Origin of the sequence: Paenibacillus haidiansis (genome assembly GCF_036553665.1) — a bacterium.
GTDB lineage: Bacteria > Bacillota > Bacilli > Paenibacillales > Paenibacillaceae > Fontibacillus > Fontibacillus haidiansis.
The window spans coordinates 115,344-172,253 of record NZ_JAZHPZ010000001.1 but is presented as its reverse complement, the minus strand read 5'-3'; the positions used below and the strand labels follow the sequence as shown (position 1 = coordinate 172,253).

General features: G+C 55.3%; 58 protein-coding genes and 2 pseudogenes (2 of these 60 running past the window's edge). 56 read left to right on the top strand and 4 right to left on the bottom strand.

The features are described from left to right. From aroH to V3851_RS00675, 23 genes and pseudogenes are all read left to right on the top strand, one after another. Positions 1–138, top strand: the 3' end of a protein-coding gene (aroH, locus tag V3851_RS00785; RefSeq protein WP_331844586.1) for a chorismate mutase. It extends 240 nt beyond the left edge of the window; only the last 138 of its 378 coding nucleotides appear in the window; its start codon lies off the left edge, out of view; it ends in the stop codon at positions 136–138. Between the two features lie 372 nt (positions 139–510). Next, positions 511–2,073, top strand: coding sequence for an anthranilate synthase component I (gene trpE / locus V3851_RS00780; RefSeq protein WP_331844585.1), 1,563 nt, complete (start codon positions 511–513; stop codon positions 2,071–2,073). Positions 2,074–2,089: 16 nt separating this feature from the next. Then, on the top strand, positions 2,090–3,130 hold the full coding sequence (trpD, locus tag V3851_RS00775; RefSeq protein ID WP_331845232.1) for an anthranilate phosphoribosyltransferase: 1,041 nt from the start codon (positions 2,090–2,092) through the stop codon (positions 3,128–3,130). Then, positions 3,120–4,016 carry an indole-3-glycerol phosphate synthase TrpC gene (gene trpC / locus V3851_RS00770; RefSeq protein WP_331844584.1) on the top strand — a complete coding sequence of 299 codons (897 nt, stop codon included), beginning with the start codon at positions 3,120–3,122 and terminating at the stop codon, positions 4,014–4,016. Before trpD ends, trpC begins: the two co-directional genes overlap by 11 nt. Further along, a pseudogene (locus V3851_RS00765) lies at positions 3,931–4,647 on the top strand (phosphoribosylanthranilate isomerase); the annotation flags it as partial. The gene trpC and the pseudogene V3851_RS00765, both read left to right, overlap by 86 nt. Positions 4,648–4,674: 27 nt before the next feature. After that, positions 4,675–5,883 carry a tryptophan synthase subunit beta gene (gene trpB / locus V3851_RS00760; RefSeq protein WP_331845231.1) on the top strand — a complete coding sequence of 403 codons (1,209 nt, stop codon included), beginning with the start codon at positions 4,675–4,677 and terminating at the stop codon, positions 5,881–5,883. 11 nt (positions 5,884–5,894) lie between these two features. Then, the gene (gene trpA / locus V3851_RS00755; protein WP_331845230.1) at positions 5,895–6,707 is read left to right on the top strand and encodes a tryptophan synthase subunit alpha; all 813 of its coding nucleotides are present in this window, start codon (positions 5,895–5,897) and stop codon (positions 6,705–6,707) included. A 50-nt stretch (positions 6,708–6,757) separates the two neighbouring features. Further along, positions 6,758–7,855 (top strand): histidinol-phosphate transaminase, encoded by a 1,098-nt coding sequence (hisC, locus tag V3851_RS00750; protein WP_331844583.1) that lies wholly within the window; start codon positions 6,758–6,760, stop codon positions 7,853–7,855. Between the two features lie 63 nt (positions 7,856–7,918). Then, entirely contained in the window at positions 7,919–9,013 is a 1,095-nt protein-coding gene (locus V3851_RS00745) for a prephenate dehydrogenase (protein WP_331844582.1), read from the top strand. A 282-nt stretch (positions 9,014–9,295) separates the two neighbouring features. Next, positions 9,296–10,081 carry an SDR family NAD(P)-dependent oxidoreductase gene (locus tag V3851_RS00740; RefSeq protein WP_331844581.1) on the top strand — a complete coding sequence of 262 codons (786 nt, stop codon included), beginning with the start codon at positions 9,296–9,298 and terminating at the stop codon, positions 10,079–10,081. A gap of 50 nt (positions 10,082–10,131) precedes the next feature. Beyond that, positions 10,132–11,013, top strand: coding sequence for an ROK family protein (locus V3851_RS00735; protein ID WP_331844580.1), 882 nt, complete (start codon positions 10,132–10,134; stop codon positions 11,011–11,013). Between the two features lie 270 nt (positions 11,014–11,283). Continuing rightward, positions 11,284–11,877 (top strand): RNA polymerase sigma factor, encoded by a 594-nt coding sequence (locus V3851_RS00730; protein ID WP_331844579.1) that lies wholly within the window; start codon positions 11,284–11,286, stop codon positions 11,875–11,877. Continuing rightward, a complete protein-coding gene (locus V3851_RS00725; RefSeq protein ID WP_331844578.1) occupies positions 11,874–12,476 on the top strand; it encodes an anti-sigma factor in 603 nt (200 codons plus the stop codon). The genes V3851_RS00730 and V3851_RS00725 overlap by 4 nt, the downstream gene beginning before the upstream one ends. 115 nt (positions 12,477–12,591) lie before the next feature. Continuing rightward, positions 12,592–13,194, top strand: coding sequence for a histidine phosphatase family protein (locus V3851_RS00720; protein WP_331844577.1), 603 nt, complete (start codon positions 12,592–12,594; stop codon positions 13,192–13,194). A 122-nt stretch (positions 13,195–13,316) separates the two neighbouring features. Further along, a complete protein-coding gene (locus V3851_RS00715; RefSeq protein WP_331844576.1) occupies positions 13,317–14,411 on the top strand; it encodes a DUF5302 domain-containing protein in 1,095 nt (364 codons plus the stop codon). A gap of 93 nt (positions 14,412–14,504) precedes the next feature. Beyond that, complete coding sequence (locus V3851_RS00710; RefSeq protein WP_331844575.1) at positions 14,505–15,011, top strand: gamma carbonic anhydrase family protein; 507 nt, start codon at positions 14,505–14,507, stop codon at positions 15,009–15,011. Between the two features lie 23 nt (positions 15,012–15,034). Continuing rightward, positions 15,035–15,217, top strand: a complete 183-nt coding sequence (locus V3851_RS00705; protein WP_331844574.1) for an IDEAL domain-containing protein — start codon at positions 15,035–15,037, stop codon at positions 15,215–15,217. Between the two features lie 74 nt (positions 15,218–15,291). Beyond that, entirely contained in the window at positions 15,292–15,723 is a 432-nt protein-coding gene (locus tag V3851_RS00700) for a DUF2487 family protein (RefSeq protein WP_331844573.1), read from the top strand. A gap of 181 nt (positions 15,724–15,904) precedes the next feature. After that, positions 15,905–16,447, top strand: a complete 543-nt coding sequence (locus V3851_RS00695) for a QcrA and Rieske domain-containing protein (RefSeq protein ID WP_331844572.1) — start codon at positions 15,905–15,907, stop codon at positions 16,445–16,447. A gap of 16 nt (positions 16,448–16,463) precedes the next feature. Continuing rightward, complete coding sequence (gene qcrB, locus V3851_RS00690) at positions 16,464–17,135, top strand: menaquinol-cytochrome c reductase cytochrome b subunit (protein ID WP_331844571.1); 672 nt, start codon at positions 16,464–16,466, stop codon at positions 17,133–17,135. A gap of 73 nt (positions 17,136–17,208) precedes the next feature. After that, positions 17,209–18,093 carry a c-type cytochrome gene (locus tag V3851_RS00685; RefSeq protein WP_331844570.1) on the top strand — a complete coding sequence of 295 codons (885 nt, stop codon included), beginning with the start codon at positions 17,209–17,211 and terminating at the stop codon, positions 18,091–18,093. A gap of 85 nt (positions 18,094–18,178) precedes the next feature. Further along, positions 18,179–18,817 carry a DUF1405 domain-containing protein gene (locus V3851_RS00680; protein ID WP_331844569.1) on the top strand — a complete coding sequence of 213 codons (639 nt, stop codon included), beginning with the start codon at positions 18,179–18,181 and terminating at the stop codon, positions 18,815–18,817. A 44-nt stretch (positions 18,818–18,861) separates the two neighbouring features. Further along, on the top strand, positions 18,862–19,767 hold the full coding sequence (locus V3851_RS00675; RefSeq protein WP_331844568.1) for a sporulation protein YpjB: 906 nt from the start codon (positions 18,862–18,864) through the stop codon (positions 19,765–19,767). 305 nt (positions 19,768–20,072) lie between these two features. Here the strand turns inward: V3851_RS00675 and V3851_RS00670 are convergent, their stop codons facing one another. After that, positions 20,073–20,936, bottom strand: a complete 864-nt coding sequence (locus V3851_RS00670; protein WP_331844567.1) for a YitT family protein — start codon at positions 20,934–20,936, stop codon at positions 20,073–20,075. Positions 20,937–21,089: 153 nt separating this feature from the next. Here V3851_RS00670 and V3851_RS00665 point away from each other — a divergent pair, with 153 nt between their 5' ends. From V3851_RS00665 to V3851_RS00505, 33 genes and pseudogenes are all read left to right on the top strand, one after another. Next, complete coding sequence (locus tag V3851_RS00665; RefSeq protein WP_331844566.1) at positions 21,090–21,419, top strand: nucleotide pyrophosphohydrolase; 330 nt, start codon at positions 21,090–21,092, stop codon at positions 21,417–21,419. Between the two features lie 101 nt (positions 21,420–21,520). Further along, positions 21,521–22,015: a tetratricopeptide repeat protein gene (locus V3851_RS00660; RefSeq protein WP_331845229.1), complete on the top strand. Its 495-nt coding sequence runs from the start codon at positions 21,521–21,523 to the stop codon at positions 22,013–22,015. A gap of 30 nt (positions 22,016–22,045) precedes the next feature. Further along, complete coding sequence (dapB, locus tag V3851_RS00655) at positions 22,046–22,849, top strand: 4-hydroxy-tetrahydrodipicolinate reductase (protein WP_331844565.1); 804 nt, start codon at positions 22,046–22,048, stop codon at positions 22,847–22,849. A 17-nt stretch (positions 22,850–22,866) separates the two neighbouring features. Continuing rightward, on the top strand, positions 22,867–23,286 hold the full coding sequence (gene mgsA, locus V3851_RS00650) for a methylglyoxal synthase (protein WP_331844564.1): 420 nt from the start codon (positions 22,867–22,869) through the stop codon (positions 23,284–23,286). Then, entirely contained in the window at positions 23,286–23,987 is a 702-nt protein-coding gene (gene bshB1, locus V3851_RS00645; protein ID WP_331844563.1) for a bacillithiol biosynthesis deacetylase BshB1, read from the top strand. Before mgsA ends, bshB1 begins: the two co-directional genes overlap by 1 nt. A 23-nt stretch (positions 23,988–24,010) precedes the next feature. Beyond that, positions 24,011–25,171, top strand: a complete 1,161-nt coding sequence (gene bshA / locus V3851_RS00640; protein WP_331844562.1) for an N-acetyl-alpha-D-glucosaminyl L-malate synthase BshA — start codon at positions 24,011–24,013, stop codon at positions 25,169–25,171. Between the two features lie 22 nt (positions 25,172–25,193). Then, positions 25,194–26,528, top strand: coding sequence for a CCA tRNA nucleotidyltransferase (locus tag V3851_RS00635; protein ID WP_331844561.1), 1,335 nt, complete (start codon positions 25,194–25,196; stop codon positions 26,526–26,528). Continuing rightward, complete coding sequence (locus V3851_RS00630) at positions 26,518–27,489, top strand: biotin--[acetyl-CoA-carboxylase] ligase (RefSeq protein ID WP_331844560.1); 972 nt, start codon at positions 26,518–26,520, stop codon at positions 27,487–27,489. Before V3851_RS00635 ends, V3851_RS00630 begins: the two co-directional genes overlap by 11 nt. Positions 27,490–27,771: 282 nt before the next feature. Further along, positions 27,772–28,641 carry a 3-methyl-2-oxobutanoate hydroxymethyltransferase gene (panB, locus tag V3851_RS00625; RefSeq protein WP_331844559.1) on the top strand — a complete coding sequence of 290 codons (870 nt, stop codon included), beginning with the start codon at positions 27,772–27,774 and terminating at the stop codon, positions 28,639–28,641. Then, the gene (panC, locus tag V3851_RS00620; RefSeq protein WP_331844558.1) at positions 28,638–29,531 is read left to right on the top strand and encodes a pantoate--beta-alanine ligase; all 894 of its coding nucleotides are present in this window, start codon (positions 28,638–28,640) and stop codon (positions 29,529–29,531) included. Before panB ends, panC begins: the two co-directional genes overlap by 4 nt. A 9-nt stretch (positions 29,532–29,540) precedes the next feature. After that, positions 29,541–29,924, top strand: coding sequence for an aspartate 1-decarboxylase (gene panD / locus V3851_RS00615; protein WP_331844557.1), 384 nt, complete (start codon positions 29,541–29,543; stop codon positions 29,922–29,924). Between the two features lie 108 nt (positions 29,925–30,032). After that, positions 30,033–30,665: a tetratricopeptide repeat protein gene (locus V3851_RS00610; RefSeq protein WP_331844556.1), complete on the top strand. Its 633-nt coding sequence runs from the start codon at positions 30,033–30,035 to the stop codon at positions 30,663–30,665. 182 nt (positions 30,666–30,847) lie between these two features. Further along, positions 30,848–33,697 (top strand): ATP-dependent DNA helicase DinG, encoded by a 2,850-nt coding sequence (gene dinG, locus V3851_RS00605; protein WP_331844555.1) that lies wholly within the window; start codon positions 30,848–30,850, stop codon positions 33,695–33,697. A 75-nt stretch (positions 33,698–33,772) separates the two neighbouring features. Continuing rightward, complete coding sequence (locus V3851_RS00600) at positions 33,773–34,435, top strand: redox-sensing transcriptional repressor Rex (RefSeq protein ID WP_331844554.1); 663 nt, start codon at positions 33,773–33,775, stop codon at positions 34,433–34,435. Continuing rightward, positions 34,410–35,711, top strand: a complete 1,302-nt coding sequence (locus V3851_RS00595) for an amidohydrolase (protein ID WP_331844553.1) — start codon at positions 34,410–34,412, stop codon at positions 35,709–35,711. The genes V3851_RS00600 and V3851_RS00595 overlap by 26 nt, the downstream gene beginning before the upstream one ends. A 31-nt stretch (positions 35,712–35,742) precedes the next feature. Next, the gene (locus V3851_RS00590) at positions 35,743–36,228 is read left to right on the top strand and encodes a cell wall elongation regulator TseB-like domain-containing protein (RefSeq protein ID WP_331844552.1); all 486 of its coding nucleotides are present in this window, start codon (positions 35,743–35,745) and stop codon (positions 36,226–36,228) included. Between the two features lie 224 nt (positions 36,229–36,452). Next, positions 36,453–36,986 carry a hypothetical protein gene (locus V3851_RS00585; RefSeq protein WP_331844551.1) on the top strand — a complete coding sequence of 178 codons (534 nt, stop codon included), beginning with the start codon at positions 36,453–36,455 and terminating at the stop codon, positions 36,984–36,986. Beyond that, the gene (locus V3851_RS00580; RefSeq protein ID WP_331844550.1) at positions 36,979–38,481 is read left to right on the top strand and encodes an AAA family ATPase; all 1,503 of its coding nucleotides are present in this window, start codon (positions 36,979–36,981) and stop codon (positions 38,479–38,481) included. Before V3851_RS00585 ends, V3851_RS00580 begins: the two co-directional genes overlap by 8 nt. A 138-nt stretch (positions 38,482–38,619) precedes the next feature. Further along, entirely contained in the window at positions 38,620–39,492 is an 873-nt protein-coding gene (locus V3851_RS00575; RefSeq protein ID WP_331844549.1) for a 3-hydroxyacyl-CoA dehydrogenase family protein, read from the top strand. Beyond that, positions 39,489–40,694 (top strand): acetate/propionate family kinase, encoded by a 1,206-nt coding sequence (locus V3851_RS00570; protein ID WP_331844548.1) that lies wholly within the window; start codon positions 39,489–39,491, stop codon positions 40,692–40,694. Before V3851_RS00575 ends, V3851_RS00570 begins: the two co-directional genes overlap by 4 nt. 65 nt (positions 40,695–40,759) lie before the next feature. Further along, positions 40,760–42,055 carry an asparagine--tRNA ligase gene (asnS, locus tag V3851_RS00565; protein ID WP_331844547.1) on the top strand — a complete coding sequence of 432 codons (1,296 nt, stop codon included), beginning with the start codon at positions 40,760–40,762 and terminating at the stop codon, positions 42,053–42,055. A 21-nt stretch (positions 42,056–42,076) separates the two neighbouring features. Continuing rightward, positions 42,077–42,778 carry a DnaD domain-containing protein gene (locus tag V3851_RS00560; protein WP_331844546.1) on the top strand — a complete coding sequence of 234 codons (702 nt, stop codon included), beginning with the start codon at positions 42,077–42,079 and terminating at the stop codon, positions 42,776–42,778. 226 nt (positions 42,779–43,004) lie between these two features. Beyond that, positions 43,005–43,910 (top strand): ATP-grasp domain-containing protein, encoded by a 906-nt coding sequence (locus V3851_RS00555; protein ID WP_331844545.1) that lies wholly within the window; start codon positions 43,005–43,007, stop codon positions 43,908–43,910. Between the two features lie 269 nt (positions 43,911–44,179). Beyond that, the gene (locus tag V3851_RS00550) at positions 44,180–44,713 is read left to right on the top strand and encodes an RNA polymerase sigma factor (protein ID WP_331844544.1); all 534 of its coding nucleotides are present in this window, start codon (positions 44,180–44,182) and stop codon (positions 44,711–44,713) included. Then, a complete protein-coding gene (locus V3851_RS00545; RefSeq protein WP_331844543.1) occupies positions 44,710–45,195 on the top strand; it encodes a hypothetical protein in 486 nt (161 codons plus the stop codon). The genes V3851_RS00550 and V3851_RS00545 overlap by 4 nt, the downstream gene beginning before the upstream one ends. Then, on the top strand, positions 45,192–46,298 hold the full coding sequence (locus V3851_RS00540) for a hypothetical protein (protein WP_414859239.1): 1,107 nt from the start codon (positions 45,192–45,194) through the stop codon (positions 46,296–46,298). The genes V3851_RS00545 and V3851_RS00540 overlap by 4 nt, the downstream gene beginning before the upstream one ends. 144 nt (positions 46,299–46,442) lie before the next feature. Next, positions 46,443–47,144, top strand: coding sequence for a response regulator transcription factor (locus tag V3851_RS00535; protein WP_331844542.1), 702 nt, complete (start codon positions 46,443–46,445; stop codon positions 47,142–47,144). Beyond that, the gene (locus tag V3851_RS00530; RefSeq protein ID WP_331844541.1) at positions 47,141–48,139 is read left to right on the top strand and encodes a sensor histidine kinase; all 999 of its coding nucleotides are present in this window, start codon (positions 47,141–47,143) and stop codon (positions 48,137–48,139) included. Before V3851_RS00535 ends, V3851_RS00530 begins: the two co-directional genes overlap by 4 nt. 96 nt (positions 48,140–48,235) lie before the next feature. Further along, positions 48,236–49,006, top strand: coding sequence for an ABC transporter ATP-binding protein (locus V3851_RS00525; RefSeq protein ID WP_331844540.1), 771 nt, complete (start codon positions 48,236–48,238; stop codon positions 49,004–49,006). A 61-nt stretch (positions 49,007–49,067) separates the two neighbouring features. Beyond that, positions 49,068–49,490: pseudogene (locus V3851_RS26915) on the top strand (FtsX-like permease family protein); the annotation flags it as partial. A 1,462-nt stretch (positions 49,491–50,952) separates the two neighbouring features. Next, positions 50,953–51,570 carry a DedA family protein gene (locus V3851_RS00515; RefSeq protein ID WP_331844538.1) on the top strand — a complete coding sequence of 206 codons (618 nt, stop codon included), beginning with the start codon at positions 50,953–50,955 and terminating at the stop codon, positions 51,568–51,570. Between the two features lie 14 nt (positions 51,571–51,584). After that, complete coding sequence (locus V3851_RS00510) at positions 51,585–52,517, top strand: undecaprenyl-diphosphate phosphatase (RefSeq protein ID WP_331845227.1); 933 nt, start codon at positions 51,585–51,587, stop codon at positions 52,515–52,517. A 74-nt stretch (positions 52,518–52,591) separates the two neighbouring features. Beyond that, on the top strand, positions 52,592–53,098 hold the full coding sequence (locus tag V3851_RS00505; RefSeq protein ID WP_331844537.1) for a hypothetical protein: 507 nt from the start codon (positions 52,592–52,594) through the stop codon (positions 53,096–53,098). Between the two features lie 263 nt (positions 53,099–53,361). Here V3851_RS00505 and gcvPB read toward each other — a convergent pair whose 3' ends face one another. The 3 genes in view from gcvPB to gcvT are tightly spaced (at most 31 nt apart) and all read right to left on the bottom strand, a layout consistent with a single transcriptional unit that may run on beyond the window. Next, positions 53,362–54,840, bottom strand: coding sequence for an aminomethyl-transferring glycine dehydrogenase subunit GcvPB (gcvPB, locus tag V3851_RS00500; protein ID WP_331845226.1), 1,479 nt, complete (start codon positions 54,838–54,840; stop codon positions 53,362–53,364). Next, positions 54,837–56,195 (bottom strand): aminomethyl-transferring glycine dehydrogenase subunit GcvPA, encoded by a 1,359-nt coding sequence (gcvPA, locus tag V3851_RS00495; protein ID WP_331844536.1) that lies wholly within the window; start codon positions 56,193–56,195, stop codon positions 54,837–54,839. Before gcvPA ends, gcvPB begins: the two co-directional genes overlap by 4 nt. A 31-nt stretch (positions 56,196–56,226) precedes the next feature. Then, positions 56,227–56,910 carry the 3' portion of a glycine cleavage system aminomethyltransferase GcvT gene (gene gcvT, locus V3851_RS00490; RefSeq protein ID WP_331844535.1) on the bottom strand. 432 nt of this gene lie beyond the right edge of the window, so only the last 684 of its 1,116 coding nucleotides appear in the window; its start codon lies off the right edge, out of view — the gene reads right to left on this strand; the stop codon is at positions 56,227–56,229.

The following is a 56,910-nucleotide window of genomic DNA, read 5'->3' as shown; positions in this document are numbered from 1 at the left end:
GTGAAGGGCGGACTGGCCAAATGCATCCGCTTGCTGGTCCAGGTGAACACGAACAAGGGGCAGCGGGAAATGATCCATGTTTATCTCAACGGCGCGCAAATTTTGCGCCCGGATCTGAGCGTCTCGGAACCGCAATGATTTGACAGCCTGCAAATCGGCTGTTGCCAAACAGGCGGGTCTTAAGGTATAGTAATTTTAAGATTTCGGAGCGAATGATAGTCGCGGTCGGCAGGAGTGCCGATCGGACGCAAACGTTCCGGCGAGTTTATAGCTGAGTAGAGTTTAGCTGAGTTGAGCAGAGCCGAGCCGAGAATTGTCCTGACCTGATGGGTTGTAAAACATCTGGTCGGCGCTTTCAAGCATACGCGGTATCAGGGATTCTATCCTGATTTCATAGCGTATCGCCGCGCCGTATACAGGACATATCCGTGATTATACTGCGAATGAAGCAAACCTCTACTTCGGTAGAGGTTTTTTTGTTATATATCGACGAAAAGGAAGTGAGCTTGTATGACAACCCCGCAAGTAGAACAGGTCATCGCGATGGCGAAGGACTACAATCTGATTCCGGTCGTCCGGACGCTGCTCGCCGATTTGGAAACCCCCATCCGTATCTTCCGCCGGATCGCCCGGCGGGAGCGGGCATTTTTGCTGGAAAGCGTAGAGGGCGGCGTAAATTGGGGCCGTTATTCGTTCATCGGCACCGATCCGTTCCTGATGATGTCGGCGAAGAAGGGCGAGGTTGTCATGGAGCGCCGGGGCGTCAGAGAGACGTTCCGATCCTCAAAGCCCGTGGACGAGTTGAAGGCGGTACTGCGGAGCTACCGCAGTCCCGAGCTTCCGGAGATGCCGCCGTTTACCGGCGGGGCAATCGGTTTTTTCGGCTATGATGTGCTGCAATATTACGAAAAGCTTCCCGCTCACCGGGTCGATGACCTCGGAATGCAGGATATGCAATTCATGTTTTGCGACCAGGTGATCGTGTTCGACCACGTCAAACAACGGATTATGCTCGTGGCCAATGTGCATATCGCCGACGGCGACCGGGATGGAGATATTCGCCTGGCTTACGGCGAAGCGGAGCGGAAGCTGGATGAGCTCGCGAAGCTGCTGCAGCAGGAGGGAGCCGGCGAGCCCTTTAACTCGCGGCCGCTGCCGGGAAACGTGGAGCTCGGGAAGATCGCTTCGAATCTGACGAAAGAGCAATTTATCGCCAATGTGGAAAAAGGCAAGGAATATATCCGGGCCGGCGATATTTTTCAGGTGGTGCTGTCCCAGCGCTTCCATATTGAAACCGAGGTGGACCCGCTTCATGTATACCGGGTGCTTCGGACGATGAATCCCTCGCCGTACATGTATTACCTCAAGATGGACGATGAAATTATCGTCGGGACTTCTCCCGAATTGCTGGTAAAGGTGGAAGGGGACCGGGTTGAGACCCGGCCGATCGCCGGCACCCGGCCGCGCGGAGCCGCCGAAACGGAAGACAAGGCGCTGGAAGCCGACTTGCTGCAAGATGAAAAAGAACGTGCCGAACATCTTATGCTTGTGGATCTCGGCCGCAATGATCTCGGCCGGGTATCCCAATTCGGGACGGTCAAATGCGATTCTTTTATGCAGATCGAGCGCTACTCGCATGTCATGCATATGGTTTCGAAGGTATCCGGCAAGCTGGCGGAAGACAAAGATTTCTTCGACGCCTTCCTTTCCTGCCTGCCGGCCGGAACCGTATCCGGCGCGCCGAAGCTGCGGGCGATGGAGATCATCGCCGAGCTGGAGAACGAAGCGCGCGGCACGTACGCCGGGGCGATCGGCTATCTCGGATTTTCCGGGAATATGGACTCCTGCATCACGATCCGCACGATCGTGTTCAAGCACGGCAAAGCTTACGTGCAGGCCGGGGGCGGCATCGTCTGGGATTCCGTGCCGGAGAACGAGTATCAGGAATCGGTCAATAAGGCGAAGGCGCTCTTGACCGCGATCCGGACGGCGGAGGCGATGTTTCCGTCCAAGCCGAAAGGCGAAGGCATGATCAATCAGGACTACCTTTACGAATATACCCCGAAAGGCTAAAGAGAGGAGAAGGATGATGAACGGACAGGAAACGGTACAAAAAGGACTCGGCCGCCTGATCGAAGGGCGGGATTTGGATCGGCAGGAAGCGCGGAGCGTGATGGAGGCGATTATGGGCGGCGAGGCGACGGCCGCACAGATCGGCGGGCTGCTGACCGCGCTGCGAATCAAAGGCGAAACGGTGGATGAAATCACCGGGTTTGCCGAAGCGATGCGCATGTACGCAAGCCGCATGGACACGGAGACGCGGGAACTGCTGGACACATGCGGAACGGGCGGTTCCGGCATCCATAAATTCAATATCTCCACGACTTCGGCGATCGTCGCCGCCTCGGTCTCCGCGCGGGTGGCGAAGCACGGCAACCGTTCGGCCTCGGGCCGGGCGGGCAGTGCCGACGTGCTGGAGGCGCTGGGCGTGAATATTCAGCTTTCCGCGGAGCAAGCCAAACGGTGCCTGGACGAGATCGGCATCTGCTTCCTGTTCGCGCAGCTGTACCATCCTTCCATGCGACATGCGGCCGCGCCCCGTAAAGAACTCGGCGTAAGAACGGTGTTCAATATGCTGGGGCCGCTGACGAACCCGGCGGGTGCGGACCGCCAGGTGCTCGGCATTTACGACCGCAGCAAGACGGAAACGATCGCCAAGGTGCTGCGGGAGCTCGGCTCCAAGCGGGCGATGGTCGTTACCAGCGCCGAGGGCCTGGACGAGATCAGCATCTCGTCGTCAACCACTGTGTCCGAACTGAAGGACGGAGAAGTGAAGACTTACGAGCTGACGCCCGAGGCGCTTGGCCTGAAGACTTATCCGCTTACGGAAATGCTCGGTGGAGATCCCGCGTTGAACGCCGCGATTATCCGGCGCGTTCTTCAAGGGGAGCGGGGGGCGTACCGCGATGTGGTGCTCGCCAATGCGGGGGCGTGCATCTATGTTTCCGGCCTTGCGGACAGCATCCGCGAAGGGGTCGCCATCGCCGCGGAATCAATCGATTCCGGCAAAGCGCAGGCCAAATTGGAGCAATTAATTCAAACAACGGGGGAACTCAGCTATGTATCTTGATCGGATTGTAGAGACGAAGCGCCGGGAGGTCGAAGACCTGGCGGCGCGATTTTCGCTGAAGGAGGCGGAGCGCGGCATTTCGGCGATGGAGCCGACACGCGGCTTTCACCGGGCATTGACGTCGGGCCGGAAGCGGGAGCTTGGCCTGATCGCCGAAGTGAAGAAGGCTTCGCCGTCCAAAGGGCTGATCCGGCCGGACTTTCACCCGGTCGAAATCGCCCAGAGCTATGTTGATGCAGGCACCGATTGCATATCCGTTCTGACCGACGAGACATACTTCCAGGGCAGCGCGGCGTACTTGCGGGCGATTCGCGCCGCCGTCAACGTTCCTTTGCTGCGCAAGGATTTCATCATCGACGAGCGGCAAATTTACGAGGCGCGCCTGATGGGGGCGGACGCCGTGCTGTTGATTGCCGCGATTTTGAGCGACGATCAACTTCGGGACTATTTGCGCACGGCTACGGCCCTCGGTTTGGACGCCCTGCTGGAGGTCCACGACCGGGAGGAGCTGGAGCGCACGCTGGCGCTCGGGGATGCCAAGCTGATCGGGATCAACAACCGCAATTTGCGCACCTTCGAAACGTCGCTGACGACTACCTCAGCTTTGGCGGAGCTTGTGCCCTCGGATGTGACGCTGATTAGCGAAAGCGGAATCCGCACGCGGGCGGATATCGAATTTTTGCTCGGCGCAGGAGCAAAAGGCGTGCTGATCGGGGAGACGTTTATGCGAAAAGAGCGGGTGGAAGAGGGAGTTTACGAGCTGATGGGGCCGGCAATGCAGGAGGGCGGCGCCGCTGGCGATGGGCGCGATCTCGAAAGCCGCAATCTCAAGAAGCTTACTTCCGCAGAGCCCGATCCCGAAGGGAGTTTGCCCAGCCATGGTTGAAACGGCCGTAAAAATTTGTGGACTTCAAAGCGTTGAAGTGCTAAAATCTATGATAAACTTGCCGGTTGATTATATCGGATTCGTGTTCGCAAGGAGCAAGCGGCGGGTGAGTGCTGCGCAGGCTGCCGAATTGGCCTCGGTGTTATGCGAATGGCAAAGCGGCAAAATTCCGGAGAGCGTCGGCGTATTTGTGGACCCCTCGATGGAAGAGCTGGCGGACATTTTGTCCGTGGCTCCGCTGGATATCGTGCAGCTCCATGGCTCGGAAAGTCCGGAGTTTTGCCGGCAGATCAAGGAAATGTTCGGTGTGAAAATATTTAAAGCCTTCTCCGTGAAGCCGGACGGAAGTCTGCACGGAGGCAAGGCGGTTGACGCATATGAGAAAGTCATCGACGGGCTGCTGCTCGATACTTACGATCCGCTGTACGGCGGGGGCTCGGGAGTTTCGTTCGCTTGGGAACAGGCCGCGCCGTACCGGGCGTGGGCCAAGGAGCGGGGGATCTTTTTTCTGGCCGCCGGCGGTTTGAATCCCGGGAATGTGGGAGAATTGATCGGCGCCATGTCTCCCGACGGCGTGGACGTATCGAGCGGCGTAGAGACCGGCGGAGTGAAAGATATAGGCAAAATCGCAGCATTCGTGGAGAGGGTGAAAGGGAAGATGACAGGAAGACAGCAAGTGCCTGACGAATACGGCCGCTTCGGTCCGTTCGGAGGCCGTTATGTGCCGGAAACGTTGATGAACGCTTTGATCGAGCTGGAGGAGTCTTACGGGAAGTTCAAGGACGATCCCGAGTTTCAGGCGGAAATCGATTATTTGCTGAAGCAGTATTCGGGCCGGGAAACGCCGCTGTATTACGCGGAACGGCTGACCGAGCATCTGGGCGGGGCGAAGATTTATTTGAAGCGCGAGGATCTGAACCATACCGGGGCCCATAAAATCAACAATGCGATCGGCCAAGGCATATTGGCCAAGCGGATGGGTAAACGGAAGGTGATCGCCGAGACGGGGGCCGGACAGCACGGGGTGGCTACGGCAACAGTGGCCGCTTTGCTTGGCCTGGAATGCAAAGTGTTCATGGGCGAAGAGGATACGAAGCGCCAGCAGCTCAACGTGTTCCGGATGAAGCTGCTCGGAGCGGAAGTCGTGCCGGTTCTCTCTGGTACCCGCACCTTGAAGGATGCCTGCAACGAGGCGCTGCGTTACTGGGTCAGCAATGTGCAGGACACGTTTTACATCCTCGGCTCCGCGACCGGCCCCCATCCTTACCCGATGATGGTCCGCAATTTCCAGCGGATTATCGGCGACGAGACGCGCCGGCAAATTCTCGAAGCGGAAGGGCGGCTGCCGGATATGCTGATCGCCGCCGTCGGCGGGGGAAGCAACGCGATCGGGATGTTCTATCCATTTGTCGAGGACGCTTCCGTCAAGCTGGTCGGCGTGGAGGCGGCGGGTAAAGGCGTGGACACGGAATTTCACGCGGCGACGATGACCAAAGGAACCAAAGGCGTGTTCCAGGGTTCCTTGAGTTATCTGCTCCAGGACGCTTACGGACAGGTGCAGCCGGCCCATTCGATCTCGGCGGGGCTGGATTATCCGGGCATCGGGCCCGAGCATTCCTACTTAAAGGATATCAACCGGGCGGTATACTACCCGATCACCGACCGCGAGGCGCTGGACGCCTTGCAGCTGCTCAGCCGCCAGGAGGGCATTATCCCCGCGCTGGAATCCGCGCATGCGGTCGCCCAGGCGGTCAAGCTGGCCCCGCAAATGGGCAAAGACGAATTGATCGTCATCTGCCTGTCCGGACGCGGCGATAAGGACGTCGAGTCGATTATGGCTTATACCGAAGGAGGCGCTGAGCTATGAACGGGGCTGCGGTGAATTTGTTGGAAGCGAAGTTTACGAAACTGAAAGCCGAAGGGCAAACGGCGCTGATTCCGTTTATTACGGTCGGTGATCCCGATCCAGAGACAACGGTTGATATAATCGTAGAATTGGAGCGTGCCGGCGCGGACATCCTTGAACTCGGCGTGCCGTACTCCGATCCGCTCGCGGACGGCCCGGTGATCCAGCGCGCTTCGGAGCGCGCCCTCGTTCGCCGGATCACCATAGAGACCTGCATCGCTACGGCCGTGAAAGCCAGGGAGCGCGGCGTGACTATGCCGTTCGTGCTGTTCACCTACTATAATCCGGTGCTGCAAACCGGCTTGGAACGGTTCTTCCGTATGCTGCAGGAAGCCGGCATCAGCGGCCTCATCATTCCCGATCTTCCCTTTGAGGAGGCGGAAGAAGTATTGCTATTGGCCGACCGGGCGAATGTGCAGCTTGTGCCGCTCGTGGCGCCCACGTCGAACAACCGGATCGAAAAAATATTGTCGCGCGCCCGGGGCTTCATCTATTGCGTCTCTTCTCTGGGAGTAACCGGGGAGCGGAGCTCTTTTCACCGGCAGGTGGATGAGTTTATTCTCTCGGTGAAAGCCCGGACCGACTTGCCGGTCGCCGTCGGCTTCGGCATTTCGAGTACGGAGCAGGTCGAACGGTTTGCACAAATCTGCGACGGCGTCGTCGTAGGCAGCGCCATCGTACGCAAGATCGAGGAAAGTCTGCCGCTCCTGACAAACGAAGCCGCCAAGGAGCAAGGATTGTTGCAAATCCGTGACTTTGTGGCACAATTAAAGATAAATCATTAGCCAAAACCGAGACATGGGCTCGGGTTTGCTTGGAACTAGGAGGAAATCACATGTTGCCAAAACCCCAGATTGTCAACCTTCCGGTATACCAGCCGGGAAAACCGATTGAAGAAGTAAAGCGGGAGCTTGGCCTCGACGAAGTCATCAAGCTGGCCTCCAATGAGAACCCGTTCGGCTGTTCCCCGCGCGTCCGCGCGGCCATCGAAGCCGAATTGCAAAATATCACCCTGTACCCGGACGGCAGCGCCGCCGAGCTTACGGAAGTGCTGGCGGGCCATCACGGCGTAGGCCGGGACCAGATTATTTTCGGCTGCGGCTCGGACGAAATTATCGCGCTCATCGCCCGCGCATTCTTTGTACCCGGCGACGAAACGGTGATGGCGGATTGCACCTTTTCCGTATATAAGAGCAACGCCGATATCGAAGGTGCGGTAAGCATCGAGGTTCCGCTCAAAGGCGGCACCCACGATTTGGATGCGATGCTGGCCAAAATCGGAAAGAAGACGAAAGCGGTATGGATTTGCAATCCGAACAATCCGACGGGTACGATCGTCTCCGACAGTGAATTGGTAGATTTCCTCGACCGTGTGCCGGGGAATGTGCTGGTGATTCTGGACGAGGCGTATGCGGAATACGTGACGGATCCGGCATATTCGAACGGGGTCGCGCTTTTGTCCAAGTATCCGAACCTGATCGTGCTGCGGACATTCTCGAAAATTTACGGCCTCGCCTCGCTGCGGATCGGCTACGGCATCGGCCAGGCCGGCGTGATCAAGCTGATCAACCAGGTTCGCGAGCCGTTTAATACGTCGCGGTTCGGTCAGGCGGCCGCCAAGGCGTCGGTGACGGATCATGAATTTGTGGCCGAATGCCGGACGAAGAACCGCGATGGCATTCAATATTTGAACGGGCAGTTCGACCGGTTGGGGTTGAGTTATTTCCCGGCGCACGGCAATTTTATTATGGTCGATGTCAAAACGCCGGCGGCGGAAATGTTCCAGGCGCTGCTGAAACAGGGCATCATCGTCCGTCCGGGCTTTGCGAAATATCCGACCCATATCCGGGTAACCGTCGGCTCCGCCGAGCAGAACGCCAAATTTATCGCCGCCCTGGAGCGGGTATTATCCGGAAGTGAAGCCCGCGTATAGCCTAAGCTGTGAACACACATACATGATTGATAACCATTACGCAGAAGAAATCGAGTGAAGAATATGACGACTAAAGTTGCTATTTTCGGGGTCGGTCTGATCGGCGGATCGTTGGGATTATGCTTGAAGGGCAAGCCCGGCCTAACGGTGGTCGGACACAGTCCGCGTCCGGGTTCCCTGAACCGGATGATCGAACGCGGGGTCGTGGATACCGCGACGCAGTCCATGGAAGAGGCGGCTTCGGACGCCGACTTTATATTTCTGTGCGTGCCGGTCGGGAATCTGGAGGAATATTTGGAGAAGCTGTACGCTTTGCCGCTGAAGCCGGGCTGCATCATTACCGATGTGGGCAGCACGAAAGCTTCGGTTGCGGCCCGCGCCCGCATGCTCTCCAAGCCCGGCGTGCATTTCATCGGCGGCCATCCGATGGCCGGCTCCGAACGGTCGGGCGTGGATGCGGCATCCACCTTGTTGTTCGAGAACGCCTATTATGTGCTGACGCCGTCTCCCGACGTGCCTGAGGAGGCGTACGCGCGTCTCGAGAAGCTGCTCGCCTATACGAGAGCGCAGATCGTCCGCGTGGACCCGGTCATGCACGATCAAATCGTGGGGGCGATCAGCCATCTGCCTCATATTATCGCCGTGGCGCTCGTCAATCAGGTGTGCGACTACAACGGCACCAACGGTCTTTACCGGATGCTCGCCGCCGGGGGCTTCCGTGACATCACCCGGATCGCATCCAGCGATCCGGTCATCTGGCGCGATATTCTCCTGAGCAACCGGGAGGTGCTCCTTTCGCTGCTTAAGGACTGGAACGCCGAAATCGGCGGCTTTATCGGGCTGCTGGAGCATGGGGACGGAGCCGGGATCAAGCAGGCCTTCGAAAAAGCCAATCTGTTCCGCGGCGAACTCCCCGAACGCCGGAAGGGTGCGATCACATCTCTGTTCGACTTGTATATCGACGTGCCCGACCATCCGGGGATTATCGGGCATATCGCCACGGAGCTCGGCGTTCGGCATATCAACCTGAGCAATATGCAGATCATCGAGAGCCGGGAGGATGTTCCGGGCGTGCTCCGGCTGTCGTTCCGCCAGGAAACCGAAATGGAGCGGGCTAAGGACCATTTGAACTCGTTGGGTTATTCGGTTTACGTGTAGGTTTTACGGGGGGAGAAATCCCCTTATTTCGCAAAATGAAAACGCTTAAAAAAAGTGTTGACAAAATGAAAACGTATACATATAATAAAAGTACAGTATGGTTTCTCTCCACTCCTATCCAATATCTGTTGCTCGGTAGTGAGCAAGACCGCTTCTTAACGAAGCGGTTTTTTTTTGCCATTTTACGGCAAACCGGGTGGTCCTTAGTCAGAAATTAGATTGCGGGCGAAAATTCGGATACAATAGTCTACAGGAAAAATTTCGATCGGGAGGCGAATGCATATGGATTTGGGATTGAAGCATAAAAAAGCGATTGTGACGGGCGGAAGCAAAGGAATCGGACTGGCGACGGCGCTGACGCTCGCCGGCGAAGGAGCCGAGGTGGCGATCGTGGCCCGAAACGAGGAGCATCTCCGGCAGGCGGCGGACTTGATTCGGGAACGGACGGGTAGGGATCCCATTACGATTTCCGCGGACGTCTCGGTCCGGGATGAGGCGGAGCGCACAGTAACGGAAGCGGCGAAGCGGCTGGGCGGTTTGGACATCCTGGTCAATAATGCCGGTACGTCGGCCGCCAGTCCGTTTCCCGAAGTGGAGCCGGATCAATGGGAGGCGGACCTGGATTTGAAGCTGTTCGGAGCGGTACATTTTGCCCGCGCGGCTTTGCCATATCTGCGTAAGGCGGAATGCGGGGGAGCGATCGTAAACGTGACGGCGATCGGGGGCAAGGCCCCGGGAGCCTCGTCGCTCCCGACGTCGGTGAGCCGTGCGGCCGGGCTTGCGTTGACCAAGGCGATGAGCAAGGATTTGGCCGCCGACGGCATCCGGGTCAACGCGGTCTGCATCGGCTTAATTCGCAGCGACCAGATCGAGCGGAAATGGAAAGCCTCTGCGCCGGAGCTGTCCTGGGAGGAGTTTGCCCGCGATCCGCGGCACGGCATCCCGCTCGGACGGATCGGCGAGGCGCAGGAGGCGGCGAATGTCATCGCTTTTCTCGTCTCGGAGGCGGCGTCCTATATCACCGGAACCTCCGTCAATATCGACGGCGGAAAATCCGCGGTCCTATAAAATTTGCTAACCGGATTTTGTTGGGTTTAAAATAAGAGAAGGGTTTTGCCATGATGATCGGAGCTGTCGAAGCCGGCGGTACCAAAATGGTGTGCGGAATCGGAAATGAGCGGGGGGACATTCTGGAGCGGACGAGTTTTCCTACGTCCCAACCCGCGGAAACGTTGGAGCGGATTATCTCTTATTTCCGGGATAAGCCGGTTGATGCGATCGGGATCGGCAGCTTCGGGCCGATCGGCCTCGATCCCGCACGCCCGGAGTACGGGCATATTACAACTACGCCCAAACCGGGCTGGAGCGGGTGCGACTTCCTGGGGACGCTCAAGCGCGAATACGACGTCCCTTACGGCTGGGATACGGACGTGAATGCGGCAGCCTTGGGCGAGGTTATTTGGGGAGCGGCCAAAGGGTTGGACAGCTGTGTTTATTATACGATCGGCACGGGGATCGGAATGGGCGTCGTCGCCGAAGGCAAGGCGGTACACGGACTGCTGCACCCCGAGGCCGGGCATATTCCGGTGCGTCGCCATCCCGACGACGCTTTTGCCGGGAATTGTCCTTACCACGGGGATTGTCTGGAAGGTATGGCTTCGGGCCTGGCGCTGGAACGCCGATGGGGAGTGCAAGGCAAGGAACTGCCGAAATCCCATCCCGCTTGGTCGCTGGAAGCTTATTACATAGGTCAGGCCGTGACCGCAACGGTTCTGACATTGTCTCCGAAAAAAGTAATTATCGGCGGAGGAGTCATGGGGCAAAACCAGCTCTATCCGTTGATCCGGGAAGAGGTCCGGCGGAATTTGCGGGGCTATATCAGCGCGCCGGAATTGGGGGAAGGCATCGACCGTTACATCGTGGCGCCGGGTCTGGGCTCCGATGCCGGACTGAAAGGCGCGCTCGCTTTGGGGCTGAATGCGCTGCAAGCTGGTTCATAATTAAAATTATTGGGTATTGGGAGACAGCGGCCCAAAACCTGGAAAAATCGATTTTAGCTAAATGATGCTGTTTTGATATTCCCGGTTCCGTGCTATAATATTGGGTGATTGTTGGAACTAATGCTGTTATTGTGATGTTTTGGCCGGTTTTGGACTTTTAGATTAAATTTGTTACATATAGACCGCAACTTTTTGGATCCTGTTCGGTAATTATTTATATAGAATCGAACGGGGAGAAGTGCATGGATGGGCGAGGAGGATCGCACTCAGATGACGGATTCCCAAATGATTCGTGAGATTAAAGAAGGCAATACGGAGCTGTATTCGGAGCTGATGCGACGATATCAGCGCAAAATACTGGCTTTCGTATACCATATGCTTAAGAGCGCTCATCTGGAGCTGCTTGCAGAAGATATTTGCTCGGAAACGTTCTATAAAGCATTCCGCAGTTTGCATTCTTTCCGGGAAGTGGACGCTTCTTTTTCGACCTGGCTGTATACGATCGCAAGAAATACCGTGCTTAGCGAGCTACGCAAGCAGCGTGCGGCCAATGTACCGCTGGAAGAGAGCGGGTTCGTTCCGGTCGCACCGGGCGAAGTGGCGCCGGAGCAGGCGATCTTGCGCAACGAGAAGGTCGGCATGGTGCGTGAAGCGATCAATAATCTACCGGAGAAGCAAAGGTCCGCCTTAATTCTGCGCGAGTATGACCAACTGGATTACCAGGAGATCGCCAGTATTCTCGGACAAAGCGTCAGTGCTGTAAAATCCCTGTTGTTTCGGGCGCGGAGTAGCGTGAAGAGCCAGCTTGAACCCTACTTCTATGAACCGGTTTACGAGCATTACGAAGGGATGAAAAACAGATGAATTGTAGAGAGGCCCAAGAACTGTTCGGATTGCTGCCGGATTTGCCGGAGCACGATCCCCAGCGCAAACTGCTGGAATGGCATATTTTGGGCTGCGAGTCTTGTGCGGCTGAGCATCAACTCTGGATGGACAGCATGGACGTGCTTCAAGCGCTGCCCGTGGAAGTCAGCGATGAGCAGGCTGAAGCCGTCAACCGCAAAGTCATGGACCGGATCTACGCGGAATCGCCGTGGCTCGCTCCGGATATCCGGGATAAAAGCTATGGAAGACGGCTGCGGCGCCGCGTTTCGATATGGGCCGCCTGCTTCCTGGCCGTTTTTCTATTCAGCACGCTGCTGTTCGCAATCGGCGGCTCGGTCAAAACGGATCAAGCAGCAAACAAGCCGGCGACCGGAATTATTCCCGCGGCCGTGGCGGCGGGCGATACCGAAACGTCCGGCGATTTCGCCTTTGCGCTTCCGGGTGTTTCCCGCGGTGTTGTAGATCCGTTCGTCGTACAATTGGGCCCGGCATATCCGCAGTATTGGATGCTTTTATCGATGGCGGGCATGGTTCTGGCGCTGGTTTCCTGGAAAGGAATCCAGAAATACAGGAGATAATACGGTATTAAAGTCAATAACGCTTCTTTCCGTTCCGATGGGCGAAAGAGGCGTTTTTACTTAAACATGATATAATGATATTCCTAAAGATAAATTCAAAAGTGGAGGGGATGGCATGCTGGTAGGGCTCATACGGCATGGGCTGACGGACTGGAACGCAGCCGGTAAGATTCAAGGACAAAGCGATATTCCGCTCAATGACGAGGGAAGGCGGCAGGCCCGTCTTTTGGCTTCCCGGCTCCTGGAGGAACGGGAATACCGCTGGGATTTTGTCATAACAAGCGGTTTAGCCCGGGCGGAAGAGACGGGTCGAATCATCGCCGACAAGCTGGGCATCCCGGTTTATGAGCCCGATTCGCGAATTATGGAACGGGCATTCGGCCAGATCGAAGGTATGACCGCACTGGAGAGAGAGGCGAAATGGGGGAAGGAGTGGCATTCGCTCGAACTCGGCCAGGAGAAGGACGAGGAGATCCGTAACCGGGCGCTAGCGTTCCTTCGGGAGCTTGGCGAGCGTTACGGCGATAAGAACGCGCTGGTCGTCACGCACGGCGGCCTGCTGGCCCAATTGTTCACGGCGCTGTATCGGGACCGTTGTTCCGAGCGAATCGGCAATTTGTCGCTGACCATTTTGGAAAAAAGAGAAACGGAATGGGACTTGCGGCTCTATAACTGCACCCGCCATTTGGAAGAGATCATAGAGGAATCGAGATCATGATGACGCAACCCGGCTTCGGCCGGGTTGTTTTTCTATATGCACGTTTATATGGGATTTGGGATATGGCGAATAAATCCAAAAAAAATTCCCATAATGGTAGTAAAACGGCGAGGCGGTATGATATGAATCTGGCGGATATGCTTACATATGCCGATATCGGGCAGCTTAGCAGAATAGCGAACCATTACCGTTGCGAGTGCAACGGCAATTCGAAGCACGAATTGATTCAATCCATTCTGCAGACGATCGGGCGCAGGGAGTTTATCGAGCACCATGTTGCGGAAATGAGTTTGGAAGATTTGCGGTTTCTGAATGCTCTGATATTCGACGGACGCCGCCAGTTCAGTCTGGAAGAATTGATCGCCTGCGCCCAGCAGTCGCGTTTCACGGAAGACGCCAGAGAACGGGAGAGTCCCAGGGATGTCATCGCCAGATTCAGGCAGCGGGGATGGCTGTTCCAGGGAATGACCCATAACACCAGGTATTTGTTTGAAGTTCCGGAGGATTTGAAACGGCGTTTCCGCGAAGCGCTGGAGCGCCTGATTCGAGCCGAAACCGTCATCATCAAGGGAGAACCGGCAATGTACCGGGAAGAACCGGAATTGCTTTCCGAGGACCTGCTTCTGTTCCTGCAATATGTACGGGAGCATGAGATTCCTCTGAATAACGAAGGGGTGATGTACCGCCGGAATCAGTTGCAGGTTCTGGAAAAACTCCATATCTCCGAACCGCTTGTCGGCAAGGGCTGGCGCTTCGGTTATGGCCGGCGCTTTAAGGATTATCCGAACCGGCTTGCGCTGCTGTATGATTATGCGAGTCATGCCAAATGGATTCGGGAGGACATGGACCGTCTGCGGCTTACGGCCGCGGGTGAAGCGTTTTTGTCCGAGCAAAAACGCGAGCCGATGATACACTTCGTCTCCTTTTGGTTAAGACTTTATAAAGGGCCCATCCCTAACTTGCCTTCTTTGGTGTATTGGATTGAGCGGTGCTCGAAAGAATGGGTCGCGGCCTCCTCGCTGTATGCCGGGATGTCGATGCTGATTAAACCCTTCTATTACGATTCGCCGGAGTCCATCTTTGAAGAGCGTGTCCTGCGCATGATGCTTCACTTGGGAATGGTCCGGATTGGAGACGACGGCCAAGGGGAAAAGTACGTGCAGACGACTCCGTTCGGCAGGTCCGCCGTACATAAGCTGCTCAAAATGCAGAATTGATCCCGAAGAAAGTCCGTTGACAACCGCCCGTTCGACTTGTTAAAATCACTCCCAATCGAAGACAGTTCATAGCTTAAAGGGAGTGTGGTCAAAATGCTGCTGGGATATCAAGGGAAGTTGCCTGTGCTGGATCCTTCAGTGTACATTGCGGAAGGGGCAAAAGTGATTGGAGACGTCAGCGTGGGCGCCGAATCTAGCATTTGGTTCAATGCGGTGCTGCGCGGGGATTTATCGCCCATCGTCATCGGAAGCCGTACCAATCTCCAGGATGGAGTCATCGGGCATGTGAATACCGGCCAGCCCCTGATCGTGATGGACGACGTCTCGGTGGGGCACGGGGCCATCATTCACGGCTGTACGATAGGCCAAGGCACATTAATCGGCATGGGGGCTATTGTCCTAAACGGAGCGGAAATCGGTGAATATGCTTTAGTAGGAGCAGGTTCTCTCGTAACGGAAAACAAAAAAATCCCACCCTATACTCTTTCCCTGGGTTCACCGGCCAGAGTCGTGCGCGAGCTGACCGAGGCCGATTTGCAGCGGATGAAAACGACGGCTGAGAGCTATGTTATCAAAGGGAAAGAATATAGGATCACTTAACAATTAGGTTGGAGGTGCATCCTATGGATCAGATGAAGGTAACTTATGAAGCAATGCTCAGTTTGGCGGCGGAAATGGTTTGGGACGAAGCACTACGCAAACACCGGTCGGAGCAAATCTACAACGAAATCGACAACGCACTGGCACAAGGCGATGAGCAGGCCTTCCGGCTTCTAACGGATGAACTGAAGACATTGGATAAATAAAAGAAATGCCCTTGCGGCATTTCTTTTTTGTATTATAAAGATAATAAGAATAGATAGATTGGGGATGTCTTATTATGAAATTTAGCGAAATGGAACCGGGGACATGGGAAGAGCTGCGCCCTTATTTGGATACATGCCTTATTCCGGTGACCGGTCTCACCGGGAAAGAACAGCCGCATGAAGTAACGGCGGCGTTGGAAAGGCTTAGGGATATCATGGATCTGGTGGAAATTCCGTTCCACGGAAGAATTGTAACTTACCCTTCTTTTCAGTATGGGCGGGAGGAAATTTTGTCACAAGTCAACGAGATTTGTCACCATGTCAAATCCGGCGGATTTCGTTACGCCATCGTGATTTCGACCGATGTCGAACCGGAGAATGAGCGGCTGCCGGCTGCCGATCTGATCATTACGCCGGAACGGTTTCCGGCTGCGGGAGAGCTTCCGGCCGGGCAGCGGGTAAAAGACGCTGTTCAGCGGTTATGGAAAGGCGATAGCAAGATCTAAATGTGACAAATTGATGAACTTTAAAATTGGTCAACGAACCGATTGATGGAAAAGATGTGTCAAATTCTTGACGGTCCTAAAAGGAAAATATATTATAAATATGTCTTCACATAAGTGTGATAAATGTCATTGTTAGTAATGAGATGGAATCAATTGGCTGGCAAAGGGGGTTGAAGACGTTATGAGCAATCAGCATGAAGAGCATGAATCATCGCATAAACCGCCTGTGCGCAAGGAGATGTCCCGTCGGCAGTTTCTTACATATACATTGGGGGGAGCAACGGCATTTATGGCGGCAGGTGTGGCGCTTCCGATGGTTCGTTTTGCCGTGGACCCGATTTTGCAAAAGAAAGGCGAAGGCGCATTTGTCAAGGTGGCCGAAATCAGCAAAATTACAAGCGAGCCCCAGGAATTTTCGTTTGAACTGAAACAGCAGGACGGATGGTATTTAAGCACCTCCAACCTGACCGCGTGGATCCGGAAAGACGAGAGCGGAAAAATTTATGCGCTTTCACCGATTTGCAAGCATCTCGGCTGTACGGTCGGCTGGAACAACGACAAGAATTTTCCCGACGAATATCATTGTCCGTGCCACGGCGCGCACTATACAAAGGAAGGAAAACAGCTTGCCGTCGCTCCGAAGCCGCTCGACGAATACAAGGTCATGCTGAAGGACGACTGGGTATATCTGGGCGAGATTATCCCGAATACCATCGTGAAATAAGGAGGCGTAGATACGGATGTTTAAAAATGTTTACAACTGGATTGACGAACGTCTGGATATCACGCCGATCTGGAGAGATGTCGCCGACCATGAGGTTCCCGAGCATGTCAATCCGGCGCATCATTTCTCGGCTTTCGTGTACTGCTTCGGCGGTCTGACGTTTTTTATCACCGTAATCCAGATTTTGTCGGGGATGTTTCTGACGATGTATTACGTTCCCGATATCATTAACGCGTACAACAGTGTTGAATATTTGCAGACGCAGGTCGCTTTCGGCCAAATCGTCCGCGGGATGCACCACTGGGGCGCGAGCTTGGTCATCGTCATGATGTTTTTGCATACGCTGCGAGTCTTCTTCACCGGTTCTTATAAAGCGCCGCGTGAGATGAACTGGGTGGTGGGCATGCTGATCTTCTTCGTCATGATCGGGCTCGGTCTGACGGGTTATTTGCTCCCGTGGGACAACAAAGCGTACTTTGCGACCAAGGTTACACTGGAAATCGCCAACTCCGTGCCCGTCCTGGGACCGGTGATCAAAGAGCTGCTGCAAGGCGGTACGCTCGTCGGCGCCGAAACGCTAACGCGCTTCTTCGCCATCCACGTGTTCTTCCTTCCGGCCGTGCTGCTGATCCTTCTGGTAGGACACTTTATTATGATCCGCAGACAAGGGATCTCCGGTCCGCTATAATCATGGGCCGCCCGGGTCTTGCATCTGCTGCATGGATCACAGAACAATTCGAGAAGAGAAGGGAGGCATTTACATGGCTCATGGTGACAAATCGAAACAGGAAAAGGTCGTATTTGTCGGCGATTCGCGCGTCCGCAAGGGCAACGGGTTTATCGTTCCTCCCGACTATACGGCATATCCGGGCAAATCGGAGGCCTTTATTCCGAACTTTTTACTGAAGGAATGGATGGTAGGGGTCGTCGTGCTCGTCGGATTTCTCGTTCTGACGATTTCCGAACCGGCTCCGCTCGGGTTTCCGGCCAATCCGAACGCTTCGGTCATTCCGATGCCGGACTGGTACTTCCTGTTTCTGTACCAATATCTGAAATATCCATACGCTTCAGGGAACTATGTTGTCCTGGGGACGCTCGGCATTCCGGCCGTTGCCTTTGGAGGTCTGCTGCTCGCCCCGTTCCTGGACCGCGGCAAGGAGCGGCGATTTTATAAACGCCCGATCGCTTCGTCCCTGATGTTTCTATCGCTCATTTCCCTGGTGTACCTGACGAACTTTGCCTGGACGCATTACAAGAACGAGCTGGAAGCGACGGGCACGCAGCCGGAGCACATCCAGCGGGAAGAACAGGCTCGCGAGAACCGGGAGCAGGGCTTGCCGACATCGAGCGGCAACCGCCAGGAGGAGGTAGCGATCGTCGAACCGGATGATCCGGCGATGGAATCGTTCAAGAAGGCGACCTGTATCTCCTGTCACGGCGCCGATCTCAAGGGAGCCGGCGGACCGTCGCTGCGCGGGGTAGGCGACAAGCACGACAAGGATGCGATCCTTTCAATTATTAAAGATGGCTATAACAATAAGATGCCTGCGATGTACGACACGGCCATCAGCGCCGGGCTGACCGACCAGGACATCGACCATTTGGCCGAATGGCTTGCGAAACAAAAGACGGAAGCAGTAGAATAAGATTAATGAAGACCTGATCGTCATCACGATCAGGTTTTTTAATATCTTGGCGTTTTAGTTTACATAATGGAAATGGGGTAAAAGTTTGAAGCCGTCATTTTTGTGGAGCCGTCCTTTTTTGTCGTCCCGGCCGGTCTTGTGGCTGTTGTTTGTTTGCAATCTGCTTGGCACGATCTATGGTTACATTTGGTATGACAATCAACTCCTCGATACCTGGGAGAAGCATCCGCATTGGCAAATTGTGTTCGTACCCGACAGTCCGACGGCGAGCCTGTTTTTTACTTTGTCCCTGCTCTTTCTGCTCTTTCCCGCCGGCCTGTCGCGGTTCAAGTTCCTCCGCGGCTTGATTGAAGGGCTTGCCGTCGTAACAAGCGTGAAATACGGCGTCTGGGCGGTCAGCATGATATTTGCCGGCGCCGCTCAAGGCGGCGAGCTGGTTTGGCAGGACTGGATGCTTGTGGCTTCCCATTTGGCTATGGCTGTGGAGGCGCTGCTGTATGTCCGCTTATTCCGGTTCGGGACGGGGATGCTGCTGGTCGCCGGAGCCTGGACGCTGCTGAACGACGCGGTGGATTACCGTTACGAGGTATATCCCTGGTTGCCGCAGACGCTGTGGGATAACGTGCCGCAGGTTATGGTCTTTACCTTCTGCCTGACCATCGCCAGTATGGCGGCGGGCTGGCTTGCGCTCCGGGGCGCAAAAAGAGCGAAAACGGAGTTCTAAGCGCGGACAGCCCGCCATACCTTGGTGGTAAGGAGGGATTGTCCATGAAAGCCGCGAAATGGAAACGGGTTAAGACCGTGTTGTTGTGTTTGTTGGCACTGCCTGCCGTCTTATCGCAGGGGCCGGCGGAGCAGGCCGAAGCGGCCGCCTCCGTTCCCGCGCAAGAAGCTGTGAAGCAGCCGGAACGGGAGCGTGCGGAGAAGCTGGCATCGTTCGAGCAGGCGGCCGAGGATTTGTACCGCGCCATGCAAGAAGGGAAGACACAGGAAGCTCATTGGGATATGGACCGGTTGACCGAAAATTTGGAGGGGCTTTCTTTCAAAGGGTTGACCTCGGTGGAAGGTATACACGCGCTGGCCGAAAGCATTATGGATGTCCGGGAGAGCCTGGTCAGGGCGGAAGTCTCGCCGGAAGAATGGGCGGAATCGTCGGCAAAGCTCCGTCTGGCCGTGAACAGCCTGGTGCACAAGGACAAGGCGCTATGGCTGCAATATTACAAAATCATGTCCGATGACTTGGCGAACATGAGCAAAGGCAGGGCCGAAGGAAGCCGGACATTGCTGCGGGAGGCTTTCCTTGCGCTGAAATCGCATTATGAAGTGATCCGGCCCGCCGCGGTCATCGACAAGAACCCTTCGGAGATCAACCGCCTGGATTCTTGGATGTCATATGCCGACAGGCTCAGCTCGGACAGCACCTGGGATGAGCCGGCAATCAGCGGGGCGATCGAGCAGGGGGACCGGCTGATTAAGGAACTGTTCGGGCGCCGAGGCGACGAACCCGTTTTCCTGCCGGTCGGGAGCATCGGCAATCCGTGGCAATGGGGCCTTTTGATCGGCGGCTGGATTTTGTTGGCGCTCGCTTATACCGGTTTGAGAAAGTACCGGGCGGACCAATCCGTCACATCCGTGCACGCCAAGCGGGACCGGGCCGACAGCTATCGCTTCTAATATAAATAATCGCCCTCCGGGTCCGAAGCGGACTTGGGGGCGATTGATTTGTCGGCTATAAGATTCCTGCAATTGTGCAGCTTTTTCTGGACTGAAGGCTTATTTTAAGAGAATTCCTGCAACAGTGCAGGTTTTCCGCGCGTAATTCCCCGTTTAGCCGTAATTGGCATAAAATACCTGCATATTTGCAGGTATTACTTGCTTCACCTGCGGACCAGCTTCAAAAACTGTATTTTTGCAGGCTTGTACCGCCTAAGAATCGGTTGCGATAAGCCCGACTGGTTTTTCTGACCGTCCCAACCTTCCTAATCCTCCCTAAACCCTTCACCATGAACGTCATGTACATCGCTGATAATAATGAACGCCCGCGGATCGACGGATTTGGCGATCCCGTTCAGCCGCCGGATCTCCTGGCGGGACACGACGCAGTAAGCCATATACTTCGACTGCTTGGAATAGGCGCCGATCGCGGGAATCAGCGTTACTCCCCGTTCCATCTCTTTCGTAATGATATCGGCGATTTCCGGAGCGTGGTCGCTGATGATCGTAAAGGCTTTGGCCGAGTAAGCCCCCTCCTGAATGAAGTCGATCACCTTGGAAGCGATAAATACCGCGACGAGCGTATACAGGATATTTTCTTTGGCGACATAAAAAAGGGACAGCCCGATGATGATAACATCGATAGTCAGAATCACCTGACCCATGCTGAACCCGAATTTCCGGTTCAAAATCCGCGCCACGATATCGGACCCGCCCGTGGTCCCGCCGAAGCGAAACACGATGCCGAGCCCGGCGCCAAGCGTTACCCCTGCGTACAGGGATGCGAGAATATAGTCCGTTTCAAAAGTCACAATCCAGCCGGAGTCGATCATTTTTTCGAAAATCCAGAGAAAGAACGACAGCGAGCCGATTCCAAGGCCTGTGTATACGATCTGTCTTCCGCCGAGTATTTTCCAGCCGATCAGAAACAGCGGAATGTTCAGCAGCAGGTTGGACAGTGAAGGCGAAACGCCGAACGCGTATTTCAGCAGGATCGTAATGCCGGTAACCCCGCCCTCCATGAGCTGATTGGGTATAATAAAATATAGTAGTCCGAAGGCATAGATCGCAGTGCCCAGCATGATTGGGAGAACCGTTTTCAAATAGCCCGTGATTCTGTTTGCATTCATTCCATAATCCCTCACCCGTTAGTTGTGTATGCCTGTTTTGGCGCATTCTTCCTTAGTATACCTTTTTCCGGGGGGATTAAAAAAGGGTTTGTTTTCATATCTGCTTTACGATAACATAGGGATGATACATGTCACATAAGAGAGGGATGGCTGATGAAAGAAAAGTCTCTTGCAGAGCTGCAAAGGGAAGTGGACCAGTACATATCCCAATTTAAAGAAGGCTATTTCAGTCCGCTGGCCCTGATGGCCCGCATGAGCGAGGAAGTCGGCGAATTGGCCCGGGAAGTCAACCATAGCTACGGGGAGAAGCCGAAGAAGGAGAGCGAACCCGATAACTCCATCGAGCTGGAGCTGGGCGATATCCTGTTTATTGCGATCTGTTTCGCGAACTCGCTCGGCATCGATTTAACCGCGGCACACGATAAAGTGATGCACAAATTCAATACGCGCGACGCGGATCGCTGGACCAAAAAGGACACCTAATAAGTCCTTCCTTCATATGCTGTAAGTAATATCAGCCCATCGCATGGGAGGGGTATGGCAGATGAAGGCGGAGGACTATTTAAAAAAAAGCGTACCGGAGCATTTACGAGAATGATTTCGAGCAGGCGATCCAGCATTTTGAGGAAGCACTGGCGATCGAGCCGGACAATGCGGATGTCCACTATCGCTGCTCGATTACCTGTGCCCGCAGCAACCGGTTGGACAGGGCGTTGGCCCATGCCCGGCTGGCTACGGCTCTGGCGCCCTTGCAGGAGGAATACAAGCTCCATTTTGACCGGATGCAGTCCAAAGAGCTGACGGTGATGGCCAAGCGGCTGCTCGAAGGCGATACAGCCGGAAGCAGCGTAAATAAGGAGGGAGTCGTCGTCCCCGCGTTAAGGCTGTTGGAGCGGGCGGCCCAGTTGGATCCGCTGTCGGTGGACTCGCGGGTATGGCTGGCGATCGCCTACGCCGAGCTGGAGCAATATGAACTGGCTCTGAACGCGGTACAGGAAGCGTCGGCTTTGCCGCAAGATGACGTTATCGCCAAACAACTGGCGGAATTGGAACAGAGAATCAGGAAATATATGGATTAATCATTTCAACAGAGAATGAGGGGGATCAAGATGGGGGAACAGATTAGAGTTGCCGTCGCGGGAGCGGCGGGAAGAATGGGCAGAGAAGTGGTTAAGATGGTACTGGAGGATCCCGCTCTTCGTCTGGTGGCCGCCATCAATCCGGCAAACGAAGCGATAGACGCGGGAACCCTCGTCGGGCTGCCGGCCTGCGGCGTCCGGTTGACCTCAGATCTGGAGCTTTCGCTGGTTGAAGGGAAACCGCAGGTATTGGTCGATTTTACGACGCCGGCGTCCGCATTTGCCAACACGGAGACGGCGATTAAGCATGGGGTGGCCCCGGTGGTCGGAACGACAGGCTTCACCCCGGAGCAGATTGAGCTTCTGGACAAGCAGTGCCGCGCCAAAGGACTGGGCGGGCTGATCGCGCCGAATTTTTCGATCGGGGCGATTTTGCTGATGAAATTCGCCGCACAGGCGGCCAAATATTTCCCGCATTTGGAGATCATCGAATACCACGGGGACCAGAAGCTGGACGCCCCTTCGGGGACGGCGATCAAAACCGCGGAGCTGATCGCGATGAACCGGGAAGAGCTCCGTCAGGGCAATCCCAAGGAGGAAGAGACGATCGAAGGCTCCAGAGGCGGATACTACAACGGGTTCCGCATCCACAGCGTTCGCCTGCCCGGCATTTTCGCGCAGGAGGAGGTCGTATTCGGCGGCTTCGGCCAAACGCTGAAGATCCGCCATGACTCCTATGAACGGGCGGGATATATGCCCGGCGTCAATTTGGCGATCAAAAAAGTGCTGGAATATGAAGGTATGGTCTACGGATTCGATCATTTTGTCGATTGATAGAGGGAGAGAAGAACATGCTGAATATAGCTTTTATTGCCCACGACCGCAAAAAAGAAGATATCGTTAATTTCGTTATCGCCTATGAACATGTGTTTAAAGGAAAGAAACTCTATTCCACCGGAACGACGGGGATGCGGATTATGGAAGCGACCGATCTGAAGATTCATCGCTTCCTCTCGGGTCCGCTCGGCGGCGATCAGCAGATCGGATCGCTGATTGCGCAAAATGAGATGGATCTCGTCCTGTTTTTCCGCGATCCGCTGATGGCTCAGCCGCATGAGCCCGACATTACGGCGCTGCTGCGCCTCTGCGACGTTCACGGAATTCCGGTGGCCACCAATCTGGCGACGGCGGAGATTTTGGTTCGCGCGCTGGATCGCGGCGATTTCGGCTGGCGGGAACTGGTGGAACAAAACAAACCGGGGTTAAGCTAATGAGCGGGCAACTCGATATTCTGATCTTCGGAGCCCACGCGGACGACGCGGAAATCGGCATGGCCGGCACGATCGCCAAGCAGGTGGCCGCCGGCTCGCGGGTGGGCCTTTGCGATCTGACCGAGGCCGAGCTTTCCTCCAACGGCAATGTCGAGCTGCGCAAGCGGGAAGCGGCCCAGGCCGCGGAAACGCTGGGCGTGTCGGTCCGTCTGAACCTCGGACTCCCCGACCGGGGATTATATATTACGCCGGAGCACGTCGCCCGGGTCACGGAGGTCATCCGGGAATATGCGCCCGCGGTGATCTTTGCTCCCTATTGGGAAGACCGGCATCCGGACCATATTGCCTGCTCCAAACTCGTGGAGGAGGCGGCGTTCAACGCCAAGCTCCGCCGGTATATGCCGGACAAGCCGGCAATCGCGGCGCCGGAGCTTTATTATTATTTCATTAATGATTGGAAAACGCCGGATCTGCTGGTCGACGTGACGGATTACTATCCGCTGAAGGAGCAGGCCCTCGGCTGTTACCGCTCGCAATTCGGGCAGGGATCTGCAGGGGAGGATGTGGCTCCGACCCCGCTGAACCAAGGCTATGTCGAGCGGGTCAAGGCCAGAGATGCGCTGCTCGGACAGCGCAAACTGATTCCTTTTGCGGAAGGGTTTGCCGTCAAGACGCCTTATCTGGTCAATCTATTCGCGTAAACACAAGGAGGCCGCGGCCTGATATGGATTCATTTTTGAAAATCGGCATTACCTGCTATCCGACGCTTGGCGGCTCGGGGGTTGTGGCGACCGAACTCGGGAAACTGCTTGCGGATAAAGGCCATGAGGTGCATTTTATCTCCCACAGCGTCCCTTTCAGGCTTGGAAGCTTTCATAAAAATATAATGTACCATGAGGTCGAGGTCAGCGATTATTACGTATTCCGTTACCCGCCTTACGACCTTTCCCTGGCGACCAAAATGGCCCAGGTAGCCAAAGCGCAAAATCTGGACATTTTGCATGTCCATTACGCGGTACCCCATGCGGTATGCGCCTTTCTTGCCAAGCAGATGGTCGGAGACAAGCTGAAGGTCGTGACGACGCTGCACGGCACGGATATTACGGTGCTGGCCCAGGACGAGTCGCTGAAGGACCTGATCCGGCTGGCGATCAACGAAAGCGACGCCGTGACGTCGGTCTCGCGCGATTTGATGCGGGAAACCCGCGAGGTGCTCGATATTGTGCGCGATATCGATCTAACCTATAATTTCGTGGACGAGCGCCAATATCATCCCAGAGACGTTTGCGAATGTCGTAAAGATTTCGCCGAACCGGGCGAAAAGGTGCTGATGCACATCTCCAATTTCCGGCCGGTGAAGCGCGTCGGCGATGTGGTCGACGTGTTCAGCATGGTCAACGAGCAAGTGCCGTCCAAGCTGCTGTTTGTCGGCGAAGGCCCGGACCTTCCGAAGATCCAGTGGAAAATCAAAGAAATGGGGCTGGAAGACCGCGTTCATTTCCTAGGCAAGCAGGACGATATCGCCCAGGTGATTTCAATGGCCGATGTGCTGCTGCTTCCTTCCGAGAAAGAAAGCTTCGGCCTCGTGGCACTGGAAGCGATGGCTTGCGGCATACCGACCGTCGGATCGGAAGCGGGCGGGATTCCCGAATTGGTCGCCCATGGCGAAACCGGGTTTTTGGCCCCGATCGGAGACACCCGCCGGATGGCGGATTATTGCATCTCGCTGTTCAATGACCCGGAGCTGGCAAGCCGGGTACGCAAGGCTTGTCTGAACCGGGCGAAATGCTATTTCAGCAGCGACACCATTACATCCGTTTATGAATCCATCTACTACCGGGTATTGGGGCGGAAGGTGCCGCAGTTTAAACCGGCTTGCGGATAAAAAGGCGGAGGATTGATTGGCAATGAACTCTTGGAAGATGGTGGACCCCCTGATGCGTCGTCAGGGGGAAAACGTGCTTAAACGGCTGCGTGAGACCGGATTTCAGGCTTATTTTGTCGGGGGCTGCGTCCGCGACGAACTGATGGGCCGTCCGGTTCACGACATGGATATCGCCACCTCGGCCAAACCGGAGGAGGTGATCGCGCTGTTCGACCGGACGGTTCCGACCGGTATTCAGCACGGAACGGTCACTGTTCTGATGAACGGGCAGGCCTTTGAAGTGACGACCTTCCGCAAGGAGGCGGAGTACGAGGATCACCGCCATCCTTCCAGTGTGGAATTCGTCGAGGAGCTGACCAGCGATCTACGCCGCCGCGATTTCACGATGAATGCGATGGCCTGCGACGAGAGCGGCCGGATTACCGACGTCTTCGGCGGGCGCCGGGATATCGAGGCGGGCGTGATCCGCTGCGTCGGCGATGCGGCGGAGCGGTTCGACGAGGATGCGCTGCGCATGATGCGGGCGGTCCGGTTCGCCTCCGTGTTCGCTTTCCGCCCGGCGAAAAGCTTGTGGGCGGCGCTGCGGGGAGGTCGCGCGAAGATCGCTTATATCGCGATGGAGCGAATTCGGGCCGAGCTGGAGAAGATCGTGCTAGGCCCGTATCCGCTTCGCGGGCTTGCGCTCCTGCAGCGCAGCGGGCTGCTGGAGAGCGTCAAAGCCCCGGTGCCGCAAGCTGCCCTGACTGCGCTTCGGGATGAGGGGCGATTGACGCTTCTTAATGCGCTGGAGTCGTTCCCGCCCGACGCGGCGGAAATCCGCTGGTCGCTCTTGCTGCAAGCGCTGGGCGTCCCCGGGGAAGAGGCCGCCGGGTTGATGAAGAAGTGGACCTTTTCCAATGCGGCGGCGCAAGGGGCGGCGGATCTGCTGCGGTTTGACGAGCATTGGAATGCCGCCAGGGAAGGGTCGGACGGGGACTTAACCTTGCTGCGCCGCCATTGGATCGAGCTGGAACTTCGCTTCGGCAAGAAAATTGCCGCAAGCTGGCTGGATCGGCGGGAAACCCTGTTGCGGTCCGAAACGGGCCCTGAGGCGGCAATTGGCCGCTCGGTGGCGGAGAAGCTGGATCGGCTTCGGCGGGAGGAAGGCCGGTGGCACCGGGAGACCGTCGTACATACGCTGGGGGAGCTGGCCGTCACAGGCGGGGATATATTGCAATATATCGGCAGAAAGGGCGGTCCCTGGCTGGGCGAGTTGATGAAGGAATTGCTGTTCGAGGTCGCCTCCGGCCAGCTTGACAATCAGCGGGAACGCTTGCTGGAATTTGCGAAAGTTGTGGTGAATGAAGATGGAGCATAATAAATTGCTGGAGATGCTGAAAGCCGCGCCCGGCGAGTATATATCCGGCGAAGAGATCAGCCGCCGCTTGTCGATCAGCCGGACGGCCGTCTGGAAGCAAATCAACAAGCTGCGCGAAGAAGGCTATGAATTCGAAGCCGTATCCCGCAAAGGCTACCGGCTGGTCGGTTCGCCGGATAAGTTGGAGGAAGCGGCGATCGGCGCCATGCTGCAAACGTCCGGCTTTGCCCGGAAGCTCCGGCTGCTGGACGTTACGTCATCGACCCAGGAGGCCGCCCGGCTGCTGGCGGAGGAAGGAGCGGCCGAAGGGACGCTGGTCATCGCCGAGGAGCAGACGGGCGGCCGCGGACGCCAGGGTCGGATGTGGTTCTCGCCGCCGCACAAAGGCGTCTGGATGAGCCTGCTGCTGCGCCCGCGGCGGCCGCTCGCCTTCGCCCCGCAGCTCACCCTGCTGACGGCGGTGGCCGTCTGCCGGGCGATCCGTAAAGTGAGCGGGGCCGATGCCGGCATTAAATGGCCGAACGATATTTTGATCGGCGGCAAAAAGGTATGCGGAATTTTGATCGAATCCGCCGGAGAAGACGAAATGATCAAGTATTGCATCGCCGGCATCGGAATCGACGTCAATTTGGAGCCGGAGGATATCCCGGCGGAGCTGCGCAGCGTCGCGACCTCGCTGAAAATCGAAAGCGGCCGGCACATCGACCGCGCGGAGTTGATTGCCGCGGTGATGAACGAGCTGGAACAGCTTTATAAGCTTCATGAAGAGGAGGGCTTTGCCCCGATCCGCCTGTTGTGGGAAGCTTTGTCCGTGACGTTGGGGCGTCGAGTTACCGTATGGGGCGGCCGCGGCGATATTTCGGGCGTGGCGAAATCGCTGGATGAATCGGGGGCGCTCGTATTGCAGGACGAACACGGGAGCGACGTCAAGATTTTCTCGGGCGATGTACAACTTGGATGATGAAATATGTAACGCAATTTGTTATACTGTCCTCATGAGGCGATATCGAGGATTCGAATTGCACTCATGCGGAAACAATATAGGTGGTTATTAGTTTTACGGTGGCGTTTCGAAAGAACGTTGGATTCTGCTCTGAGCCGAAGAGGACCGAGACAGAAGAACGAGCGAAAGCGACTCTTCTTTGCGTTCGGACCTTTTTAGTTCACAAACTAAAAGGTTTTTTTGTTGTGTCCACTTCCCGCGAAGGGGCAACCGATAACGAAAAGAGGAGATGGAGAAGAAATGGCTGGTAAACATCCGCTGAATATTGTAAAAATGAAAAAAATGAAGCAGGCCGGCGACCCGATCACGATGATCACCGCTTACGATTACCCGTCGGCGAGTCTGGCGGAGGAAGCGGGGGTCGACGTGATCCTGGTCGGCGACTCCATGGGCAACACGGTGCTGGGGTACGATTCCACCATTCCCGTTACGGTGGAGGACATGATTTGCCACACGCGCGCAGTCGCCCGCGGAGCACGAAATACGTTTATCGTTGCCGACCTGCCGTTTATGACATATCACGGAAGTATTGATGAAACGCTGCGTACCGTACGGCGGATTATGCAGGAAGGACACGCCCAGGCCGTCAAGATGGAGGGCGGCGCGGAAATCGCCGCCACGGTTCAGGCCATCGTTCAGGCCGGGGTGCCGGTGCTTGGCCATATCGGCCTGACGCCGCAGTCCGTCAACCAAATCGGCGGCTACCGCGTACAGGGCAAGGACGAACGGGACGCCCGGCGCCTGCTGGAAGACGCGCAGGCGCTGGAGCGCGCCGGGGTATTCGGCATCGTGCTGGAACTGGTCACGGAGGAAGCGGCCGCCGTCATCACGGAAACGATATCCGTGCCGACGATCGGCATCGGCGCAGGCCGCAAAGTGGATGGACAGGTACTCGTGTTCCATGACATCCTGAAATATACGCCGGAATACCGCGAGAAGCGGTTCGTCAAAACGTATGCCGACATCGGCGAGCAAATCCGCACCGGTATCGCGGGTTATGTGAGCGATGTTAAGACGAAGGCGTTTCCGGAAGAAAAACACGTGTTCGCCGCCGAAGACGGCGTGCTTGACAGTTTATACGGCAAAGGGAAGGTGGAATCCCGTTCATGAAGGTGTTCAGGGAGATTGGAGAACTGAAGGAATATTTGAAGATCGAGCGGATCAAAACCGCCAAAGAGAGAAAGTTTCCCAAAACGGGGCTGGTGCCTACGATGGGGTATCTGCATGAAGGGCATGCCAGTCTGCTGCGGCGGGCCCGTCAGGAGAACGAAATCGTCGTGCTCAGCATCTTCGTCAATCCGATCCAGTTCGGACCGAACGAGGATTTTGAACGCTATCCGCGCGACGAGAAACGGGATCTTGAGCTGGCCGAACGCGAAGGCGTCGACGTCGTCTTCATGCCTGCCGTCAATGAAATGTATCCGCGTCCGACCTTGACGAAGATCGCCGTCGGCGAGCTGACGGACCGTTTATGCGGGGCATCGCGGCCGGGGCATTTTGACGGAGTGACGACCGTGGTGGGCAAATTGTTCCACATCGTTCAGCCGAGCAGCGCCTATTTCGGACAAAAGGACGCCCAGCAGGCGGCCGTGATCGCGCAAATGGTCCAGGACCTCAATTTCGATGTCCGCATCGTACCTTGTCCGATCGTCCGCGAAAGCGACGGACTGGCGCTCAGTTCCCGGAATGTATATTTGAGCGAAGAAGAGCGGAAAGCCGCTCTGGTGCTCTCCGGAAGCCTGCTGAAGCTGGAGTCCGATATCAACGCGGGCGGGCGGGTAACGGCCGGAGAGGCACGTAAAGGCCTGTTGGAATCGATCCAGGCGGAACCGCTGGCGGTTGTCGATTATGTGGAAGTCGTGGATTTTCCTGGGCTTGCGCCGCTTGCCGACAGCGAGGCGATTCATGAAGCGGAAGGTCCGGTTCTGGTCGCGCTGGCGGTGAAATTCGGCACGACGCGTCTGATCGATAACGTGATTTTAAATAAGAAGGGGGAGTGAGCTATCACCATGTATAGAACGATGATGAAATCTAAAATCCACCGGGCCACGGTCACGGAGGCCAATTTGAATTATATAGGCAGCATTACGATTGACGAAGCCCTGATGGAAGCGGCCGATTTGCTGGAAAATGAAAAAGTGCAAGTCGTCAACAACAACAACGGCGCCCGCCTGGAGACGTACGTGATTCCCGGACTGCGCGGCAGCGGGGTGATCTGCCTCAACGGAGCGGCGGCGAGACTTGTGCAACCGGGAGACAATGTAATCATTATTTCCTATGCGGCAATGTCTCCGGAAGAGCTGAGAAGCCATAAGCCGACCGTCGTTTTCGTCGACGAGCACAACCGTCCGGTCGAACAAGTCGACCGGGAGCTGCACGGGGTCATCCGTTAAATCCGCCTGGTCATGCAATTAATCCCTTCGGGAATGAAATGCCCGTTCAAAACAAAAAATGAACGTAAGGCTCGCACTGATTTCATTTTCGTTAAGGGTGGGATGCGGATGATGTTTCAGCATATGTTTGCGGAAATGAATGAAATGTTGGATGACATTATAAAATTTTACCACGTTGCCCAAGGCGCCGAGAAACAGGATCTGGCCAAGAAGTGGCATCTGCTCAAAACGATGAGCGACGGCATTATCGAGGAATGGCTCAATTTCGAAGAAAAAATGGGCGCTTTCCGCCAAAGCTTGGCCGATTCGGAAGGTAAAGAAAGCTATGAACTTCCCGAGATGAAGTGCGACGCCTTTGTTAAAGGCCAAGGGTATTACAAACTGTTGATGTTCACGGAATCGCTGACCAAATTCAGGCTTGCGCTCGAAGAATTTCCCGACAGCCTCGTGACCCGGACTTATTTGGCGATGTGCCTGATGCATTTGGAACAGTACGAAGAAGCGATCCCGCATTTCTGGCGAGTACTGGAGGACGCCGACAACCGCCGGCTGCGCTCGATTATTTATAACGCTCTGGGCTGCATCGAAGCGCATCATGGCGGACGCGACAAGGCGAAGGAATATTTTAAGCTGGCCCATTATCATGATCCTTCCCTCGCGGAGCCGCTGGCCAACCTGGAGGCTTGCATGCGCAGCTCCGGCAAACTGCAATACGGAAACGAGCTGACATCACTGCTCTAGCGGAAAGGGCGCGGCGTTCAATTCACGGCATATTTTTCACATTTGGCGATGCTTGTTCCTCGTTTTGGAACGCATCGCTTTTTCTTGCCTATAGCTGACGTGCTTGACCCCGGGTCAATTTTCAAATCGGCTTTCTTCTGTTATGCTGTAGAGAGACTGGAACGAAAGGGAAATAAGGATCAATGAAATATGCCGTACTGGATTTTGAAACGACGGGTAACCAGTCCTCCGATGAAATAATTCAAGCGGGACTTGCCATTATAGATGAAGACTTGAAGGTTTCCCAGGTATATAGTTCCTATGTGAAGCCGGGAATATCCATTCCTCCGTTTATTACCGGTCTAACCGGAATTACGGAAGAGGATGTCAAGGATGCGCCGGAACTCGATGAAGTGATGATGGAAATGGTTCCCTTGCTCGAAGATGTGGTGCTCGTGGGCCATAATGTGGCCTTCGATTTCAATTATTTGCAGAGCGCGCTTGACAAGTCGGGGTATCTTCCTTTTACGGGCCGCATTCTCGATACGATGGATTTTCTGAAAATATTTTTTCCTTCGCTGACAACGTATCAGCTGGGTCTTGTCGCCGACGAGCTTGGAGTGGAGCATGAACGTCCGCACCAGGCGGACAGCGACGCTTTGGCGACCGCGCTGATCTTCCTGAAATGTCTGGAAGAGCTGAGCGGCTTGCCCCTGCTCGTGCTGCAGCGGCTGTCGGATCTGTTCGCAGGCGAGGACAGCGATCTGGGCTGGTTCTTCGACGCCATGCTCCAGGATAGGGAACGGGAAGCCGGACAGGAACCCGACGGTTTCACTTATTACCGCCAATTTGCGCTTCGGGTTGATGATTGGATGGATATTGAACCGGCTAGAAGCGGCATGCTTGACAATCCGCTGCGGGACATTTCCTTCGAGCAGTTTATGGAGCAGGTAAAGGATAATTTGCGCGCCAAGCTGCCGGAATATGAAGAGCGCGAAGCTCAGACCCTCATGCTGGGCGAAGTGAATCGCGCCTTTGCCGAGGACAAGCATCTCTTGATCGAGGCGGGGACCGGTACCGGCAAATCGCTCGGGTACCTGCTGCCGGCCATTTATCATAGCGTAAAGCAAGACGAGAAGGTTATGGTCAGCACGCATACGATCAACCTTCAGGAGCAGCTGCGGGAACGGGATATCCCCCTGCTGACGGAAGCCGTGCCGTTTCCGTTTACGGCCGCGGTGTTTAAAGGAAGACAACATTATTTGTGTTTGCGCAAATTTGAACATAAAATGAATAGAAAGGACTTTGCCACACCTAAAGAAGAGGTGATAACGGCGGCCCAAATGATCGTCTGGCTGGCGCAGACGGAGACGGGGGACGACGAAGAACTCAATCTGGGAAACCGGGGCAGCGATTTCTGGGAAACGGTGGCTAGCGAATCCGATTCCTGCCTTGGCCGGTCCTGCCCGTGGTTCCGCAAGTGCTATTACCATAAGGCCAAGCATGAAGCCGGGGTGGCCGACGTGGTCATTACGAACCATTCCAAGCTGTTTACGGACATTCAGGCCGGGCATCAGCTCCTGCCGGGCTACGACCGCCTGGTCATCGACGAGGCGCACCATTTGGAGGAGGTCGCCGGCAAGCATCTCGGCTTGCAAATGAAATATTTCACCGTTGTCCATACGCTTACCCGGCTGTTTAAGGACAGCAAGACCGGACAATTGCCGAACCTGAGAACGATGCTTGGTCATGCGGAGGGCGAAAAATCGGCGGAATGGTGCTCGGTCATCGACGGATTGTATCCTTCGCTGCTCGATGTGAAAGATTGTTGGGACCGGCTGGCGGAACAATTGTTTGCGCTCATGCCGGAACGCAGTGATGCGGCCCCCGGCGACCCCGGACAATTCGTGCTCCGGCTCTTGCAGGACAAGAAGCCGAAAGTCTGGGAGGCGCTTTCCGCGATCGAGAATCAGATCTATACCACGCTTTCCGATACGATCCGCAAAGGGGAGCGTCTGCTTGCCGAGCTGAAGGACGACGACAACGATTACGGATTCGACAGTTTAGTCACCGATATCAGCGGCCTGTTCAAGGATCTGGCCGGCGAGCGCGACGCCCTGCGGTTCTTCATGAAGATGGACGATGCCAATACGGTCTACTGGCTCGAAGGAAACGGCACCTATCGCAGCAAATCTCTGCAATTGTTTGCGGTTCCGATCGATGTGAGCACGCAGCTGAAAGGATTTTTCTTCGATAAGAAGAAAAGCGTGGTCATGACTTCGGCTACGCTGTCGGTGGATAAATCGTTTCAATATATGATCGACCAGCTTGGGCTCGGGGAAGCGGCGGAACAGGAGCGGCTGCTTACGGCGATGCTTCCCTCGCCGTTCAATTACCGCGAACAGGCGCTTGTGGTCATCCCGCGTGACTTCCCCAGCGTGAAGGGCAGCGTGGGCGACGATCATTTTGTGCGTACGCTGGTGCAATCGCTGGCCGATACGGCGGTCGTCACGAAAGGCCGCATGCTGGTGTTGTTCACTTCCTACCGGATGCTAAGGCAGGTATACGATCCGCTCAAGGAGCTCTTGGCGGAGCAGGGAATTACCGTGATCGGGCAAGGCATGGACAGCGGAAGCCGGACCAAGCTGACCCGGCGCTTTCAGGGACAGAACGCCTCCGTGCTGCTGGGAACCAACAGCTTTTGGGAAGGAGTGGACATCCCTGGAGAAGCGTTGACCAGTCTCGCCATCGTCCGGCTGCCGTTTCAACCGCCCAACCATCCGCTCGTTGAGGCCAAGAGCGAACGGCTGCAGCAGGAGAAGAAGAATCCGTTTATGAAGCTGTCGGTTCCTCAGGCCGTGATCCGGTTCAAGCAAGGCTTCGGACGGCTGGTCCGGTCCTCGCAGGACCGCGGGATCGTGGTCGTTTACGATACGCGCATCTTGGAATCTTACTACGGAAAGTATTTTTTATATTCTTTGCCTGGACCGAAGATGGAGCATATGCCGCTTGGGCAGATGGTTCCTCGCATTTCGGAATGGCTGGATGTATAAAGAGCGAGATTTATAAAGAGTGATGAATAAGAGCGGTAATTGTTGTTCAAATCGCGCCAAATAGGGGGATAACCAATGAAAACGGAAAAAATTTCGGATGCTGTAGTACGCAGATTGCCGGTGTATTTGCGGTTTCTCAATGAATTGAGCCGCCGTGAAGTTCCGACGGTATCGTCCCAGGAGCTGGGACAGAAGCTGGATCTCAATCCGGCGCAAATCCGCAAGGATCTCGCGTATTTCGGCGATTTCGGCCGCAAGGGGATCGGCTACGATGTGCCCTATCTGATCGAAAAGATCAGGCAAATTCTCAATTTGGACCAGCAGATCAACGTCGCTTTGATCGGTGCCGGTAATCTCGGTCAGGCGCTGTCCAATTACAATGCTTACGTCAAGGACAATATGAAAATTGTGGCCGTTTTTGATTCATCGCCCGCCAAAATCGGCACCATGATCAACAACATCGAGATTCAGCCGATCGAAGAGCTGATCGAAACCGTAAAGAAGAAAAATATCCGTATCGGCATTATTACGGTACCGGACGTAGAGGCACAACGCGTGGCCGACCAGCTTATCGAAGCGGGGATCGGGGCGATCCTCAATTTTGCTCCGATCATCATCAAGGCCCCGGCCGAAGTGCGCGTGCATGCGGCCGATTTCACAACCGATTTGATGAGCTTGGCGTATTATTTGGATGGGGGAAAGGAAACAACCAATGACGACTCGAAAATGGCTGATTAAAGATGGAACTTTTGCCGTACTTGACCGGGAAAACCCGGTTCTTCGCGGCTATATGCTGATTGAAGGCGACACGATCGCCTATATCGGCGAAGACCGGCCTGTGGGAGCGGAAGGAGCCGAAACGTTCGACGGCAAAGGCCTGCTGTTTCTGCCGGGCCTGATCAACACCCACGGCCATGCCGCGATGTCCCTGCTTCGCGGTTATGGCGACGATATGGTGCTGCAGCAGTGGCTGCAGGAGAAAATGTGGCCGATGGAAGCTAAATTTTCGGGAGAAGACGTGTACCGGGGCACGGCACTGTCGGTTCTGGAAATGCTGAAAGGCGGGACGACGACGTTCCTCGATATGTACGACCATATGGATCAAGTGGCAGCCGTAGTCGAGCAGTCGGGCATCCGCGCCGTGCTGACGCGCGGCGTGATCGGTTTGTGTCCGCCGGATGTGCAGCAGCAGAAGCTGGATGATGCGGTGGCCTTCGCCAAGAACTGGCACGGCAAGGCGGACGGGCGGATTACGACGATGATGTCTCCGCACGCGCCTTATACCTGTCCTCCGGATTATATCGAGAAAATCGTACAGGCGGCGCATGATCTGAATCTTCCGCTTCATACGCATATGTCGGAAACGCGCGCCGAAGTCGAGCAGAATGTGGCCGATTACGGCGTTCGTCCCGTTCAGCATCTGCTCAATCTCGGCTTGTTCAGCCGCCCGGCACTGCTGGCGCACGCCGTGCATTTGACCGACGAGGAAATCGGGATTTTAGCGGATCACCATGTCGCCGTGTCCCATAATCCGGGCAGCAATCTCAAGCTGGCAAGCGGCGTGGCGCGCGTGCCCGAGCTGCTTAAGGCCGGGGTCACCGTCTCGCTCGGCACGGACGGTCCGGCCAGCAACAATAACCTCGACATGTTCGAAGAGATCCGCCTGGCGGCCCTGATCCATAAGGGAGTTTCGGGCGACCCTACGGCCGTTCCGGCAGCGGAAGCGCTCCGAATGGGCACGGAATACGGAGCTAAATCGCTCTTCCTGTCCGATACGGGCAAGCTCGCCGCCGGGATGAAGGCGGATTTCATCGCGCTGGATACGGAGCAGGCTCATTTCCTGCCGCGGACCGATTATATTTCGCATGCGGTTTACTCCGCCGGTCCGAAGGATGTAGAGCATGTCTGGGTGAACGGCAAGCAGGTCGTCAAGCACGGAGAATGCCTGACCTTGGACGAAGAGAAAGTGCGGTTCGAAGCGCAGGCGGCTTTTGAGGGCTTGCTCGCTCGATGATTAATCCGGCATTGGGGAAAGGAAGAGAGGCTTGAGAAACAGAACCAAATGGATCCTGCTCTCCATTGTGATTTTGGCGCTCGTGCTCATCGGCCTTCACCGTTATTATCTCTATATTCAGCAGGAATTACGGCAAGGAGAGGACGCGGCCGTTCAGCAGGCCCGGCAGGAAGCGGGGCTTCAGGAAACGACGAAAGTGTGGAAGTCCGTCTGGGACAAAGTCTGCTGGGTCATTCAGGGTAAGGATGAGAATGGCCGCGAGGTCATGATCTGGCTGCCGGAAGGCGGACAGCCCGAAATAAAGCCGCTGTCCGAAGGGGTATCGGAAAGCCAGGTGCGCGAGATCATACGCGACACCTATCCGGGAATCGAAATCGTCAGATTAATGCCGGGTATATATAACGATGAGCTGGTCTGGCAGCTTTTTTACAAGGAAAATGCCCATCATTACTACCGTTTCTTCCGTTTCGGCGACGGGACGCCGCTGGAAGAAGTATTCACATTGCCTAATCGGTAGTTTTTTTGAAAAAAATATAGCCTTGCCAAGGACGCTGTATAAGTGACGGTCTTTGGCAAGGCTTTTTTTAATGATTTTAATTTAAATTTTAAAATATATTCACACTCTTCATTCGAAATAGTATATACGATATGATATACTCTAACTTGTAGAAAATTTATAGATAGACGATAATGACTTTTTGATATATTCGATTCAAAATTTACAGCAAGGAGGACATTTACGTGAAACTGCGTATTGTACCGATTGTGGCTAGTGTGGCAGTGTCCGCGCTGCTGTTGTTCGGAGGATGGTTCGCTTATAAAGAGTGGGTCGTCGAAGGCCCTTTTGAGCATAAAATCAGCCAATACGACGGCGTCAAAAGCGTTCACACCGATATTACCCAAAAACAGGCGGTGTTGAAACTCGATTTGGAGCCGGGCACGGATTTTGGCAGTCTCGTCAAACAAATTGAGACCGATGGAGAGAAATGGATCGGCAACAGAGAGTTGAAGCTGGTCGTGGAAGACCGCGCTACGCCGAAGCTGAACGAATTGTGGGAAGAAGCTCTGTTCCCGGTTGCCCAGGCGATGGAGAATAAGGAGTACACGGGGATTACCGCCGCTTTGGACCACATGATGAAGGAAGACGGCGGCCTTACCGCCAAGGCGGAAATGGACGACCGCAATGTATACATTACATTGACGGACGGGCAGGCCAGCAAGTTCATTATTTTGCCCCGTACGGCGCAAACGATAGGGGTGTGGCCGAATGCGTAAGTGGATGCTGGAAGTTGCAGCCGGATTCGTGCCGGTGTTGCTGATTTTTATGGCTTATATCGGCTATAATATACTCCCGCTCATCGTGTTATTTGTCATGCTGGGAGCAATTTTCGCCGTGGTCAAAATGCGCGGAGGCACCGTTGCCACCGCCTCTCAAGAGCGCAAGCGCAAAAAAGTCGGCAGTTCCGATCTGACCTTCAATGAAATCGGCGGCCAGGACAGCGCCAAGCAAGAGCTGATCGAGGCGTTGGATTTTATGGTCCGGCATGAGGAAATCAAGAAATTCGGCATTCGCCCGATCAAGGGGATTCTGCTCACCGGGCCTCCGGGAACCGGGAAAACGCTGATGGCCAAGGCGGCCGCCCAGTACACGAATGCGGTATTCGTTGCGGCGTCGGGCAGTGAATTCGTCGAAATGTACGTTGGGGTCGGTGCGAGCCGGATTCGCGATCTGTTTAAAGAAGCCCGCACGCGGGCGGCCAAAGAGAAGAAAGACAACGCTGTTATCTTCATCGATGAGATCGATGTGATCGGCGGCAAACGCGAAGGCGGCCAGCAGCGGGAGTACGACCAGACGCTGAATCAATTGCTGACCGAGATGGACGGGATTTTCACGTCGGAAACGCCGCGCATTTTGCTCATCGCGGCGACCAACCGCAAGGAAATGCTGGACAGCGCCTTGCTTCGCCCCGGCCGGTTCGACCGGCATATACAGGTCGATCTGCCGGACAAGAAGGGGCGCCGTCATATCCTCGAGCTGCACGCCAAGAACAAGCCGCTCTCCTCTGAAGTCAGCCTGGATAAGGTTGCGGAAGAGTCATACGGTTTCTCCGGGGCCCAGCTCGAGAGCGTCATGAACGAAGCGGCGATCTACGCGATGCGGGACGGCAGCGGCGAGATCAGCCAGCGCCATCTGTCGATGGCGATCGACAAGGTGATGATGGGCGAGAAGACGGACCGCCAATCGACCGAGGAAGAGAAGCGCCGCGTCGCCGTTCACGAGCTGGGGCATGCGGTGGCCGCGGAAGTCGTGGCTCCGGGCAGCGTGAATCAGGTTGCGCTCAGCCCGCGCGGCCGGGCGCTGGGTTATGTGCGGCATAACCCGCAGGAAGAAAAGTACTTGTACACCAAACAGTATCTCGAAGGCCAAATTATTATCGCGCTCGCGGGCGCGGCGGCGGAGGAGATTTATTACGGGGGCCGCAGCACCGGGTCGAGCAACGACTTCGAGCAGGCGGTAAATCTGGTCAAAACGATGATGACCTCCGGGCTGACCTCGCTCGGTATCATCAATATGGATATGATAACCACGGAAGTGCTAATGGAAGAGAATTCCTCCATATTGGAAGATCTGGCTGCTCGTTCCAAGCAGCTGCTGATCGATCATGCGGCCGTATTCGACAAGTCACTGGAAATCCTTCTAAAGGAAGAGCGCCTCTCCGGAGACGAATTCCGTTGTCAATTTCGTGACAGCTTAAACTTACCGGCATAATTTGTTATGCCGGTTATTTTTTTTTACTTTTTGCTCGTGCTAAGATATTATTATATGGTTGGGTATAAATTGATGTATTATTCGACATCAGGGGTACAATATTATGAAGAGACCATGAAAGGATGGAGCGAGAAGACCATGAATTTCAAAAGAATAGGTGTCATCGGCGGAGGTACGATGGGTCAAGGCATCAGCGAAATGCTGGCGGCCAAAGGGCTTGACGTATTGCTCGTGGAAGAGACAACCGAAAAATTAAACCATGCTTACAGCATGATAGAAACGAGTTTGGACAAGCAGCTTGAGAAATGGGCGATCACCAAGGCCGAGAAAAAATTGATCTTATCGAAAATTCATAAAGTGAATCATTTTGCCGAACTCGGGACCTGCGATATGGTCATCGAGACCATTTCGGAGGATTTGAATGCCAAAAAAGAAGTATTCAAACAGCTGGATCAAGTCTGCCCGAGCAACATCATTCTGGCGAGCAACACGTCTACGCTAAGTTTGACGGAAATCGCCGGCTCGACGATGTATCCGGAGCGCGTGATCGGGATGCACTTCATTTATCCGGTCGCCAAAATCAACCTGGTGGAAATCATCCGCGGCTTGAAAACATCGGATTCGACCTTTGAAGAGACGAAGCATTTCGTCGAAGAAATTGTCGACAAACATGGCATCCTGGTGTACGAATCCCCGGGCTTCGTAACTTCCCGGATCATTTGCCTCATGATCAATGAAGCGCTGCATGTGTATGGCGAAGGGGTCGCTTCCGCCGAAGACATCGACGACGCGATGCGGATCGGCTACCAGTTCAAATACGGTCCTTTGGAAATGGCCGACCGCTTCGGCCTGGATTCCGTGATGGCCGCGCTGGAGAACATGTTCCGCGAATTCGGCGATTTGAAATACCGGCCGTCCTATGTCCTGAAGAAAATGGTCCGCGCGGGTTCCCTCGGGGTGAAATCGGGCGAAGGATTTTTCAAATACGACAAGGATGGTGACCGGATATGAAAATTTTAGTCATTAATGCGGGAAGCTCCTCCCTGAAATATCAACTGTACGATATGAACGACGAATCCGTACTGGCCAAAGGACTTGTGGAACGGATCGGCCTGGATTCCTCCATTCTGACGCATAAACCGACCGGCAAAGAGGAAGTTACGGAAGTCAGCGACATTCTGGAGCACACGACGGCGATCCGCAAGGTGCTGGATAAATTGACCGACAAAGAGCACGGCGTCCTGGAATCGATCGACGAAATCGATGCGGTCGGACATCGCGTCGTTCACGGCGGAGAAGCCTTTAAATCCTCGGCGCTTATTACCGGCGAAGTCAAATCGGAGATCCGCCGTCTGTTTGACCTGGCTCCACTGCATAATCCGGCTTGTATGATGGGGATTCAGGCTGCGGAAGCCAACCTGCCGAATGTACCGCAAACGGTCGTGTTCGACACGTCCTTCCACCAAACGATGCCGGAGAAAGCTTATCTGTACGCGATTCCGAAGGTGTTGTACAAGAGATATAAGGTTCGCCGTTACGGGTTCCACGGTACTTCGCACGATTATGTGAGCAAGGCGGCCGCGAAATATTTGGATCGCCCGCTGGAAGACCTGAAGATCATCACCTGCCATATCGGCAACGGTGCCAGCTTGACCGCGGTCAAGGGCGGCGTATCCGTGGATACCTCGATGGGTATGACCCCGCTGGAAGGTCTCATCATGGGGACGAGAAGCGGCGACCTCGATCCGGCCATCGTTCCTTATTTAATGAATAAAGAGGAATTGTCGATCAACGAAATCAATTCCATGCTGAACAAGCATAGCGGACTCTTGGCGATCTCCGGTTCGAGCAGCGATATGCGCGATATTACAGACGGTATGGAAGAGGGCGAACCGAACGCGACGCTCGCGTTTGAAATGTACGAATACCGCCTCCGCAAATACATCGGTTCCTATGCCGCGGCGATGAACGGCGTCGACGTGATCGTATTTACGGCGGGTGTCGGCGAAAACTCGGCCATCGTCCGGGAGAAAGTATGCGAAAATCTGACCTATCTCGGCGTTGAGATCGACAAGGAATTGAACAAGATCCGTTCGGGCGAGCCGCGCAGAATTTCCACGCCGAATTCCAAGGTGGAAGTGCTGGTCGTTCCGACGAACGAAGAGCTTGTTATCGCCCGTGACACATTGCGGATCGTTCAGGAAATGAAGTAAGCTAAGAGTGTTAGAGGATAGTCATAAGGTAAATCATTAGGCAATATTAGAGGAGAGATTGAAGCATGGCGATCAAAACTGTGATCCGTCAGGTGAATGAACATGTCGGGGAAACCGTCGTCATCGGCAGTTGGCTGAACAACAAGCGTTCCAGCGGCAAAATCCAGTTTTTGCAGCTCCGCGACGGGACCGGCTATATTCAGGCGGTCGTCGTCAAGAATGAAGTATCGGAAGAGACCTGGAATGCCGCTAAGAGCTTGACCCAGGAATCCTCCGTGTACGTTACGGGGGTGATCCGCGAAGAGCCTCGCAGCCAGTCGGGATACGAGATGACGGTAAACGAGCTGGAAATCATCCATTTAACCGAAAATTACCCGATTACGCCAAAAGAGCATGGCGTTGATTTCTTGATGGATCATCGTCATTTGTGGCTCCGTTCCTCCAAACAGCGGGCGATTCTGGTCATTCGTGCGGAAATTATCCGCGCGGTGCAGGAGTTTTTCGACAAGCACGGCTTTACGCTCGTCGATCCGCCGATTCTGACGCCGACCTCGGCGGAAGGGACCACGAACCTGTTCCACACGAAATATTTCGATGAGGACGCTTATTTGACGCAAAGCGGTCAATTATATATGGAAGCTGCCGCGATGGCGCTCGGCAAGGTATATTCCTTCGGCCCGACGTTCCGCGCGGAGAAATCCAAAACCCGCCGCCACCTGATCGAATTCTGGATGATCGAGCCGGAAATGGCATTCACCGATCATGAGGAAAGCTTGAAGGTGCAGGAGGAATTCATCACTCATATCGTGCAATCCGTCGTGACCAATTGCCGGACAGAGCTGGAAGCGGTAGACCGGGATATTTCCAAACTTGAAAATATCAAAGCGCCGTTCCCGCGGATTACTTATGATGAGGCGATCGAATATTTGCACACCCAAGGCTTTGACATCCCTTGGGGCGAAGATTTCGGGGCGCCGCACGAGACGGCGATCGCAGAACGTTACGACAAGCCGGTATTCATTACGCATTATCCGGCCGGCATTAAGGCGTTCTATATGAAACCGGACCCGAATCGTCCGGAAGTCGTGCTGTGCGCAGACATGATCGCGCCGGAAGGCTACGGCGAAATTATCGGCGGTTCGCAGCGGATCGACGATCCGGAGCTGATGGCGGAGCGGTTTAAAGAACATAATCTGCCGATGGAGACGTACCAATGGTACATGGATCTGCGGACCTACGGCTCGGTTCCCCATTCCGGCTTCGGCCTCGGGCTGGAACGGACGGTAGCCTGGATTTGCGGGCTGGATCACGTCCGGGAGACGATTCCGTTCCCTCGCATGCTGTACCGTCTGTATCCGTAAGAAAGGTGAGTACTTAATCGTATGACCGAAAGCTGGAAAATATGGGCAAGTGGAATTTCGTTCGGGCTGGAATCTGGCGTGGTGAATGTGCCTTTTGCATTGCTGGCACACTACCGGAACCTCCGATTGAACGAGACGGAGGTCATGCTGCTCCTGCAATTGCTGTCATTCAAACAAGTCGAGCGCAATGACTTCCCGGCCATGGACCAGCTCGAACGGCGGATGGGTACGGCTCCAGGCGAGATATCTTCGGTGATCCGGCGCCTGATGCAGGACGGCTGGCTCGCCATCGACGAAGCGGAAGACGAGACGACCGGCGTCCATGCGGAAAGCTACAATCTAACCGGCATGTACCAGAAGCTGGGACAGTTTCTTGCCGAACGGGAGCAGGATAAGCGATCCGGTGCGGCCAAACAAACCGCGGCTGCCCGCCAGCCGGTTACGGATCGGCGCGCCGATCAGGAGCGGAATCTGTTCGTCATTTTCGAGAAGGAGTTTGCCCGTCCGCTTTCGCCGATGGAATGCGAGACCATCTCCGGTTGGGTCGATCAGGACGGCTACCCCGAGGAACTGATTTTGCTGGCGCTGAAGGAAGCGGTATTTGCCGGTAAGGTCCATTTCCGTTACATCGACCGGATCCTGCTGGAATGGAGCCGCAACCGCGTCCAAACGGCGGAGGACGCCAAGGCGTATACGCAGAGGTTCCGCTCGGGCGGACGATAATTCTAGATGCATGATTGCGGGAGAAGCATTTCCGCAAAACAGTTGATCATAAGGCCTCCGAATTTATGACATTCGGAGGCCTTTTTGCGTTTTTCATTGAAGGAATCCAACCGGAATCGAGCCTCGCATATTTTACATGAATGTAATATTAAAAACATATAAATATTCCACGGATATGATATGTTAAAAATGTACAAATCTAGTAAGCTATGAAGGGGGCTTGACCGTGATAGGCTGGATCATCTACAAGCATTTACCCCAGGATGTAAAGCCGGAGACCTACGAAATCAGGCGATTGGTCGAGGAGGCGGAGCGGCAGGAGATCGAAATCCGGGTGCTGGCTCCGGAGCAGTTCGAGCTGATCGTCACGCGGGACGACCGCAAAAGCGTGCTGGTTGACGGCGAGGTGGTACAGCTTCCCGATTTCGTCCTGCCCAGAATGGGGGCGGGGACAAACTACTTCGGGCTGGCCCTGATCCGACATTTGGAACGGCTGGGCGTACGGACCTTCAATTCCTCGCAAAGCATCGACACGGTCAAGGATAAGCTATACACGCAGCAGATTTTGGCGGAGCACAATTTGCCCGTGCCCAAAACGATGCTGATCCGCTCCAAGGTGGATGTCAATCTGGTGGAAAAGCATCTCGGCTTTCCGGTTGTCGTCAAGACGATTTCCGGCTCCCAGGGAAGCGGGGTATTCCTCGCGGAAACCAAATCGAAGTTCATCGATCTGTTGGAAATGATCAACGCCTATAAGGAAAACGCGACGATGATTCTGCAGGAATTCGTGGAATCGAGCCGAGGGACGGATCTGCGGGTGCTGACGATCGGCGGGCGTGCGGTGGCGGCGATGAAACGCAATTCCGGCAGTGACAGCTTCAAAGCAAATTACTCCCGCGGCGGCACGGTGGAGCCGTACGAGATTAATCCCGAAATGGAGTGGCTGGCTTTGGAAACATCAAGGCTGCTGAATCTGGATATCGCCGGAATCGATCTGTTGTTTGACGGGGATCATTACAAAATATGCGAAGCCAATTCCTCGCCGGGATTCGAAGGGATCGAGTCGTGCTGCAGCGTCAATATCGCGGAGGAAATTTACAATTTTCTGCGGGTGAGGCTAAACCGCTTTTAGGTTATTGAATAGAGTTTAATAATAAAGGCCTTGAATATATTGGAAGGAAAATGAGAAATACGTGCGCTTTAATCGGCCCTCTACTGGCATATTGCCATTAAGAGGGCTTTTAATATTCAACTATAAGTCCTTATGATCAAGTAAAATAATATAGTAGGGAAAGTTCTTAAACACTATCTTTAAAAAAAATTTCAGATTTTGCAGGGGCAAGCCTCGTTTGCTTCGTCTATATATTCGGGAAGGAGGAGAGAGTTATCGGCGAGGAGTCATTGATCGAACAAATGAAGCAGGGCAACCGAGCCGCTTTTCGCGAATTCGTAACCGAATACGGAAACCTGGTATTCCGTGCAGCTTTTTCCGTTCTGCATGACGAGAAAGAGGCGGAGGATGCCGCACAGGAAACTTTCCTTCAAGTCTATAAATCTCTCTCCACGTACCGATCGCAAGGAATCAAGACCTGGCTGACGAGAATTGCCGTCAACAAAGCGATAGATATCAAACGGCGGCGGGACCGTCGCCGCGAGGAGCAATGGGACCCTGCGGACGTAGCCGCGAAGCTGCCGGCCGTAGAGGATGATCACCTTAAGGAAATGATCGACGATGAACGAAAAAGCGAGCTTCACCAGAAAATCGCCCAGCTTCCGCCGGGCCACCGGCAGGTCGTTACCGCCTTTTACATAGAAGGCAAAAGCCAGGAAGAGATCGCAACCGAACTGACGCAGAGTGTGAAGACGGTGGAATCGAAGCTGTACCGGGCCAGAGCCTGGATCCGCGAGCATTGGAAGAAGGAGGAATGGCGATGAAGGAAACGATTAGCGGAATGACTGCGACGCAGCAGGAACTGTGGAAGACATACATTCGCGGCGAGCTTCCCCCCGAACAAGCAGAGGAACTGGACAAACTGCTTCAGGACGACGAGTCCGCGTTTCGGGCCTATATGCAGGAGCTCATCGCCTTGGAGGCGGACCTTCCGGCACTCGGCAATGACCGGAGGTTTGCCGACGGCGTACTGTCCCTGCTTCCGGAGCAAGAAGCCGGCCGGAAGGCGGAGGCACATCGAAGACGCCGCCACCGTCCCTTGTTGCAGTATATTATTGCGGCTGCCGTCACCTTCCTGCTGCTTAGCGGGGGTGCCTTCGACGTATTGTCCGATGGGGCGAGCGCGGCTTCAAATAGCAAGAGCCGGACGATGGATACGCCGCTTAGCCATCAGTTGATTAAACAGGCGGCGCAGTGGGTGGAGCGGACCGGCGAAACTTTAAACGAAAGACGAAAGGATGAATGAAGTTGACTTATTACCGCAGCCGAATGCTGGCGATTATATTGAATTTTATTCCGGGCCTTGGACATTTATATTGGGGGCGAAGAATGAGGGGAGTATTTTACCCGTTATTCCTTTTTGGCGGTCTGCTGTTCGGTTTTGTCGCCGGGGCGGCGACAAATGTGGGAGAGATATTCCTCGCCGCTATTATCGGGGCGCTGATTCTTTGGTTCATCTCGATGCTGGATCTGTTCATTATTATGGTCCGCGAGCCTGCGGCTCAGGAAAGATCGCCTTATGACCCGCAGGGCATGCCGCGGAAGGGGGAGGCCGAGACCGAGCGCTTCTTTACGATTCTGCTGTCCTTTATCCCGGGGCTCGGCCATTTTCAACTGGGACTGGTACAGCGGGGCTTGTCTTTTCTGATCATGTTCTTCGGCCTGACGACGATCATGCTGTTCGTAACCGGGATGACGCATGAAACGGTATTTTTGCTCTTCCTGGCGCTGCTGCCGATCATTTGGATGTACTGCATGTTCGACGCCGTACAGTTGATCCACCGCAAACAGGCCGGGGAATTGCTGGAGGACCGCTCTTTGCTGGACGAGTGGGAGTCGGGCCGGATCGAAGGGCGGCGCAGCAAGGTACTGGCGACGCTGCTCTCGGCCTTTCCGGGGGCGGGGCAAATGTATTTGGGTTTGCAAAAACGCGGGCTGCAGCTTATGATACTGTTCCTGGGAAGCTACTACGTTATCGAAACGCTCAGATTGTCCGCCTTTTTGTTCATTGTGCCGATTATTTGGTGCTACAGCTTTTTTGACGGCCTGCAGCAAATTAGCCGGTACGGGGTTTTGCCGCTGGAAGATATTCCGCTGATTAAGGGCAGAGGTGGCAGTCAGCACTGGATCGGGCTCACGCTGCTGTTGCTCGGCGTCTATTTTGTCGGGGTGGAGTTAATCATCCCCGCACTGGACAGATGGTTTCCTTATCTTGAACTTCGCTATTTGATCAGCGAATATTTGCGACCGATTCTTGTGGCGGTCGTCTTGATCGGCGGGGGCATCAAGCTCTTGTCCGGCCGCAGCGACCGCGACCGGTCGTTTCACCTGGATGATACCGACATCTGATGCGGACCAACCGAATTAATATTATAACAGTAGAGAGGGCCGACGGTTACCCGGGATTCCCTCTCTATTTTTTTGGGCCGCTAATTTTGTTACAATTCTCTCAAGGCCTGCTAGAATCAAAGGTCATTAAAAGGAGAAACCGACATGTTTAAAATATTCATCGTCGAAGACGACCGTCAGCTTGCCGGGCTGCTGGAACAATATTTGCAAAGATTCGGCTACGATACCCGCCTCGTGTCCGACTTCGGCAAAGTCAAAGAGGAGTTTGCGGCCGCGGAGCCGCATCTCGTTCTGCTCGACGTCAATTTGCCGAAATACGATGGTTACTACTGGTGCAGACAGATACGCAACCTGTCTACCTGTCCGATTCTGTTCATCTCTGCCCGGGACGGCAAGATGGACCAGGTCATGGCGCTGGAAAACGGGGCGGACGACTATATCACCAAACCGTTCGATTACGATATCGTCCTGGCGAAAATCATGAGCCAGCTGCGCCGCTGTTACGGAACTTACGCCGGGACCGGCGGCGAGCGCGTCGTGGAGCTTGCGGGGCTGCGCCTGGACAAGGATCGGCTTTATTTAAGTCTGCAGGATCAAAAAACGGAGCTCAGCTTGACCGAAGTGAAAATGCTGGATGAATTGATGACGCGAAGCGAGGAAGTCGTCAGCCGCGATCGGCTGCTGGAAAAAATCTGGGACGATCAGGCGTTTGTCGACGACAATACGCTTAATGTATACGTGACGCGGGTCCGCAAAAAACTGTCGGCTTTGGGGATCGAAGACGCGCTGCAAACGGTGCGGGGAAGCGGATACCGGCTCGTCCCCAACTGGGAGATGGAATCATGAGGCTGTTTTTGCGGGATCAGCGCCCGCTGATCGGAATCTATATCCTCCAGCTTGCGACCGTTGCCGGCGTATTCTGGCTTGACGGATACCGGAATCTCGCCATCGTGCTGTATGCGGCGCTGCTCAGCGGATGCCTGCTGACGGCGTATCTCGTATACCGCTACATCACGAACCGGTCGCTCTACCGCTGCCTGGAGCAAGGGGACGGGCTGGATGTTTTTAAAGAGGTGAAGGCGACAACGCCGCTGTCCGAGTCCTTGTATCGTCTGCTCAAAAAGCAATACCGTCATTATGTTTCCGAACTGAGCCGCCAGCAAAATAAAATCAATCATCATACCCAGTTCATCAGCCAATGGGTGCATCAGATGAAGACTCCGGTGTCCGTCATCCACCTGATGATCCAGGACAGCGCCGACCCCAACTCCGTTGCGATCGGCGACGAGCTGGACCGGCTGCGCCAAGGGCTGGATCTGGTGCTTTATTCGGCGCGGCTTGATGCCTTTTCCCAGGACTTCGTCGTGGAAAAGCTGGACTTGGAATCGCTTGTTCGCGCCGCCGTATCGGCGCAGAAACGGTTGTTCATCCGCAGCAAAGTGTTTCCGCGGACGGAATTTACGGCCGGGCCGCTGACGGTGGCCAGCGACGAGAAATGGTTGACCTTCGTGCTGACGCAAATTTTCACCAATGCGGTAAAGTATACGGCCAAGGAAACCGGTAACCTCCAAATTCGCGGGTTCCGCCGCGGGGATGAAACGGTGCTGGAAATACAGGATGATGGCGTCGGAATCCCGGACAGCGATTTGCCGCGCGTATTCGACGCCTATTTTACCGGAGAGAACGGCCGGAATTTTCGGGAATCCACCGGGATGGGTCTCCATCTCGTCAAGCAAATTTGCCTGGAGCTTGGGCATGGCGTAGAGCTGGAATCCAAAATCGGGCAGGGCACTTTGGTTCGTTTTATATTTCAAACGGAATCGCGGAAATCCGCTCGATAACCTTACAGTGTCGTAAGGTAATGTAAGGTTGAGCCATGGCTTGCCGTTTCAAGGCGCAGGTATAATGAGAACATCTCGGATGAGGAGGAGCGATGTATGACGGTTTTGCGGGCCGGCGAGCTGTCGAAAATATATGAAGGAACCATATCGACAAGAGCGCTGGACAATGTGTCTTTTGCCCTGGAGGACGGGGAATTCGTCGGCATAATGGGACCGTCGGGAAGCGGCAAAACGTCGCTGCTGAATGTGCTCGCCACCATCGACGAGCCGACCACCGGCACGGTCACGATCCGCGGGCGGAATCCGCATGAGCTGGGGAGCGAGGAGATGGCCTTGTTCCGGCGGCGCGAGCTGGGATTTATTTTTCAGCATTTCAATCTGCTGGATACGCTGACCGTGGAGGAAAATATCGTGCTGCCGCTGACCCTGGACGGCGCTCCGGTCGCCCGGATGAAGCAAAGCGCGCTGGAGCTCGCCCGCAGGCTGGGAATCGAAGACGTGCTGGGTAAATACCCGCGGGAAATTTCCGGCGGCCAGATGCAGCGGACGGCGATCGCCCGCGCCATGATCCACCGTCCTTCCCTGGTGCTGGCGGATGAGCCGACCGGGAATCTCGATTCCAAAGCTTCAAGGGACGTCATGGAGGCGTTCACGATGATGAACGTCGAGGAAGGGACCGCGATTCTGATGGTCACGCACGACGCTTTTGCCGCCAGCTTCTGCCATCGGGTGATTTTTATCAAGGACGGCAGATTTTATAACGAAATTTACCGCGGGGAGAACCGGCAGGCGTTCTTCCAAAAAATCATCGACATGATGTCGCTATTGGGAGGTGACACCGATCACCTTTCGCAAGTTCGCCTTTAGTCATGTACTGCGCAACAAACGCACCTACGCCGCCTATTTCCTGAGCAGCGCCTTTTCGGTGATGATCTTCTTCGTCTGCGCCCTGTTCTTGTTCCATCCCGGGCTGAGATCGCAGGTGGCTTGGAACTCGGCACTGCTGGTGCTGGCGGAGGCGGAAGTGATCATGTTCGTGTTCTGCTTCCTGTTTGTGCTGTATTCCGTCGGGTCGTTCCTGCGCTCGCGCAAACGGGAGTTCGGGCTGCTGCTGATGCACGGCATGACGGTAACCCAGCTACGCAAAATGATATTTTTGGAAAATATGCTCGTCGGCGCGGGGGCGCTCGGCACCGGAATTGCGGCAGGCCTGCTTACAGCGAAGCTGTTTCTGTTGGCCGGGGCGGAGCTGCTCGGGATCGATCCGCTGCCGTTTCATGTGTCGTTTTACAGCCTGCTGCTGACGGTATTCGCTTTCCTGCTGCTATTCTTGGTCATTTCGCTCTGCACGACTCTTCTGCTTGGCTCTACCCGGCCGATCGATCTGCTTCAGTCGGGCGCGAAACGGGACACTTCGCCGAAGCCTTCGAAAGTACAAGCTTTGCTTGCGGCGGTTTTGCTGCTGGCGAGCTATGGCCTGGCCGCCACGGCTTCGGCTTCCGAGGTAGAAGCCCGTATGCTTCCGGTTATCCTGATGACGATCGCGGGGACGTATCTCTTCTTTACGCAGGCCAGTGTGGTATTGCTCGGATTCATCAAGAGAAATCTCACCCGGTATTGGCGGAAAAGCAATCTGATTCTCGTCTCCAATCTGTCTTACCGGATGAAAGACAATGCCCGTATTCTGTTTATCGTCACGATCATTTCGACGGTGACATTTTGCGCCATAGGCATGTTTGCTTCGATCAACCGTTTGTCCGGTGAATTCGCCCTGGATTACCCTTCCGAAATCGGATATGTGGCGAAAGACGGAAGCGGGGCGGAGGAGGAGCATCTCGCGAAAATTTCCGCGGAGCTTGCCGCCAAAGGGATACATTTTCGCACGGAGAAAATGGACTTGGTGTTTGTCGACGCCGTATCCGATAGGCCGGATGCTAAGCGGGAGACGCTGCCGCTGATCGCCTTTTCGGATTACAGGCGGATGGTGCAAGCTGCGGGTTTCCCCTTCGAGGAGCAAGCTCCCCGGAATAACGAAGCGCTTGTCCTGATCAGCTCGGAGCGGGAGAGGCCGCTGCTGCGGGAAAGAAAACCCGCGGTTTATTTGCTTGGGGAACAAGGGATGCGGCTTCATGAAGCCGGGATTACCGGGCATGTGGCCATCCCCGAATATTTGCTGCCGGAGCTTGGAGCAAACGGCGGCGGCACTTTCTCCGGATTGGTGGTAGGCGACGGATTGCTGGAGCGTCTGGATCAAGTCGATAGGATTGAGTCTTATACGGCATTTTACGCCGATCGGTTGGAAGGGACCGCGGGGATCGCCGAGGATCTGGCGGATAACGGGAAAATGGCCTATAACCGGGGGGCGCCTTATGCACTGACGGTGAGCGGCACATTGTACGAGGTCCAGCGGACAACGTTTGGGGCGCTGCTGTTTTTCGCCTTATTGGTAGGAACCGTGTTTTTTATCGCGGCGGGCAGCTTTCTCTATTTCCGCTTATACAGCGATCTTGATGCGGACCGGCGCCAATACGCCGCTTTAACGAAGCTGGGCATGACCGGGAAGGAAATGAACCGGGTAGTGACGGTTCAACTCGCGCTTTTATTTTTCCTGCCGATCGGGGTAGCCATGCTGCACAGCCTGTTCGCGTTTATCGCGCTGCAAAGCTTTCTGTATATTTCAATCGCCTGGGAAGCAGGAATCATCTTGACCAGCTTCTGTCTCGTGCAGATCGTCTATTTCTTGTTCATCCGCGCCCGGTATTTGCGCAATTTGCATAAAACGGATCACTAACATACCAAAGTGGAGGTTGCTTGTGGAAAACTGGATTACGAGTATCATGGAACAGTTCGGCTATGCCGGGATACTGCTGCTGATTGCGCTGGAAAATGTGTTTCCTCCGATCCCGTCGGAGGTCATTCTGACCTTCGGAGGCTTTATGACCACTTATTCCAGCTTGACGGTTACCGGAGTGGTCATCGCCGCCACCGTCGGTTCGATCCTCGGCGCGATCGTGCTCTACGGCATCGGTTATCTCATCAACGTGGACCGGCTGGAGAATTGGATCGATCGTTACGGACGTTTTCTTCGCCTTAAGAAAGAGGATATCCGCAAAGCGGACGCCTGGTTTGACAAGTACGGCTATTGGACGGTGCTGTTTTGCCGCATGATTCCGTTGATTCGCAGCCTGATCTCCATTCCGGCGGGGATGTCGAAGATGAAATTCGGCGTGTTCCTGCTGTTTACGACGATCGGTACGCTGATCTGGAATGTCGTGCTGGTCTCCGTCGGGGCCGCCGTTGGCGGATCTTGGGAAAAGATCGTCGAGTTTATGGATGTTTATTCGAACATCGCATATGCGCTCATCGCTCTTTGCGTTGTAGCCGGGGGTTATCTGCTGCTGCGGAGACGAAGAAAATCCAAAAATAGCTGAAAGAGAGAGAAATGATGGACTTCATTGATTTGATTAAAACGATCATTCTTGGTCTGGTAGAAGGGTTGACGGAGTTTGCCCCCGTCTCCTCTACCGGGCATATGATCATCGTTGACGGTATGTGGTTAAAGACGGAGAGCTTGTTCGGCTCCAAATATGTAGCCAATACGTTCAAGGTGGTTATCCAACTCGGCTCCATATTGGCCGTGCTCGTCGTATTCAAAGACCGTTTCATCGATTTGCTCGGTCTGTCGCGGCTGGGCCGCAAAAAGGGAAGAGACGGAAACGGGAATGCCGAGGCGGAGAACGTGAGTGCGAACAACGGTCTTGCTAAAACGGATATTGAAGAAGCGAAAAGCCGTATCCCCAACACGGAAGGGCCGCGTCTTAAGTTGATGCAAGTGATCGTCGGATTGATCCCGGCCGGGATACTCGGCGTTCTGTTTGAGGATCTCATTGACGAGTATCTGTTCTCCACGGCCACGGTCCTCATCGGGCTGGTCGTCGGAGCGCTGCTGATGATCGCGGCCGACCGTTTCGGCCCAAAAGTGGCCAAGGCGGACACAGTGGATCAGATCACCTACAAGCAGGCGTTTGGCATCGGCCTGTTCCAATGCCTCTCGATCTGGCCCGGCTTCTCCCGCTCCGGTTCGACCATTTCCGGCGGGGTGCTGCTCGGCTTGAGCCACCGGGCGGCGGCCGATTTCACCTTCATCATGGCCGTGCCGGTTATGGCCGGAGCGAGCGGGCTCTCTCTGCTGAAAAACTGGCAGTATTTCACGATCGACGCGATGCCGTTTTTCATCGCCGGCTTCATCAGCGCCTTCGTGTTCGCGCTGGTATCGATCCGCTTCTTCCTGAAGCTGATCAACCGGATCAAGCTCGTGCCGTTCGCCGTGTACCGCATTCTGCTCGCGGTTGTGATCGGAGCTCTCTATTTCTGGTAAGCTGGAAATGGGATACTCCAACAGTTGCAACATAAAGCATCTCCTAGCGTCATAGTTACAGGGGGTGCGTACTCATGAAAAGGTTTATGATACTGCTCGTTTGTTTCGGTTTCGTTTCGGCGGGGTGCCAATCTACCACGGCCCGGAGCGTGACAGCGGCAACAGAGGTATCCAAGGCTGCTTATTTAGAGGATGCAAAAAACGATGATGAACAAATCCCGTTATCGGTGAGGATTTCTGTGCCGGAACAAGTATCTAAAGACGGAGTGTTTCAAATTACGGCATATTTGCAAAACGAGTCGGCATCCGAGCTTGAGGTGGAGAGCAGGAAGCAAATGTTTACCTATTCTATACAGGACAGTTCGGGGAATAGCATAATACCGGCAACGTTTCTGGCGGATGTCGGAGTGCATCGGACACTGGACGGCGAGGGTGAATACGCCGAGAAGTTCAGCTATAGAATACGTCAGCCGGGAAATTATACAGTCAGGGCCGTTGCCGAATTTACTGTTTATATAAACGGGACGGCGCTGAATTATGAACTGGAAACAGAAGGAAAGTCTGTTGAAGTAATAGACTAGTAGATGAATAGATGAATGGATTAACTGGGAAACATACAGCTAATTTTTATCAAAACTCGAATATCAGCAAATTAACTGGAAAACCTCCCGTTATTTTTGCACTTTCCATCCTCCCGGGATGAAAAGCCGCAAAATAAATGGAGGTTTTCCATTTATTTTTGGCTAATGGCAGGAAGGAGGCAATTTAGCGGGAGGAAATCCAGTTAATTAGTCAAACTGCCGTAATGTATTCGGCTGCGGCGTGATTAGCGCGCTTCACTTACTTACCCGCACGTACAATTCAACACGGGCTTTCTGGCCGCGCCCGTTTCATCGAGGCGCGTGACAAGCGTGTTGTGCGGAGCGGTAAGCAGGATGTCCGGGTTGGTCCGGGCTTCTTCCGCGATCGCGATCATGACGTCGATAAAGCCGTCGAGCGTTTGTTTGCTTTCGGTTTCCGTCGGCTCGATCATCATGCATTCCGGTACATTCAGCGGGAAGTAAATGGTCGGCGGGTGGTAGCCGAAATCGAGCAGCCGTTTGGCGACGTCCAGGGTGCGGATGCCGTATTCCCCGAGCCCGCTGCCGGACATGACGAATTCGTGCTTGCACGGTCCCGGATACGGCATTTCGTAGTACGGCGCCAGCCGGTGCATCATGTAATTGGCGTTGAGTACGGCGTTCTCCGACACTTGCCGGAGACCTTCCGGTCCAAGGCTGCGGATATAGGCGTAGGCGCGGACAAGGATGCCGAAATTGCCGTAGAACGCCTTGACCCTGCCGATGGAAGAGCCGCCGTCTTCCCCCCGGCGGTTATAGCCCGCAGATATCGCATAGCCGCCGGTTTCGGTCTGCACGATTCGCGGCTCCGGCAGAAACGGAATCAGTAGGTTCTTGACGCCGACCGGGCCCGCGCCGGGACCGCCGCCGCCGTGCGGCGTGCTCATCGTTTTGTGCAGGTTGAGATGGACGACGTCAAAGCCCATATCGCCGGGCCGGGTTATGCCCATGATCGCGTTGGAGTTGGCTCCGTCGTAATAGAGCAGCCCGCCGGCCCCATGCACGATGTCGGCGATTTCCGCGATCTGCGTTTCGAACAGGCCGAGCGTGTTCGGATTGGTCAGCATCAGCGCGGCCGTATCGGCACCGACGGCGGCCTGCAACGCCTCGAGATCGACGAGGCCGCTCGGGGTCGACGGGATCGTCACCGTCCGGAATCCGGCGACCGAGGCACTGGCCGGGTTCGTGCCGTGCGAGGAATCCGGCACGATCACCTTGGTCCGGCATTCGCCGCGGGATTCGTGATAGGCCCGGATCATCATCAGCCCGGTCCATTCCCCGTGCGCGCCGGCCGCGGGCTGCAGGCTTACCGCATCCATTCCGGTAATGCCCTTGAGGTCTTCCTGCAGCCGGAACATGAGCTCGAGTGCGCCTTGAACACTTTCCTCCGGCTGGTAAGGATGGATCTTGGCGAACCCCGGATAACGGGCGACATCTTCGTTGATCTTCGGATTGTATTTCATCGTACAGGATCCGAGCGGGTAGAATCCGTTATCCACCCCGAAATTGCGTTTGGACAACGCGGTATAATGACGGATTACGTCGACCTCGTACACTTCCGGCAGGGCGGCGGGCTCGCCGCGCAGCAGGTCCGCCGGAATCAGGCTTTCCATCGGAACGTCCGGTACGTCGCACTCCGGTAAAGAGTAGGCGATCCGCCCGGGAGAGGCGATCTCAAAAATCAAAGGCAGCTCCTGATTCATTTCACGCATAACGATTCCTCCAGTACAACGGCAAATTGGTCGATTTCCGCCTTGCTGCGCTTCTCGGTAACCGCGATCAGTATATGTCCGGGGAGCTCGGGATAACTGCGGCTCAGATCGTAGCCGCCGATAAATCCGGCTTCCAGCAGCTTGCGCTGAAGCTGTTCCATCTTGAAATCTGGAAGCCGGAGGACAAATTCATTAAAGACAGGCGCGGCGAAGGGGAGGGACACTCCGGGAATCGCGGCTAAACGTGCCTTGGCGTAATGGCATTTCCGCAGGTTCAGCTTCGCGACCTCGACCATTCCCCGCTTCCCCATCGTCGACAAGTACACCGAGGCGGCCAAAGCGAGCAGGGCCTGATTGGAGCAGATGTTGGAGGTCGCTTTCTCGCGGCGGATATGCTGCTCGCGCGCTTGCAGCGTCAGCACGAAGCCGCGCTTGCCGTTCCGGTCGGTCGTCTGACCGACAATCCGGCCGGGAATCCGCCGCATGTAGCTTTCGGCCACGGCGAAGAAGCCGCAGGTCGGGCCGCCGAAGGAGCCGTCGATGCCGAGCGGCTGGGCATCGCCGACGACGATGTCGGCCCCGAGCTTCCCGGGCGCTTCCAAGAGGCCGAGCGACAGCGGGTTCGCACTGACGACCATCAGGCCGCCGCGGCGGTGAATCAGCTCGGCGATGCCGAGGACATCCTCAATCGCGCCGAAGAAATTCGGCGATTGAATCAGCACGGCCGCCGTATCGTCCGTAATGGCGTCCGCAAGCGCGTCCGCGTCGGTCCGGCCGCCTCGCTGCCCGATCTCGACCAGCTCCAGGTTGAGACCGTGCGCATATGTTGCCAGCACCTCGCGGGCTTCGGGATGAACGGCCCGCGACACGACGAGCCGCTTGCGCCGGGTGGCGGCCGCCGCGAGATTGCCTGCTTCGGCCAGAGCTGTCGCGCCGTCGTACATACTGGCGTTGGCCACTTGGAGCCCGGTCAGTTCGCAAATATACGATTGAAATTCAAATATGGCCTGCAGCTCGCCTTGGCTGATTTCCGGCTGATACGGAGTGTACGCCGTATAAAACTCGCTGCGGGATATGACATGGCCGACCACGGAAGGTATATGGTGATCATAGATGCCGGCGCCGAGAAAGCTGACATATCGCTGGGTATCCGCGTTTTGCGCCGCGAGCGCGGACAGGTGGCGGGTCAGCGCAAACTCGTCCAGCGCCGGGGAGACGGGGAGATCCCCCTGATAACGGATATTTTCGGGAATATCCTTGAACAATTCCTGAACCGATTCTGCGCCGACGGCGGACAGCATTTCCGCCCGGTCTTGCTCGGTCATCGGGAGATAGCGGTGTTTCATGGCTTTCGATTCTCCTTTCTCCGGTTGAAGGTCACTTGGATTTGGCTCTACGGTAAAACGGGGTCGGAACAACTTTCGCTTTGAGCAGCTTGCCGCGTATTTCCACTTCCAGCAGCGTATCGACAGCGGCGTACCGGCTGTCGACAAGCGCCAGCCCCAAGTTTCTTTTGAGCGTAGGCGACTGGGTTCCGGTTGTAACCTCGCCGACTTGCACGCCATCCGCGAATACCGGATAATGCGTGCGCGGTATGCCGCGGTCAATCATTTCAAGTCCGACGAGCTTACGCGGCACCCCGGCCGACTTTTGCTCCACCAGAACACTTTGGCCGATAAACTCGCCTTTGTTCAGTTTGACGAACATCCCGACCCCGGCCTCCAGCGGCGAGATCGACGCCGATAGCTCCTGGCCGTATAACGGAAGGCGGGCTTCAAACCGCAGCGTATCCCGCGCTCCGAGTCCGGCCGGCACGAGGCCGTACGGCTCTCCGGCCCGCATCAGCGCTTGCCAGAGCTCTGCCGCATGTTCGGCCGGCACGTACAGTTCGAACCCGTCTTCCCCGGTGTAACCGGTGCGGGAGAGAAGCACGGCGATGCCGCCGACGCGAACACCGTCCATGAACCGGTACGACTCCAGGCCGGAGATGTCGGCATCGCAAATGCCGCCTATGATCGCCGCCGCCCGCGGCCCTTGCAGGGCAAGCAAAGCGGTGGCATC

What these genes read in the sequence shown, in the direction of transcription:
- trpD (WP_331845232.1), top strand. Translation starts at nt 2,090, where the DNA reads ATGAACGGACAGGAAACGGTACAAAAAGGACTCGGCCGCCTGATCGAA.
- V3851_RS00705 (WP_331844574.1), top strand. Translation starts at nt 15,035, where the DNA reads ATGGATCAGATGAAGGTAACTTATGAAGCAATGCTCAGTTTGGCGGCG.
- trpB (WP_331845231.1), top strand. Translation starts at nt 4,675, where the DNA reads ATGACAGGAAGACAGCAAGTGCCTGACGAATACGGCCGCTTCGGTCCG.
- V3851_RS00730 (WP_331844579.1), top strand. Translation starts at nt 11,284, where the DNA reads ATGACGGATTCCCAAATGATTCGTGAGATTAAAGAAGGCAATACGGAG.
- V3851_RS00600 (WP_331844554.1), top strand. Translation starts at nt 33,773, where the DNA reads ATGAAAACGGAAAAAATTTCGGATGCTGTAGTACGCAGATTGCCGGTG.
- V3851_RS00745 (WP_331844582.1), top strand. Translation starts at nt 7,919, where the DNA reads ATGACGACTAAAGTTGCTATTTTCGGGGTCGGTCTGATCGGCGGATCG.
- V3851_RS00630 (WP_331844560.1), top strand. Translation starts at nt 26,518, where the DNA reads ATGGAGCATAATAAATTGCTGGAGATGCTGAAAGCCGCGCCCGGCGAG.
- V3851_RS00740 (WP_331844581.1), top strand. Translation starts at nt 9,296, where the DNA reads ATGGATTTGGGATTGAAGCATAAAAAAGCGATTGTGACGGGCGGAAGC.
- V3851_RS00525 (WP_331844540.1), top strand. Translation starts at nt 48,236, where the DNA reads ATGACGGTTTTGCGGGCCGGCGAGCTGTCGAAAATATATGAAGGAACC.
- panB (WP_331844559.1), top strand. Translation starts at nt 27,772, where the DNA reads ATGGCTGGTAAACATCCGCTGAATATTGTAAAAATGAAAAAAATGAAG.
- V3851_RS00530 (WP_331844541.1), top strand. Translation starts at nt 47,141, where the DNA reads ATGAGGCTGTTTTTGCGGGATCAGCGCCCGCTGATCGGAATCTATATC.
- gcvPA (WP_331844536.1), bottom strand. Translation starts at nt 56,195, where the DNA reads ATGAAACACCGCTATCTCCCGATGACCGAGCAAGACCGGGCGGAAATG.
- panD (WP_331844557.1), top strand. Translation starts at nt 29,541, where the DNA reads ATGTATAGAACGATGATGAAATCTAAAATCCACCGGGCCACGGTCACG.
- V3851_RS00685 (WP_331844570.1), top strand. Translation starts at nt 17,209, where the DNA reads ATGGCTCATGGTGACAAATCGAAACAGGAAAAGGTCGTATTTGTCGGC.
- V3851_RS00595 (WP_331844553.1), top strand. Translation starts at nt 34,410, where the DNA reads ATGACGACTCGAAAATGGCTGATTAAAGATGGAACTTTTGCCGTACTT.
- V3851_RS00675 (WP_331844568.1), top strand. Translation starts at nt 18,862, where the DNA reads ATGAAAGCCGCGAAATGGAAACGGGTTAAGACCGTGTTGTTGTGTTTG.
- V3851_RS00610 (WP_331844556.1), top strand. Translation starts at nt 30,033, where the DNA reads ATGATGTTTCAGCATATGTTTGCGGAAATGAATGAAATGTTGGATGAC.
- mgsA (WP_331844564.1), top strand. Translation starts at nt 22,867, where the DNA reads ATGCTGAATATAGCTTTTATTGCCCACGACCGCAAAAAAGAAGATATC.
- V3851_RS00700 (WP_331844573.1), top strand. Translation starts at nt 15,292, where the DNA reads ATGAAATTTAGCGAAATGGAACCGGGGACATGGGAAGAGCTGCGCCCT.
- V3851_RS00545 (WP_331844543.1), top strand. Translation starts at nt 44,710, where the DNA reads ATGAAGGAAACGATTAGCGGAATGACTGCGACGCAGCAGGAACTGTGG.
- bshB1 (WP_331844563.1), top strand. Translation starts at nt 23,286, where the DNA reads ATGAGCGGGCAACTCGATATTCTGATCTTCGGAGCCCACGCGGACGAC.
- V3851_RS00510 (WP_331845227.1), top strand. Translation starts at nt 51,585, where the DNA reads ATGGACTTCATTGATTTGATTAAAACGATCATTCTTGGTCTGGTAGAA.
- V3851_RS00715 (WP_331844576.1), top strand. Translation starts at nt 13,317, where the DNA reads ATGAATCTGGCGGATATGCTTACATATGCCGATATCGGGCAGCTTAGC.
- panC (WP_331844558.1), top strand. Translation starts at nt 28,638, where the DNA reads ATGAAGGTGTTCAGGGAGATTGGAGAACTGAAGGAATATTTGAAGATC.
- trpC (WP_331844584.1), top strand. Translation starts at nt 3,120, where the DNA reads ATGTATCTTGATCGGATTGTAGAGACGAAGCGCCGGGAGGTCGAAGAC.
- V3851_RS00725 (WP_331844578.1), top strand. Translation starts at nt 11,874, where the DNA reads ATGAATTGTAGAGAGGCCCAAGAACTGTTCGGATTGCTGCCGGATTTG.
- trpE (WP_331844585.1), top strand. Translation starts at nt 511, where the DNA reads ATGACAACCCCGCAAGTAGAACAGGTCATCGCGATGGCGAAGGACTAC.
- V3851_RS00540 (WP_414859239.1), top strand. Translation starts at nt 45,192, where the DNA reads ATGAAGTTGACTTATTACCGCAGCCGAATGCTGGCGATTATATTGAAT.
- V3851_RS00720 (WP_331844577.1), top strand. Translation starts at nt 12,592, where the DNA reads ATGCTGGTAGGGCTCATACGGCATGGGCTGACGGACTGGAACGCAGCC.
- V3851_RS00575 (WP_331844549.1), top strand. Translation starts at nt 38,620, where the DNA reads ATGAATTTCAAAAGAATAGGTGTCATCGGCGGAGGTACGATGGGTCAA.
- V3851_RS00710 (WP_331844575.1), top strand. Translation starts at nt 14,505, where the DNA reads ATGCTGCTGGGATATCAAGGGAAGTTGCCTGTGCTGGATCCTTCAGTG.
- asnS (WP_331844547.1), top strand. Translation starts at nt 40,760, where the DNA reads ATGGCGATCAAAACTGTGATCCGTCAGGTGAATGAACATGTCGGGGAA.
- V3851_RS00580 (WP_331844550.1), top strand. Translation starts at nt 36,979, where the DNA reads ATGCGTAAGTGGATGCTGGAAGTTGCAGCCGGATTCGTGCCGGTGTTG.
- gcvPB (WP_331845226.1), bottom strand. Translation starts at nt 54,840, where the DNA reads ATGAATCAGGAGCTGCCTTTGATTTTTGAGATCGCCTCTCCCGGGCGG.
- V3851_RS00735 (WP_331844580.1), top strand. Translation starts at nt 10,132, where the DNA reads ATGATGATCGGAGCTGTCGAAGCCGGCGGTACCAAAATGGTGTGCGGA.
- V3851_RS00570 (WP_331844548.1), top strand. Translation starts at nt 39,489, where the DNA reads ATGAAAATTTTAGTCATTAATGCGGGAAGCTCCTCCCTGAAATATCAA.
- bshA (WP_331844562.1), top strand. Translation starts at nt 24,011, where the DNA reads ATGGATTCATTTTTGAAAATCGGCATTACCTGCTATCCGACGCTTGGC.
- dinG (WP_331844555.1), top strand. Translation starts at nt 30,848, where the DNA reads ATGAAATATGCCGTACTGGATTTTGAAACGACGGGTAACCAGTCCTCC.
- V3851_RS00635 (WP_331844561.1), top strand. Translation starts at nt 25,194, where the DNA reads ATGAACTCTTGGAAGATGGTGGACCCCCTGATGCGTCGTCAGGGGGAA.
- V3851_RS00535 (WP_331844542.1), top strand. Translation starts at nt 46,443, where the DNA reads ATGTTTAAAATATTCATCGTCGAAGACGACCGTCAGCTTGCCGGGCTG.
- V3851_RS00665 (WP_331844566.1), top strand. Translation starts at nt 21,090, where the DNA reads ATGAAAGAAAAGTCTCTTGCAGAGCTGCAAAGGGAAGTGGACCAGTAC.
- hisC (WP_331844583.1), top strand. Translation starts at nt 6,758, where the DNA reads ATGTTGCCAAAACCCCAGATTGTCAACCTTCCGGTATACCAGCCGGGA.
- qcrB (WP_331844571.1), top strand. Translation starts at nt 16,464, where the DNA reads ATGTTTAAAAATGTTTACAACTGGATTGACGAACGTCTGGATATCACG.
- V3851_RS00505 (WP_331844537.1), top strand. Translation starts at nt 52,592, where the DNA reads ATGAAAAGGTTTATGATACTGCTCGTTTGTTTCGGTTTCGTTTCGGCG.
- dapB (WP_331844565.1), top strand. Translation starts at nt 22,046, where the DNA reads ATGGGGGAACAGATTAGAGTTGCCGTCGCGGGAGCGGCGGGAAGAATG.
- V3851_RS00695 (WP_331844572.1), top strand. Translation starts at nt 15,905, where the DNA reads ATGAGCAATCAGCATGAAGAGCATGAATCATCGCATAAACCGCCTGTG.
- V3851_RS00560 (WP_331844546.1), top strand. Translation starts at nt 42,077, where the DNA reads ATGACCGAAAGCTGGAAAATATGGGCAAGTGGAATTTCGTTCGGGCTG.
- V3851_RS00670 (WP_331844567.1), bottom strand. Translation starts at nt 20,936, where the DNA reads ATGAATGCAAACAGAATCACGGGCTATTTGAAAACGGTTCTCCCAATC.